The sequence below is a fragment of the Mycolicibacterium hodleri genome, assembly GCF_025822245.1.
GTDB classification, from domain to species: Bacteria; Actinomycetota; Actinomycetes; order Mycobacteriales; family Mycobacteriaceae; genus Mycobacterium; species Mycobacterium hodleri.
This window is the reverse complement of sequence record NZ_JACKTL010000027.1, coordinates 1-56,379: the sequence shown is the minus strand read 5'-3', so window position 1 is coordinate 56,379 and position 56,379 is coordinate 1. Positions and strand designations below refer to the sequence as shown.

General features: G+C 68.3%; 58 protein-coding genes and 1 pseudogene (1 of these 59 only partly in view). 32 read left to right on the top strand and 27 right to left on the bottom strand.

From position 1 onward, the window contains the following. The 3 genes in view from H7J06_RS11030 to H7J06_RS11020 are tightly spaced (at most 18 nt apart) and all read left to right on the top strand, a layout consistent with a single transcriptional unit that may run on beyond the window. Positions 1-1,770, top strand: the 3' portion of a protein-coding gene (locus tag H7J06_RS11030) for an acetoacetate--CoA ligase (protein ID WP_264038875.1). It extends 186 nt beyond the left edge of the window; only the last 1,770 of its 1,956 coding nucleotides appear in the window; its start codon lies off the left edge, out of view; the stop codon is at positions 1,768-1,770. Next, positions 1,767-3,623, top strand: coding sequence for a Na+/H+ antiporter NhaA (nhaA, locus tag H7J06_RS11025; RefSeq protein WP_264038874.1), 1,857 nt, complete (start codon positions 1,767-1,769; stop codon positions 3,621-3,623). The genes H7J06_RS11030 and nhaA overlap by 4 nt, the downstream gene beginning before the upstream one ends. An 18-nt stretch (positions 3,624-3,641) precedes the next feature. Continuing rightward, a complete protein-coding gene (locus H7J06_RS11020; protein ID WP_264038873.1) occupies positions 3,642-4,550 on the top strand; it encodes an LLM class F420-dependent oxidoreductase in 909 nt (302 codons plus the stop codon). On the opposite strand, the gene H7J06_RS11015 is transcribed toward H7J06_RS11020, so the two are convergent. Next, positions 4,547-5,215: a DedA family protein gene (locus H7J06_RS11015; protein WP_264038871.1), complete on the bottom strand. Its 669-nt coding sequence runs from the start codon at positions 5,213-5,215 to the stop codon at positions 4,547-4,549. The genes H7J06_RS11020 and H7J06_RS11015 overlap by 4 nt on opposite strands. A 77-nt stretch (positions 5,216-5,292) precedes the next feature. Here H7J06_RS11015 and H7J06_RS11010 point away from each other — a divergent pair, with 77 nt between their 5' ends. Next, positions 5,293-6,306, top strand: coding sequence for an alcohol dehydrogenase catalytic domain-containing protein (locus tag H7J06_RS11010; RefSeq protein WP_264038870.1), 1,014 nt, complete (start codon positions 5,293-5,295; stop codon positions 6,304-6,306). Here H7J06_RS11010 and H7J06_RS11005 read toward each other — a convergent pair. Beyond that, complete coding sequence (locus H7J06_RS11005) at positions 6,282-9,131, bottom strand: MMPL/RND family transporter (RefSeq protein WP_264038869.1); 2,850 nt, start codon at positions 9,129-9,131, stop codon at positions 6,282-6,284. The two genes, H7J06_RS11010 and H7J06_RS11005, sit on opposite strands and share 25 nt — an antisense overlap. Beyond that, on the bottom strand, positions 9,128-9,562 hold the full coding sequence (locus tag H7J06_RS11000; protein ID WP_264038868.1) for an MmpS family transport accessory protein: 435 nt from the start codon (positions 9,560-9,562) through the stop codon (positions 9,128-9,130). Before H7J06_RS11000 ends, H7J06_RS11005 begins: the two co-directional genes overlap by 4 nt. 193 nt (positions 9,563-9,755) lie before the next feature. Here H7J06_RS11000 and H7J06_RS10995 point away from each other — a divergent pair, with 193 nt between their 5' ends. Together H7J06_RS10995 and fbaA are read left to right on the top strand one after the other, a co-directional pair. Next, the gene (locus H7J06_RS10995; RefSeq protein WP_264038867.1) at positions 9,756-10,334 is read left to right on the top strand and encodes a TetR/AcrR family transcriptional regulator; all 579 of its coding nucleotides are present in this window, start codon (positions 9,756-9,758) and stop codon (positions 10,332-10,334) included. A gap of 76 nt (positions 10,335-10,410) precedes the next feature. Next, positions 10,411-11,448 (top strand): class II fructose-bisphosphate aldolase, encoded by a 1,038-nt coding sequence (gene fbaA, locus H7J06_RS10990; RefSeq protein WP_264038866.1) that lies wholly within the window; start codon positions 10,411-10,413, stop codon positions 11,446-11,448. 10 nt (positions 11,449-11,458) lie between these two features. Here the strand turns inward: fbaA and H7J06_RS10985 are convergent, their stop codons facing one another. Beyond that, positions 11,459-12,232 carry an Rv0361 family membrane protein gene (locus H7J06_RS10985; protein ID WP_264038864.1) on the bottom strand — a complete coding sequence of 258 codons (774 nt, stop codon included), beginning with the start codon at positions 12,230-12,232 and terminating at the stop codon, positions 11,459-11,461. Positions 12,233-12,334: 102 nt separating this feature from the next. Here H7J06_RS10985 and H7J06_RS10980 point away from each other — a divergent pair, with 102 nt between their 5' ends. Then, the gene (locus H7J06_RS10980; RefSeq protein ID WP_264038862.1) at positions 12,335-12,751 is read left to right on the top strand and encodes a DUF3151 domain-containing protein; all 417 of its coding nucleotides are present in this window, start codon (positions 12,335-12,337) and stop codon (positions 12,749-12,751) included. Here the strand turns inward: H7J06_RS10980 and H7J06_RS10975 are convergent. The 3 genes from H7J06_RS10975 to H7J06_RS10965 are packed head-to-tail and all read right to left on the bottom strand — an operon-like array spanning position 12,748 to position 15,859. Next, positions 12,748-14,490: an FUSC family protein gene (locus tag H7J06_RS10975; RefSeq protein ID WP_264038860.1), complete on the bottom strand. Its 1,743-nt coding sequence runs from the start codon at positions 14,488-14,490 to the stop codon at positions 12,748-12,750. The genes H7J06_RS10980 and H7J06_RS10975 overlap by 4 nt on opposite strands. A 13-nt stretch (positions 14,491-14,503) precedes the next feature. Next, entirely contained in the window at positions 14,504-15,286 is a 783-nt protein-coding gene (locus tag H7J06_RS10970) for a site-2 protease family protein (RefSeq protein ID WP_264038859.1), read from the bottom strand. 9 nt (positions 15,287-15,295) lie between these two features. Further along, positions 15,296-15,859 carry a peptidase M50 gene (locus H7J06_RS10965; RefSeq protein ID WP_264038858.1) on the bottom strand — a complete coding sequence of 188 codons (564 nt, stop codon included), beginning with the start codon at positions 15,857-15,859 and terminating at the stop codon, positions 15,296-15,298. Positions 15,860-15,970: 111 nt separating this feature from the next. On the opposite strand from H7J06_RS10965, the gene H7J06_RS10960 reads away from it, so the two are divergent. Genes H7J06_RS10960 through H7J06_RS10950 form a run of 3 tightly spaced genes read left to right on the top strand, consistent with a single transcriptional unit; the run spans position 15,971 to position 18,581 of the window. Next, positions 15,971-17,260, top strand: a complete 1,290-nt coding sequence (locus H7J06_RS10960; protein WP_264038857.1) for an adenylosuccinate synthase — start codon at positions 15,971-15,973, stop codon at positions 17,258-17,260. Continuing rightward, positions 17,257-17,880, top strand: coding sequence for a PaaI family thioesterase (locus H7J06_RS10955; protein ID WP_264038856.1), 624 nt, complete (start codon positions 17,257-17,259; stop codon positions 17,878-17,880). The genes H7J06_RS10960 and H7J06_RS10955 overlap by 4 nt, the downstream gene beginning before the upstream one ends. Before the next feature lie 50 nt (positions 17,881-17,930). Beyond that, a complete protein-coding gene (locus H7J06_RS10950) occupies positions 17,931-18,581 on the top strand; it encodes a hypothetical protein (protein ID WP_264038854.1) in 651 nt (216 codons plus the stop codon). Here H7J06_RS10950 and H7J06_RS10945 read toward each other — a convergent pair. Genes H7J06_RS10945 through H7J06_RS10935 form a run of 3 tightly spaced genes read right to left on the bottom strand, consistent with a single transcriptional unit; the run spans position 18,561 to position 21,589 of the window. After that, positions 18,561-18,749 (bottom strand): ferredoxin, encoded by a 189-nt coding sequence (locus tag H7J06_RS10945; protein ID WP_264038853.1) that lies wholly within the window; start codon positions 18,747-18,749, stop codon positions 18,561-18,563. The two genes, H7J06_RS10950 and H7J06_RS10945, sit on opposite strands and share 21 nt — an antisense overlap. A gap of 12 nt (positions 18,750-18,761) precedes the next feature. After that, a complete protein-coding gene (locus H7J06_RS10940) occupies positions 18,762-19,970 on the bottom strand; it encodes a cytochrome P450 (RefSeq protein WP_264038852.1) in 1,209 nt (402 codons plus the stop codon). A gap of 23 nt (positions 19,971-19,993) precedes the next feature. Continuing rightward, positions 19,994-21,589 (bottom strand): Na+/H+ antiporter, encoded by a 1,596-nt coding sequence (locus tag H7J06_RS10935; protein ID WP_264038850.1) that lies wholly within the window; start codon positions 21,587-21,589, stop codon positions 19,994-19,996. A gap of 54 nt (positions 21,590-21,643) precedes the next feature. Here H7J06_RS10935 and H7J06_RS10930 point away from each other — a divergent pair, with 54 nt between their 5' ends. The 7 genes from H7J06_RS10930 to H7J06_RS10900 are packed head-to-tail and all read left to right on the top strand — an operon-like array spanning position 21,644 to position 26,105. Next, the gene (locus H7J06_RS10930) at positions 21,644-21,958 is read left to right on the top strand and encodes a UBP-type zinc finger domain-containing protein (protein ID WP_264038849.1); all 315 of its coding nucleotides are present in this window, start codon (positions 21,644-21,646) and stop codon (positions 21,956-21,958) included. Between the two features lie 22 nt (positions 21,959-21,980). Next, positions 21,981-23,081, top strand: a complete 1,101-nt coding sequence (locus H7J06_RS10925; protein ID WP_264038848.1) for an ATP-grasp domain-containing protein — start codon at positions 21,981-21,983, stop codon at positions 23,079-23,081. Next, positions 23,078-23,512 carry an Rv0361 family membrane protein gene (locus H7J06_RS10920; RefSeq protein WP_264038846.1) on the top strand — a complete coding sequence of 145 codons (435 nt, stop codon included), beginning with the start codon at positions 23,078-23,080 and terminating at the stop codon, positions 23,510-23,512. Before H7J06_RS10925 ends, H7J06_RS10920 begins: the two co-directional genes overlap by 4 nt. A gap of 34 nt (positions 23,513-23,546) precedes the next feature. Continuing rightward, a complete protein-coding gene (locus tag H7J06_RS10915) occupies positions 23,547-23,960 on the top strand; it encodes a rhodanese-like domain-containing protein (RefSeq protein WP_264038845.1) in 414 nt (137 codons plus the stop codon). Then, on the top strand, positions 23,957-25,171 hold the full coding sequence (locus H7J06_RS10910) for an O-succinylhomoserine sulfhydrylase (protein ID WP_264038844.1): 1,215 nt from the start codon (positions 23,957-23,959) through the stop codon (positions 25,169-25,171). Before H7J06_RS10915 ends, H7J06_RS10910 begins: the two co-directional genes overlap by 4 nt. Beyond that, positions 25,172-25,543: a hypothetical protein gene (locus H7J06_RS10905; RefSeq protein ID WP_264038843.1), complete on the top strand. Its 372-nt coding sequence runs from the start codon at positions 25,172-25,174 to the stop codon at positions 25,541-25,543. Between the two features lie 43 nt (positions 25,544-25,586). Beyond that, positions 25,587-26,105: a hypothetical protein gene (locus tag H7J06_RS10900; RefSeq protein ID WP_264038842.1), complete on the top strand. Its 519-nt coding sequence runs from the start codon at positions 25,587-25,589 to the stop codon at positions 26,103-26,105. 10 nt (positions 26,106-26,115) lie between these two features. Here H7J06_RS10900 and H7J06_RS10895 read toward each other — a convergent pair whose 3' ends face one another. Further along, the gene (locus H7J06_RS10895) at positions 26,116-26,973 is read right to left on the bottom strand and encodes an SDR family oxidoreductase (RefSeq protein WP_264038841.1); all 858 of its coding nucleotides are present in this window, start codon (positions 26,971-26,973) and stop codon (positions 26,116-26,118) included. A gap of 117 nt (positions 26,974-27,090) precedes the next feature. On the opposite strand from H7J06_RS10895, the gene H7J06_RS10890 reads away from it, so the two are divergent. Genes H7J06_RS10890 through H7J06_RS10880 form a run of 3 tightly spaced genes read left to right on the top strand, consistent with a single transcriptional unit; the run spans position 27,091 to position 29,010 of the window. Further along, complete coding sequence (locus H7J06_RS10890) at positions 27,091-27,588, top strand: GNAT family N-acetyltransferase (protein WP_264038839.1); 498 nt, start codon at positions 27,091-27,093, stop codon at positions 27,586-27,588. Further along, positions 27,585-28,700 carry an LLM class flavin-dependent oxidoreductase gene (locus tag H7J06_RS10885; RefSeq protein ID WP_264038838.1) on the top strand — a complete coding sequence of 372 codons (1,116 nt, stop codon included), beginning with the start codon at positions 27,585-27,587 and terminating at the stop codon, positions 28,698-28,700. Before H7J06_RS10890 ends, H7J06_RS10885 begins: the two co-directional genes overlap by 4 nt. A gap of 19 nt (positions 28,701-28,719) precedes the next feature. After that, complete coding sequence (locus H7J06_RS10880) at positions 28,720-29,010, top strand: hypothetical protein (protein ID WP_264038837.1); 291 nt, start codon at positions 28,720-28,722, stop codon at positions 29,008-29,010. On the opposite strand, the gene H7J06_RS10875 is transcribed toward H7J06_RS10880, so the two are convergent. Further along, on the bottom strand, positions 29,003-29,746 hold the full coding sequence (locus H7J06_RS10875) for an MBL fold metallo-hydrolase (RefSeq protein WP_264038836.1): 744 nt from the start codon (positions 29,744-29,746) through the stop codon (positions 29,003-29,005). The genes H7J06_RS10880 and H7J06_RS10875 overlap by 8 nt on opposite strands. A 60-nt stretch (positions 29,747-29,806) precedes the next feature. Between H7J06_RS10875 and fgd the strand changes: the two genes are divergently transcribed. The 4 genes from fgd (at position 29,807) to H7J06_RS10855 (ending at position 34,846) form a co-directional block, all read left to right on the top strand. Further along, the gene (fgd, locus tag H7J06_RS10870; protein WP_264038835.1) at positions 29,807-30,817 is read left to right on the top strand and encodes a glucose-6-phosphate dehydrogenase (coenzyme-F420); all 1,011 of its coding nucleotides are present in this window, start codon (positions 29,807-29,809) and stop codon (positions 30,815-30,817) included. Positions 30,818-30,835: 18 nt separating this feature from the next. After that, the gene (pta, locus tag H7J06_RS10865) at positions 30,836-32,908 is read left to right on the top strand and encodes a phosphate acetyltransferase (RefSeq protein WP_264038834.1); all 2,073 of its coding nucleotides are present in this window, start codon (positions 30,836-30,838) and stop codon (positions 32,906-32,908) included. Next, complete coding sequence (locus tag H7J06_RS10860) at positions 32,905-34,053, top strand: acetate kinase (protein ID WP_264038833.1); 1,149 nt, start codon at positions 32,905-32,907, stop codon at positions 34,051-34,053. The genes pta and H7J06_RS10860 overlap by 4 nt, the downstream gene beginning before the upstream one ends. 517 nt (positions 34,054-34,570) lie before the next feature. Further along, positions 34,571-34,846 (top strand): hypothetical protein, encoded by a 276-nt coding sequence (locus H7J06_RS10855; RefSeq protein WP_264038831.1) that lies wholly within the window; start codon positions 34,571-34,573, stop codon positions 34,844-34,846. Between the two features lie 277 nt (positions 34,847-35,123). Here the strand turns inward: H7J06_RS10855 and H7J06_RS10850 are convergent, their stop codons facing one another. The 11 genes from H7J06_RS10850 to H7J06_RS10800 form a co-directional block, all read right to left on the bottom strand. Further along, positions 35,124-38,456, bottom strand: coding sequence for a VldE C-terminal domain-containing protein (locus H7J06_RS10850; RefSeq protein WP_264038830.1), 3,333 nt, complete (start codon positions 38,454-38,456; stop codon positions 35,124-35,126). A gap of 18 nt (positions 38,457-38,474) precedes the next feature. Further along, on the bottom strand, positions 38,475-38,720 hold the full coding sequence (locus tag H7J06_RS10845; RefSeq protein WP_264038829.1) for a hypothetical protein: 246 nt from the start codon (positions 38,718-38,720) through the stop codon (positions 38,475-38,477). 523 nt (positions 38,721-39,243) lie between these two features. Beyond that, entirely contained in the window at positions 39,244-40,377 is a 1,134-nt protein-coding gene (locus H7J06_RS10840; protein ID WP_264038828.1) for a phage major capsid protein, read from the bottom strand. Positions 40,378-40,576: 199 nt separating this feature from the next. After that, entirely contained in the window at positions 40,577-40,882 is a 306-nt protein-coding gene (locus H7J06_RS10835; protein WP_264038827.1) for a hypothetical protein, read from the bottom strand. 26 nt (positions 40,883-40,908) lie between these two features. Further along, positions 40,909-41,091: a hypothetical protein gene (locus H7J06_RS10830; protein WP_264038826.1), complete on the bottom strand. Its 183-nt coding sequence runs from the start codon at positions 41,089-41,091 to the stop codon at positions 40,909-40,911. Next, positions 41,092-41,322, bottom strand: coding sequence for a hypothetical protein (locus H7J06_RS10825; RefSeq protein WP_264038825.1), 231 nt, complete (start codon positions 41,320-41,322; stop codon positions 41,092-41,094). After that, the gene (locus tag H7J06_RS10820) at positions 41,319-41,516 is read right to left on the bottom strand and encodes a hypothetical protein (RefSeq protein ID WP_264038824.1); all 198 of its coding nucleotides are present in this window, start codon (positions 41,514-41,516) and stop codon (positions 41,319-41,321) included. Before H7J06_RS10820 ends, H7J06_RS10825 begins: the two co-directional genes overlap by 4 nt. 771 nt (positions 41,517-42,287) lie before the next feature. Then, complete coding sequence (locus H7J06_RS10815) at positions 42,288-42,827, bottom strand: hypothetical protein (RefSeq protein WP_264038823.1); 540 nt, start codon at positions 42,825-42,827, stop codon at positions 42,288-42,290. Positions 42,828-42,949: 122 nt separating this feature from the next. Then, on the bottom strand, positions 42,950-43,084 hold the full coding sequence (locus H7J06_RS10810; protein ID WP_264038822.1) for a hypothetical protein: 135 nt from the start codon (positions 43,082-43,084) through the stop codon (positions 42,950-42,952). Positions 43,085-43,235: 151 nt separating this feature from the next. Continuing rightward, positions 43,236-44,630, bottom strand: a complete 1,395-nt coding sequence (locus H7J06_RS10805) for a recombinase family protein (protein ID WP_264038821.1) — start codon at positions 44,628-44,630, stop codon at positions 43,236-43,238. Between the two features lie 24 nt (positions 44,631-44,654). After that, positions 44,655-46,109 (bottom strand): HNH endonuclease signature motif containing protein, encoded by a 1,455-nt coding sequence (locus tag H7J06_RS10800; RefSeq protein WP_264038820.1) that lies wholly within the window; start codon positions 46,107-46,109, stop codon positions 44,655-44,657. Between the two features lie 208 nt (positions 46,110-46,317). Here H7J06_RS10800 and H7J06_RS10795 point away from each other — a divergent pair, with 208 nt between their 5' ends. After that, on the top strand, positions 46,318-47,238 hold the full coding sequence (locus tag H7J06_RS10795; RefSeq protein WP_264038819.1) for a cytochrome c oxidase assembly protein: 921 nt from the start codon (positions 46,318-46,320) through the stop codon (positions 47,236-47,238). Here H7J06_RS10795 and H7J06_RS10790 read toward each other — a convergent pair. From H7J06_RS10790 to glnX, 3 genes are read right to left on the bottom strand one after another with little or no spacing between them, the layout of a single operon-like run. After that, positions 47,235-49,487, bottom strand: coding sequence for a serine/threonine-protein kinase PknG (locus tag H7J06_RS10790; protein ID WP_264038818.1), 2,253 nt, complete (start codon positions 49,485-49,487; stop codon positions 47,235-47,237). The genes H7J06_RS10795 and H7J06_RS10790 overlap by 4 nt on opposite strands. Further along, the gene (locus tag H7J06_RS10785) at positions 49,484-50,461 is read right to left on the bottom strand and encodes a glutamate ABC transporter substrate-binding protein (RefSeq protein ID WP_264038817.1); all 978 of its coding nucleotides are present in this window, start codon (positions 50,459-50,461) and stop codon (positions 49,484-49,486) included. Before H7J06_RS10785 ends, H7J06_RS10790 begins: the two co-directional genes overlap by 4 nt. Next, positions 50,458-51,777 (bottom strand): protein kinase G-activating protein GlnX, encoded by a 1,320-nt coding sequence (glnX, locus tag H7J06_RS10780; RefSeq protein ID WP_264038814.1) that lies wholly within the window; start codon positions 51,775-51,777, stop codon positions 50,458-50,460. Before glnX ends, H7J06_RS10785 begins: the two co-directional genes overlap by 4 nt. Before the next feature lie 132 nt (positions 51,778-51,909). On the opposite strand from glnX, the gene H7J06_RS10775 reads away from it, so the two are divergent. Continuing rightward, on the top strand, positions 51,910-52,401 hold the full coding sequence (locus tag H7J06_RS10775) for an NUDIX hydrolase (RefSeq protein ID WP_264038812.1): 492 nt from the start codon (positions 51,910-51,912) through the stop codon (positions 52,399-52,401). On the opposite strand, the gene thiE is transcribed toward H7J06_RS10775, so the two are convergent. After that, positions 52,391-53,056, bottom strand: a complete 666-nt coding sequence (gene thiE, locus H7J06_RS10770) for a thiamine phosphate synthase (RefSeq protein ID WP_264038811.1) — start codon at positions 53,054-53,056, stop codon at positions 52,391-52,393. The two genes, H7J06_RS10775 and thiE, sit on opposite strands and share 11 nt — an antisense overlap. Positions 53,057-53,191: 135 nt before the next feature. Between thiE and thiO the strand changes: the two genes are divergently transcribed. The 6 genes and pseudogenes from thiO to H7J06_RS10740 all read left to right on the top strand — a co-directional run. Further along, on the top strand, positions 53,192-54,199 hold the full coding sequence (gene thiO, locus H7J06_RS10765) for a glycine oxidase ThiO (RefSeq protein WP_264038810.1): 1,008 nt from the start codon (positions 53,192-53,194) through the stop codon (positions 54,197-54,199). Beyond that, positions 54,196-54,393, top strand: a complete 198-nt coding sequence (gene thiS / locus H7J06_RS10760) for a sulfur carrier protein ThiS (RefSeq protein ID WP_264038809.1) — start codon at positions 54,196-54,198, stop codon at positions 54,391-54,393. Before thiO ends, thiS begins: the two co-directional genes overlap by 4 nt. Beyond that, entirely contained in the window at positions 54,386-55,144 is a 759-nt protein-coding gene (locus tag H7J06_RS10755; protein WP_264038808.1) for a thiazole synthase, read from the top strand. The genes thiS and H7J06_RS10755 overlap by 8 nt, the downstream gene beginning before the upstream one ends. Positions 55,145-55,183: 39 nt before the next feature. Beyond that, positions 55,184-55,486, top strand: coding sequence for a hypothetical protein (locus H7J06_RS10750; protein ID WP_264038807.1), 303 nt, complete (start codon positions 55,184-55,186; stop codon positions 55,484-55,486). 8 nt (positions 55,487-55,494) lie between these two features. After that, the gene (locus H7J06_RS10745) at positions 55,495-55,782 is read left to right on the top strand and encodes a WXG100 family type VII secretion target (RefSeq protein WP_264038805.1); all 288 of its coding nucleotides are present in this window, start codon (positions 55,495-55,497) and stop codon (positions 55,780-55,782) included. Continuing rightward, positions 55,783-56,313, top strand: a pseudogene (locus H7J06_RS10740) (SGNH/GDSL hydrolase family protein); the annotation flags it as partial. It lies immediately after the preceding gene. Positions 56,314-56,379: the final 66 nt, after the last annotated feature.

The following is a 56,379-nucleotide window of genomic DNA, read 5'->3' as shown; positions in this document are numbered from 1 at the left end:
GTCGACGTCTCCGCGTCGACGCCCCCGACGGCCACCCTCGCGACCGCCGACATGCCTGGCGCTCAATGGTTTCCGGGTGCGACGCTGAACTACGTCACCCAGATCTTCCGGCACGCCACCGCCGACCGGCCCGCCATGGTGGTCGCCGGCGAGGACGGCTCGTCGGAGTGGTCGTGGGACCGGTTGCGCACCGAGACCGCGGCGTTCGCGGCCTACCTGCGCGAAGTCGGCGTGGTCGCGGGTGACCGCGTGGTCGGCTATCTGCCCAACGTCGGCGAGGCCGTCGTGGCCCTTCTCGGGGCCGCCAGCGTCGGAGCGACCTGGGCGGTGTGCAACCAGGATCTCGCCGTCGGCGGTGTCGTCGCCCGGCTCGGCCAGCTGGAGCCGAAGGTGCTGGTGGCCAGCGACGGTTCGGTGTACGCGGGCAAGCGCCGGGACCGGCACGCCGAACTGCACGAAATACGTTCGCAGATACCCAGTTTGGTCGCCACAGTGGTGGTGCCCCGGCTCGGGGACCCCGTGGCGGACGCCACCCCGTGGGCCGAGGTGCTCTCCCGCGGTGCCGGCGCCGAACTCGACGTCACGCCCGTCCCGTTCGACCATCCGCTGTGGGTGCTGTTCTCCTCGGGCACCACCGGAACGCCCAAGGGCATCGTGCACGGCCACGGCGGTGTCCTGCTCGAACACGTGAAGTACCTTCACCTGCAACTGGATCTGAAGCCTGAGGACCGCTTCCTCTGGCAGTCCAGTACCAGCTGGATGATGTGGAACCTGTTGGTGTCGGGTCTGCTCGTCGGGTCCACCATCGTGCTGTACGACGGCAGCCCCACCCTTGGTCGCACCGACTACCTCTGGCAGGTGGTCGCCGATCACCGGGTGACGGTGGTCGGCGCTGGCGCCGGATACTGGCTGGCGTGCGCCAAGGAGGAGCTGCACCCCGGCAAGGACTACCAGCTCGACGCGTTGCGGGCCGTGGGCTCCACCGGATCGCCGTTGCCCGCCAGTGGTTTTCGCTGGGTGCAGCAAGGCATCGGCCGGCCCGTTCCCGTGATCTCGATTAGCGGCGGCACCGACGTCGTGACGGCGTTCATCGGCGGAACCCCCCTGGTGGAGATCCGGGCGGGCGAACTCAACGCGATCTGCCTCGGCGTCGCGGCCGAGGCGTGGGGTGACGGCGGTCGGTCGGTGACGGGGCAGGCCGGCGAATTGGTGGTGACCAAGCCCATGCCGTCGATGCCGGTGTACTTCTGGAACGACGAGGACGGCGAGAAGTACCGGTCGGCGTACTTCGACAAGTACCCGGGCGTGTGGTGCCACGGTGACTGGATCACCATCACCGACCGCGATTCGGTGGTGGTGCACGGCCGTTCGGACGCCACGTTGAACCGGGGCGGCGTCAGGATGGGCAGCGCCGAGATCTACAACGCGGTCGAGGGCATGGTGGAGATCCAGGACTGCCTGGTGGTCGGCGTGGAACTCGACGACGGCGGGTACTGGATGCCGCTGTTCGTCGCCTGCGCCGACGGCGTGGAGTTCGGCCAGGACCTCCGATCGCGGATCGTCGACGCCGTCCGGACCGGCGCATCGCCACGGCACGTCCCGGACGACGTCATCGCGGTGCCCGGGATTCCGCGCACCATGACGGGTAAGCGGCTCGAGATACCGATCAAGCGAATCCTGCTGGGCGCCAAGGCGTCCGACGTTCTCACCCCTAGCGCCGTGGATCGCCCCGAGCTGCTCGCCGAGTTCGAGGGACACGCGCGGACGTGACCGAGACGACCGACGACTCGCGCCGAGGCAAGCCGGCACCGAGCCGCTTCGGTCGCGACCCCACCGCCGCCCGCAGCGGCGAGAACACCGCCGCCGCGCTGCTGCTGGCGTTCACCGTCCTCGCCATCGTCTGGGCCAATTCGCCGTGGGCGCAGAGCTATTCCGACTTCTGGAGCACCGAGGTCGGAGTGAGGTTTGGTGATCTGCACGCCGAGTTGAGCCTCAAGCACCTCGTCAACGACGGCCTGATGACGTTCTTCTTCTTCATCGTCGGCCTCGAGGTGAAGAGCCAGTTCACCATCGGCGAGCTGACCGACCGAGCCCGTGCCGCGGTGCCCGTCGTCGCCGCCGTCGCCGGACTGATCGTGCCCGCCGTCGTCTTCCTGCTGTTCAACCCCTCGGGCGACGACGCACGCGCCTGGGGCGTGGTGATCTCCACGGACACGGCGTTTCTGGTGGGGGCGTTGGCGATCATCGGGCCGCAGTGCCCGGCCCGACTGCGCACCTTCCTGCTGACCCTCGCCGTCGTCGACGACGTCGGCGCACTGCTCGCCATCGCGGTGTTCTACTCCGACCACGCCAGTCTGGTGCCCCTGCTGGTCGCCGCGGTGATCGTCGCGGGCATCGCAGCCGTGCGCCTGCTGCCGGCGGGACAGGGGCCCGCCTACGCGGTGCTGTCGGTCGCGCTGTGGCTGGCGCTGTCGACGGGCGGTGTGCACCCCACTCTGGCGGGAGTGGTCGTGGCCCTGCTGATTCCGGTGTTCACCCCCGAGCGCCAGCGTGTGGAGGAGGCGGTCGACGTCATCCGGGCGTTTCGGCAGTCGCCGAATTCCGAGTACGCCCGGGCGGCCACCCGCAGCCTGCGGGAATCCATCTCCGTCAACGAGCGGTTGCAGACCGGGTTCGGCTCGTACGTGTCGTTCTTCGTGCTGCCGTTGTTCGCACTGGCCAACGCCGGGGTGCACCTCGGCGGCGAGACGATGTCGGCGGCGGTGCGCTCGCCGTTGACCTGGGGCGTCGTCGCGGGTCTGGTGGTGGGAAAGTTCGTCGGGATCACCGGGGCGACCGCCCTGCTGCGGGCCACCGGAATCGGGGTGCTGGCACCGGGTTTGACGCTGCGGCGGGTCGCGGGCGGCGCGGCGCTGTCCGGAATCGGGTTCACCATTTCGCTGTTCATCATCGACCTGGCGATCGACGACCCGGCCAAGCAGGATCAGGCCCGCGTCGGCGTGCTCGCCGCGTCGGTGCTGGCGCTGGTGCTCGGCTGGGTCACCTTCCGGGTCACCGACTGGTTGAGCCCGCCGATCTCGGTGGGAATGACCCTGATTCGCGACGTGGACCCCGATCGAGACCACCTGCGGGGAAACCCGAATGCTCCGCTGACGCTGGTCGAGTACGGCGACTTCGAGTGTCCGTTCTGTAGCAGGGCGACCGGAGCCATCGACGAGGTACGCGAGTACTTCGGTCCCGACCGGCTGCGGTACGTGTGGCGGCATCTGCCGCTGGAACGCGTCCACCCCCACGCCATGGACGCCGCACGCGCCAGCGAGGCCGCCGCGCTGCAGGGCCGCTTCTTCGAGCTGGCGGCACGGATGTTCGAATTCCAGGACCACCTGGAGTGGGAGCACGTCTACCGGTACGCCGACGGGGTCGGGGTCGACATCGCGCGGTTCGACGACGACCTGCACTCGCCTCGGGTCCTGCACCGGGTCCAGGACGACGCGCAGGACGCCGAGGTGATGGACCTGGGCTCGACGCCGACGTTCTTCGTGAACGGTCGTCGGCACCAGGGACCATGGGACGCCGCCAGTCTCATTCGGGCACTGGAGGCGCCCAACCAACCCGGTGGTTGACCGCCTACCATCGAGCGCGTGACCGAATCCCCACGCGCCCGCATCGACTTTCCCGCCACCATCGGTGTGTGGTGGGCCAGCGACACCTGGGCCATCACCGATGCGCAGGACGTGGCCAAGGAGATCGAGGCCCTCGGCTACGGTTCGTTGTTCATCCCGGAGGTCACCGGCAAGGAGTGTCTGACCCAGTCGGCGGCGTTCCTGGCGGCCACCGAGCGGCTCGTGGTCGGCACCGGCATCGCCAACATCCACGCCCGCGCGGCCTCCGCCGCGGAGTCCGGCGCACGCACGCTGACGGCGCTGCACCCGGGCCGGTTCGTGCTCGGCCTTGGCGTGAGCCACGCCCCGCTCGTCGAGCACGGCTTCGGTGGGACGTACGCCAAGCCGCTCGCGACGATGCGCACCTATCTGGACAAGATGGCCGGCGTGCCCGAGCAGATCGAGCCGGGGGCGGGCCGACCCGCACGCCTGCTCGCGGCACTCGGTCCGAAGATGATCGAGCTGTCGGGGACGCACGCCGACGGAGCCCACCCCTATCTGGTGATGCCGGAGCAGTCCCGCAAGACCCGCGACATCCTCGGGCCGGACAAGTGGATCGTCTCCGAGCAGGCCGTCGTCGTGGGCGGCGACGACGCCGAGCAGTTGAGCGCCGCGCACGGGCATCTCAACGTCTACAGCGGGTTGCCCAACTACCGGAACTCGTGGCTGCGCCAGGGCTTCGACGAGTCCGACCTCGTCCGCGGCGGATCCGACCGGCTGGCCCGTGGGCTCGTCGGCATGGGTTCGGTCGACGACGCGGCTGCGACGCTGCGGGCCCACCTCGACGCCGGCGCCGACCACGTGGTGGTTCAGGTGCTCGGGGACAACCCGACCGCCGATCCGCGGCCGGCGCTGCGGACGCTGGCGTCCGCGCTGGGCCTCGGTTAGACCTCGCCGGCCCGCTTGGCTGCCTTACGCCGCTTGTACCACTCGTAGACGATGGGGGCGAGCGACGCGAGCACGATCACGATGAAGATCGGCTCCAGCAGCTTCTGGATGATCTCGAACTGCCCGAGCCAGTAGCCGAGCATGGTCAGCCCCACGCCCCACACGACGGCGCCGATGACGTTGAACAGGGTGAAGACGCCGTAGTTCATCCTCGCCGCGCCTGCCGTGATCGGCACCAGCGTGCGGACGATGGGGACGAACCGGCCGAGCACGATCGCGAAGGGCCCGCGTGCCTCGAAGAACGCGTGGGCCTCGTCGAGGTACTTCTGCTTGAGGACGCGATTGGTCGGCGTGAACATCGACGTGCCGAGGCTGCGGCCGATCCAGTAGCCCACCTGGCTGCCGGCCACCGCGGCGATGGGGATGAACAGCAGCAGCTGCCACAGATGGAAGTTGGTCTGCACGGTGTCGGCCTGGGCGGCCGTACCCGCGGCGAGCATGCCCGCGACGAACAGCAGCGAATCGCCGGGCAGGACGGGGAACAGGACGCCCGACTCGATGAAGACGACGACCAATAGGCCGACGAGTGCCCAGGTGCCGAAGTACCCGAGAAGCGTCAGCGGGTCCAGGAAGTCCGGCAGCAGCGCCAGGGTGGTGGTCGTCATGGCAGCCGAGGATACCGGCGGTAGCTGATGTCGACGACAGCCTGACGCCGACGCCGCCGCGTCACTAACCTCAAGTCATGCCCACACACAAAGCCGTCCACGTCGCCTCGCCCGGCGCAGAGCTCACCCTCGTCGATGTCGAGACCACGTCTCCACCGCGTGACCACGTGCGGATCAAGGTCGCCGCGGCGGGTGTCTGCGGCACCGACCACGCCTTCGTCAACGGTGGCTTCCCGGGACTGAACTGGCCCATCACGCCGGGCCACGAGATTGCGGGCACCATCGCCGAACTCGGGGACGGCGTCCAGGACTTCGCCGTCGGCGACCGTGTGGAGGTCGGCTGGTTCGGCGGCAACTGCAACCGGTGCAACCCGTGCCGCAAGGGCACGTTCATGCAGTGCGAACGGTTGCAGGTGCCCGGCCTGCAGTACCCGGGCGGCTACGCGGAATCGGTCGTCGTGCCGGCGACGGCCCTGGCCCGCATCCCCGAGGGTCTCTCGTTCGCCGAGGCGGCGCCGCTGGGCTGCGCGGGGGTGACGGTGTTCAACGGGTTGCGCACCACTAGGGCGAAGGCCGGTGACGTGGTCGCGGTCCTCGGCGTCGGTGGGCTCGGCCACCTCGGCGTCCAGTTCGCCAGGGCCATGGGCTTCGAGACGGTGGCCATCGCCCGCGGCCCCGGCAAGGAAGCCGACGCCAAGGAGTTGGGTGCGCACCACTACGTCGACTCGAAGGCCGAGGACGTCGCCGAGGCGCTGAAAAAGCTCGGCGGCGCGGCGGTCGTGCTCGCCACGGCGGCCAACTCCGAGGCGATGGCCGCGACGGTTGGCGGCCTGGGCCCCCAGGGGGAGCTGGTCGTCATCGGCGTCACCGCCGAAGATCTGCCCATCAGCCCGCTGGACCTGATCAACGCCGGCCTGTCGGTGACGGGGCACCCGTCGGGAACGGCCCGCGACGTCGAGGAGACCATGCACTTCGCGCTGCAATCCGGTGTGCGAGCCATGATCGAGGAGCGGCCGCTGGCGCAGGCCGCCGAGGCGTACGCCGCCATGGACGCCGGCAAGGCCCGCTACCGGATGGTGCTGACGGTCTGACGATGGCGGGCAGGTCGCTGGCGGACGTTGAGTGGCCACCAGAACCAGCGGCCCAGCAGCGCCGCGATCGACGGTGTCAGGAACGACCGGATCACCAGGGTGTCGACGAGCAGACCGAGTCCGATGGTGGTGCCCACCTGGGCCATCACCTTCAGGTCGCTGATCGCGAAGGACATCATCGTGAACGCGAACACCAGACCGGCCGAGGTCACGACGCTGCCGCTGCCGGCGATCGCCCGAATGATGCCGGTGTTGAGCCCGGCGTCGCGCTCCTCCTTGAATCTGGACACCAGCAGCAGGTTGTAGTCCGACCCGACCGCCAACAGGATGATCACCGACATCGCCAGCACCAGCCAGTGCAGCTCGATGCCGATGACGTGCTGCCACAACAGAACTGACAGACCGAATGACGCGGCCAGCGACAGCACCACCGTGCCGACGATCACCATTGCGGCGACCGCGGCCCGGGTGATGATGAGCATGATGATGAAGATCAGGCAGATGGCCGAGACCGCCGCGATGACGAGGTCGTAGTTGGAGCCGTCGCGCATGTCCTTGTAGGTGGCCGCGGTGCCACCCAGGTAGATCTTCGATGTCTCCAGCGGTGTCCCCTTGATGGCCTCGAATGCGGCGTTCTTGATCTCGTCGATGTGCGAGATGCCTTCTGGCGTCGCGGGGTCGCCCTGGTGAGAGATGATGAACCGCACCGCTTTTCCGTCGGGCGAGACGAACTGCTTGAGCCCCCTCTTGAAGTCGGGGTTGTCGAAGACCTCGGGCGGCAGATAGAACGAGTCGTCGATCTTGGAGTCGTCGAACGCCTTGCCGATGGCACTGGGATCGGACTGCTGGCGGTCCTGCAGACTCTGCTGATCCTGCTGCGTCGCATAGTTGGTCATGATCTGGTCGCGATTGCGCTCCTGGGTGGCGATCTGCGGCGGGATCAACGCAATCAGCTTGGGCTGCAACGCGTTGAGCTTGTCCAGGCTGGCGGTCGTCTGGCCGAGGAGGTCGGTCAGTTCGCCGATCCCGTCCAGCGCGTCGAAGATGGAGCGCAGCGTGTAGCAGACGGGAATGTCGTAGCAGTGCGGTTCCCAGTAGAAGTAGCTGCGCAGGGGCCGGAAGAAGTCGTCGAAGTTGGCGATCTTGTCCCGTAGCTCGTTGGTGACCGCCACCGTCTTCTTGAGGTCGTCGGTCTGTTCCTGTTGGGCTGCGGCACTTTGCTTCTGCAACGACAGCTGCTGGCGCAGCACGTCGATCTGGGCGTTGATGTCGGCGGCTTGGGTCAGCAGATCGGCCGTGCGCTGTTCGGCGTAGGACTGGCCGAGCTTCTGGTTGACGCCCTGCTGACCGACGATGAAGGGAATGGAGCTGCCTTCGATGGGGGTGCCCAGCGGCCGGGTGATCGTCTGCACTCGGGCGATGCCGGGCAGGTGGAAGACGCTCTTGGCCACCCGGTCCACGACGAGCATGTCGGTGGAGTTGCGTAGATCGTGGTCGGCCACCAGCATCAGCACCTCGGGGTTCAACCGTGCCTGCGGAAAGTGCTTCGCCGCAACGCCGTAGCCGATGTTGGCCTCGACGTCGGCCGGCAGGTACTTCTTGTCGTCGTAGCTGGTCTTGTACGACGGCAGCGCGAGCAGGCCGACCAGAGTGATCGCAGTCGACGCCACCAGGATGGGTCCTGGCCAACGGACGACGGCCGTGCCGATCCGGCGCCACCCTCGGGTCTTGGTCGCGCGCTTGGGGTCGAGCAGGCCGAACCGCGACGCGATGGTCAACAACGCCGGCGCCAGCGTCAACGCTGACATGGTCACGACGAACATGCCGATGGCAAGCGGGATTCCGAGGGTCTGGAAGTAGGGCAGTCGGGTGAAGTGCAGGCACAGGGTGGCGCCGGCGATCGTCAACCCGGAGCCCAGGATGACGTGGGCGGTGCCGTGGTACATCACGTAGAACGCGTTCTCCCGGTCGTCGCCGGCGCTGCGCGCCTCGTGGTAGCGGCCGACGAGGAAGATTGCGTAGTCGGTGGCCGCGGCAATTGCCAAGAGGGTCAACAGGTTCACCGCGAACGTGGACAGTTCGATGACGTGGTGGTAGCCAAGGAACGCCACCACGCCTCGGGCCACGGCCAGTTCGAGGACCACCGTCAGCAGCACGATGAGCACGGTGACGATGGAGCGGTAGACCAGCAGGAGCATCGTCACGATCACGACGAAGGTCAGTGCCGTGACCAACTGCAGGCTCTTGTCGCCGGCGTGCTGCTGATCGGAGTTCAGCGGCCCGGCGCCGGTGACGTAGACCTTCAGCCCCGGTGGTGGTGGATGGGCGGCGACGATGTCGCGCACCGCTTCCACCGACTCGTTGGCCAGCGTCTCGCCTTGGTTGCCCGCGATGTACAGCTGCACGTAGGCCGACAGGTTGTCCGCGCTCTGGGATCCCGACGACGTCAGCGGATCGCCCCACAGGTCCTGGATGTGCTGGATGTGGGTCTTGTCCTTCTCCAGGTCCTTGATCAGGCCGTCGTAGTACTGATGATCCTGCGCGCCAAGGGGTTTGTCGCTCTCCAGGACGATCATCGCCGAGCTGTTGGAGTCGTATTCGCCGAACAGCTTGCCCACCAACTGGGTGGCTTGCAGAGACGGCGCGTCGTTCGGGGTCAGCGAGGTGGAGTTGGCCGCACCCACGGCCTCGAGCTGCGGCACGACGACGTTGACGAGCGCCGTCAGCGCCAGCCAACCCAACAGGACCGGCACGCAGAACAGGCGCAGGAAGCGGGGAATCCGGGCGCGGTGGACCGTCTGCTGGACCGTCTGCTGATCGCTCATGCGGACTTCACCAGGCACGACACCTGCGCGTTGACGCCGGTGGACGACTGCTCGTCTCTGACTTGGTCGTCGACGCTGACGCGGCAGCCGATCTGGTTGCCGTCACTCTGGGCGATGATGGTGGCGCTGGCCGACGGCTTGGTGGTCCTCAGGGTGATCGACCAGGGCAGGCGTGCGTCGTCGACGCGCTGCGGGGTCGCGTCCAGGTCGAGGTAGTTGATGGTCGCCACGGCGCCTTCCGTTCCGGTGATCTGGTAGGTCACGACCTTGGGGTTGAACGGTTCGGCGTCCTGCGCCAGGCCGGCGCCCGGGCGGGTGGTCTCGTTGTCCGACCCGAAGAAGCCGTGCATCCGGTACACCACGATGCCGCCGAGTGCGATCACCACCACGATGAGCAGCGGTATCCAGGCCCGCTTGACGATCCCGACCACAGAACCCCTCCGTCGCTCTGACCACACCAAGTGGTTAGCGCGTCAAACAATAGGGTGCACGACGTAGTTGGGCAAGCCGAACGGCTAACTCCACTTGAATCAGTGCGTTGTGGCGACTTACCGTTCGCCACGGACGTAAACTTCGCCACGTCGGCGACATCCGGCCCGACGGCACGATCACGAAGGCAAGGCATTGGCGAAACCCGTAGCACCGCGAGGCCTGGCTCGCGAGAGGGTGCTCGACGCCGCGGTGGCCCTCTTCGCCGAGCATGGGGTGCACGGCACGTCTCTGCAGATGATCGCCGACCGGGTGGGGGTCAGCAAGGCTGCGGTCTACTACCAGTTCCAGTCCAAGGAAGGCATTGCCCTGGAAGTGATCCGGCCGTGCATCGAGGACATCGCGCGGGTCATCAAGATCGCCGACGCGCTTCCCGACCCGCAGCAGCGCCGCGCCGTGGCCGTCAGCGGTCTCGTCGAAATGGTGGTGCGGCATCGACGGCTGGCCGTGGTGTTCTACGGCGACCCCGCCATCGACGCACTGATGACCGGCGATCCCGACTTCAACGCGGTCAACGATCGTCTCCGCGAGATGATGGAGGGCCCCGACCGCAGCGACGTCGAACGGATTGCCTTCTCGGTGTTCTGCTCCGGGGTGGGCCGGGCCGCCGCCGATCCCGAGCTGGCCGACATCGACGACGCCGATCTGCATCGCGCGCTGCTCGAACTGTCCGGCCGAATCCTGGCGCCCGCCGTCGCATCGTCACAACCCTGAGGTGTCGCCGACGGCCGGCGGTTGAGATACTTCCAAGACCGACGAACCACGCGTGCAACGCCAGGAGGAAACCCACATGCCCATCGCGACTCCCGAGGTCTACGCCGAGATGCTGGATCGTGCCAAGGAGCACTCCTTCGCATTCCCGGCCATCAACTGCGTCGGCTCGGAGTCGGTGAACGCCGCGATCAAGGGCTTCGCGGACGCCGGCAGTGACGGAATCATCCAATTCTCCACCGGCGGTGCGGAATTCGCGTCGGGCCTGGGCGTCAAGGAGATGGTGACCGGCGCCGTCGCGCTCGCCGAGTTCGCCCACGTGGTCGCCGCCAAGTACGACGTCACCGTCGCGCTGCACACCGACCACTGCCCCAAGGACAAGCTGGACACCTACGTCCGGCCGCTGCTGGCGATCTCCGCCGAGCGCGTCGCCAAGGGGCAGAACCCGCTGTTCCAGAGCCACATGTGGGACGGCTCCGCGGTGCCGATCGACGAGAACCTGGAGATCGGCAAGGAACTGCTGAAGCTCGCGGCCGAGGCGAAGATCATCCTCGAGGTGGAGATCGGCGTCGTCGGCGGCGAGGAGGACGGCGTCGAGGCCGAGATCAACGACAAGCTCTACACCTCGGCGGAGGACTTCCAGAAGACCATCGACGCCCTGGGTGCCGGCGAGCACGGCCGCTACCTGCTGGCCGCCACCTTCGGCAACGTGCACGGCGTGTACAAGCCGGGCAACGTGAAGCTGCGCCCCGAGGTGCTCGCCGAGGGGCAGCGCGTCGCCGCGGCGAAGCTGGGGCTCGCCGAGGGATCGAAGCCGTTCGACTTCGTCTTCCACGGCGGATCGGGCTCGCTGAAGTCGGAGATCGAGGATTCGCTGAAGTACGGCGTGGTGAAGATGAACGTCGACACCGACACCCAGTACGCCTTCACCCGCCCGTTGGCCGGGCACATGTTCGCCAACTACGACGGCGTGTTGAAGATCGACGGCGAGGTCGGCAACAAGAAGGTCTACGACCCGCGCAGCTACCTGAAGAAGGCCGAGGCGTCCATGTCCGAGCGCGTCGTCGAGGCGTGCAACGACCTGCACAGCAGCGGCCGGAGCGTGTCCGCCAGCTAGCCCCGGGGGCTTACTGAGGCGCTTGGCAGATCTTCCACTGCTCGTCGCGGAGCTCAAGATCGAAGCTCCGCGTCGAGCGGGTGGACGGGTCGAAGGCCATGAACGACGTCACGTTGGCCTCGGCGTGCGACTCGTGCACGACGACCTGGTCGATGCTCGCGACGATCGGGTACTGCCTGGCCGCGGCGACCCGGGAGTGGATGTCCTTCCACTGGTCGTCGTCGTATCTGACGAGGCTGTCGGCGGTCTCGCCGCACGTGATGTTGCGCAGCGTCGACAGGTCGCCGCTCTGGATGGCGGTGTCGAAGTTCTGGATCGTCGAGCGCACCATGTCCTCCTGCGACACCGCGGCGGACTCGTCGCGGGACATCAGCACGGTGCCGAGGATGGCGACGGCGGCCAGCGCGGCGATGACGAGCACCAGCGCGATCACCCAGCCCCAGCTGCGTCGACTGCGCGGCGGCTTGGGCTGATCACCCCGACCGGGAATCACCTGTGGCGCAGCGCCTCCCGCGTGGGGGATCGGTGCGGTGAAGGCCCCGGCCTCCGCGGCGTCGGACTGTCCCTGCGGCATGGCGAAGATCTCGGTGGCCGGCTCGGGTGCGGTGTGGATGATCTGGGTCTTGCCCGCGTCCATCCCCGACGGTGCGGTGAATCGACGCTCGGGCGCGTCCGCCTCGGCGGCCCCGGCCAACGCGGTCGGATCGATCACCTCGGTCTCGGGCGAAGAGCCGTCGTCCGCGCCAGGTTCGTTGTTCTCGTCCGTCCCCGATGGGTTCGACATGCGCGCTTCAGTCCTCCCTCGTGACTACGTCGATCTTATCCACCCCGCGCCTCGACGACGCCTGACGGCGTCGGCGTGTGATCCGCACGGCACAATAAGCGCATGACTCACATGGGCGATCTGCTGGGGCCTGATCCGGTCCGGCTTCCTGGCGACACCGAAGCCGAGGCCGAACTGGCCGCCGGCGAGAATCCGGCGATCGTCGCCGCCGCTCACCCGTCGGCCTCGGTGGCCTGGGCGACACTGGCCGAGGACGCCCTCGCCGACGACAAGGCCGTCACCGCCTACGCCTATGCGCGCACCGGGTATCACCGCGGTCTGGATCAACTCCGCCGCAACGGGTGGAAGGGCTTCGGCCCGGTGCCGTACTCGCACGAACCCAACCGTGGCTTCCTACGCTGCGTGGCCGCGCTGGCCCACGCCGCGGACGCGATCGGCGAGACCGACGAGTTCCAGCGGTGCCTCGACCTGCTCGACGACTGCGACCGCACGGCCCGCGGCGAACTCGGCCTCGGCTAGTTCCGCAGGGCCGCGGTCAGGGCGGTGACGTCCGCGGACGCGAAGTCGGGGGCATCGGTCACCGAGGGTGGGGTGCTGCGGGTGCGCAGCGCGGCCGCCAGCCCACGCAACTGCCGGGCGAAGGCGTCTGCGTCGTCGGGACCCAGCAGTGGCCCGGACGCCCGGACGTCCATCTCCCAGCAGGCGGCGATGGCGCGATAGGCGAGGCGCTCGGTCGCCGCCGCGGCGGGCCGCAACCGCTCACCCGTGGCGCGCAGCCGCGCCGAACCGGCCGCCGCGGCGTCGACCGCGTCCCGCAGGTCGATGGTCGCCAGCTGCAGATCGCGTCGCGAGCGCCGAGCCGCCAGGGTCGCGGTGTCGGCGGCGAGGTGGGGCACGGTCGTCGCGACGGCGTCCACCACGTCGGCGACGGAGTCGACCAGCCTGCCGGTCTCCTGAAATCGGCTCAGCACCAGGAACACCGCCACCCCGACCGCGCAGCCGATCAGGGTGTCGCTGCCGCGGGCCAAGAGCAGCTCGCCGACGTCCACCCGGTGGCTGCCGGTCGCGATGGTCAGGGCCGCGGCGGTGATGAACACCGACGCCAGCCCGTAGTGCCGGACGACGAGCATCTCGATCGTCAACTGCAGTGCCGCGAGGATCACCGCCAGCCACCACCCCTGGGGATGCAGCCACAGGATGCCCGCGGCGAGGATCAGCCCCAGCCAGGTGCCGACGAGCCGGTCGGCGCCGCGACGCAGCGTGCGGCTGTGGTCGGCGCCCTGGTGCAGGACCAGGACCGCGGCCGCGATCGCCCAGTACGCGTGACCGACGTCCAGCAGCATCGCGGCGGCGCCGGCCAGCGGTGCGGCGACCGCCACCCGGACCATCACGTGCCGGACGTGTGACCCGGGTCGAAGGGCGCGACGCAGGAGTGCCGCGGCCCGCGGTCGGGCGAGGGGAACCCGGTCCTCGGCGCGGGTCGACACCGTCGCGGGGTCGGCGCTCAGGTCGCCGATGCGGCGGGCGGTGTCCGCGGTCTCGGGTGCCGGGCCCTCGGCGACGGCGCTGGCCGTCATCGCGTCGGCGAACAGCACGTGCAGGGCGTGGTTGGCGGCGCGCAACTGCCGCAGCCGGTCGTCCGCGCCGGTGGCCGGCTGGAAGCTGACGAGTGCGTTCCACGCCGCGTGCAGAGCGGCCGCGGCGCGATGCCGGGCGGCCGTCTCGCCGGCCGACCCGACGGCCTCGACGTATGCGGCCACGGCCGCACCTGCCGTGGCGACCGCCACCCGCTCTGGACGGCGCCGCTCGCGCAGGGCACCGGCCATCTGCACCAGCCACGCGACGGCGCCGCCGCCGAGCACCAGCGCGCCCAACTGCCACGGAGCCAGCTTCGCGGCCGAGACGCCGATGCCCGCCGCGCAGGCCAGCGCGAACACGTAGGCACCGGGTGGCCCGACCGCGAGCGCGTTGCACAGCCACACCGCCGCGACCGACACCACCGAGACGACCGCGACGCCGAGCCACGCCACCTGCGCCGACCACGACCCCACGGTGACCGACGCCGCGAGGGCCACCGAGACCACGGCCAGTTGCACGCCACGGTTGAGGTACGGCCGGTCGCCACCGAAGCGGGCGGTGAACGCTCCCAGGGTGGCGATCAGGCCCGCGCCGACGTTGCCCACCCCAGTTCCGACGAGGACGGGGATGGCGGTGCTCGTCGCCGCGCGCACCGCCAGCGGCCACCGAGACGTGCTCATCGGCGGACCGGTCTCAGAACCAGGCGGACCAGAACCGGGTCAGCTGGGAGCCGAGGCCGACCAGCCCGCCCGGGATGTCGTACAGGTCGACGAGCCACAGCACGATCGAGAAGAACCACTGGTTCAGCATCGGTGCCATCAGCAGGACGAACAGGATGATGAAGCCCCACTGCTTGACCGGCTGAAGCTGGCGCTGGGTCTCCGGCTTCAGGTGGGGTTCCAGCGCGCCATAGCCGTCGAGGCCGGGGATGGGCAGCAGGTTCAGCAGCACGGCCGTCACCTGCAGGAAGGCCAGGAAGGCCACCCCGGCCCAGAACACCGCGTGCTCGGGATCGAAGAAGAGCCGCGTCACGGTCAGGAGCACGATCGCCAGGACGACGTTGGCCAGCGGACCGGCCAGGCTGACCGTGGTCCGCTGCCGCTTCGTCATCGACCACGTGCGCACGTACACCGCGCCGCCCGGCAGTCCGATCCCGCCGAGGGCGATGAACAGCACCGGAATGCCCAGTGAGAGAAGCGGATTGGAGTACTTCAACGGGTTGAGCGTCAGGTAGCCGCGGACCTCGACGTCGTGGTCGCCGTAGCGCCAGGCGGTGTAGGCGTGACCGAACTCGTGCAGGCACAGCGACACCAGCCAGCCGAACACGACGAAGACGAACACCCCGGCGTAGGCCAGCGGCGTCGGGTCGAACTCGGCGAGCCACGCGAGCACTCCGCCGACGGCGGTGATCGCCACGATGGCCAGGAACACCGGGCTGGGCCGCACGGATTGGCGCAGTGGACGGACGTTGCTCACCCCACGAAACTACTGGACGCGAAGCCATCCCTTGGTGTGGCGGTAGAACGTCGACCGGCGCGCCGGACGCGTGGCGCGCACCCCGTCGCGCACGACCGTCACGCCGGTGGTGCCCAGCTGGGCGGCCCGCCCGGTCACCCAGCGTCGAGGCCGCAGGGAACCGGTCAGCACCCTGGCACGCAATCCCGGCACGTCGGCCATCGGCTCGATCCGCACGCCCGCGACCTCGCCGTCGAAGAGCACCGTGTCGTCGACGACCGCCTCGCCGGCGACGGTGCGGCTGGAGTCGTCGGGCGGCAGCCAGAGGCCGGCACGGGTCAACACGGCGCCCGTTTCGTCTCGGATCAGAGGCACCCGTCGGGCGGTCCCGGTGCGCGCCCGGCGAGCCGTCCACGGTCGCCGGACCAGCGCGACCTCGACGTCCAACCGGTCGGCGCGCAGCAGCCTGGCCAGCACGATCGCCAGATCGGCGGCCGTGCCGAGCACGATCAGGCGGCCCGCGTCGGAGGCGGCGTCGACGTCGGTGGGCGCGGCGACGTCGACGACGGGCAGTCCCGCCAGGGGCCGGGGCACTCGGCGGCCGGCGAACCGCAAAACCACCGCTGCAAACGGCTGGGCATCAGGTCGGATAGGGTATGTCACCGGCTGTCACAGTATTCGAGGCAGATGAGCGGGAGAAACGCGATGCCGGCAATCGTCCTCATCGGCGCCCAGTGGGGCGACGAGGGCAAGGGAAAGGCCACCGATCTACTCGGTGGCCGTGTCCAGTGGGTCGTTCGTTACCAAGGGGGGAACAACGCCGGGCACACCGTCGTCCTGCCCAACGGTGAGAACTTCGCCCTTCACCTCATACCGTCGGGCATCCTGACCCCCGGTGTCACCAACGTCATCGGCAACGGTGTGGTGGTCGACCCCGGTGTGCTGCTCACCGAACTCAAGGGGCTCGAGGACCGCGGCGTCGACACGTCGCGGCTGCTGATCTCCGCCGACGCGCACCTGCTGATGCCGTATCACGTGGCCATCGACAAGGTGACCGAGCGGTACATGGGCAGCAAGAAGATCGGCACGACCGGTCGCGGCATCGGGCCCTGCTACCAGGACAAGATCGCGCGCATCGGCATTCGCGTGGCCGACGTGCTCGACCCGGACTCGCTGACCCAAAAGATCGACGCCGCACTGGAATTCAAGAACCAGGTGCTCGTCAAGATCTACAATCGCAAGGCGTTGGACCCGCACGAGGTGCGCGACGCGCTGCTCGAGCAGGCCGACGGCTTCAAGCATCGCATCGCCGACGCCCGGCTGTTGCTGAACGAGGCGCTCGAGGGCGGCGAGACGGTGCTGCTGGAGGGCTCGCAGGGCACGCTGCTCGACGTCGACCACGGCACGTATCCCTTTGTGACGTCGTCGAATCCGACGGCGGGCGGCGCGTCCGTCGGCTCGGGCATCGGGCCGACCAAGATCACGACGGTGCTGGGAATCCTCAAGGCGTACACCACGCGGGTCGGATCGGGTCCGTTCCCGACCGAGCTGTTCGACGAGTTCGGCGCATACCTGTCCAAGACGGGCGGCGAGGTCGGCGTCACGACCGGCCGGGCCCGTCGCTGCGGCTGGTTCGACGCCGTCATCGCCCGCTACGCCACCCGCGTCAACGGCATCACCGACTACTTCCTCACCAAGCTCGACGTGCTGTCGAGCCTGGAGACGGTGCCGGTGTGCGTCGGTTACACGGTCAACGGCAAGCGGACCGACGAGATGCCGATGACCCAGAGCGACATCGCCGTTGCCCAGCCCGTGTACGAGGAGCTGCCGGGGTGGTGGGAGGACATCAGCTCCTGTCGCACCTTCGACGAGCTGCCCGCGAAGGCGCGCGACTACGTTCTGAGACTGGAAGAGCTTGCCGGAGCCCATGTTTCGTGCATCGGCGTCGGCCCCGGTCGCGAGCAGACGATCGTGCGCCGGGACATCCTGGCGTGACCGAAACCGACCCGCACTACGACCGCCACGGCGGGTTCCCCCTGTTGGAACCCGTCGACCCCGGACCGGGTTTCGGGCACTTCCTCGCGTCCACGAGACGACTGCAGGACCTCGCGGTCTCGGCCGACCCGGACGGCGACACCTGGACCGAGGCGGCCGCGCGGGTGGACGCGCTGGTCGAGTTGCTCGCCCCGTTCGAGGCGCCCGAGGGCGTCGGCCCGGCCAACCGGGTGCCCACCATCCCGGGGTCGGGCAGCCTGCTGATGGCGCCTTACACGATCACCAGGATGGAGCCCGACGGCGTCGATCTGACGGTGCGGTTCAGTCGATTTCACGTCGGCGGCAACTCCGCCGTGCACGGCGGAGTGCTGCCGCTGCTGTTCGACTCGATCTTCGGCATGGTCATCCACGCGGCGGGCCGCCCGATCAGTCGCACCGCCTTCCTGCACGTCGACTACCGCAACGTCACGCCGATCGACACGACGCTGACCGCGCGGGGCTGGATCAGGGAAACCGAGGGGCGCAAGGCCTTCGTCAACGCCGAACTGCGCAGGCCCGACGGCACGCTGTGCGCGGAGGCCAACGGCTTGATGATCCGGCTTCTCCCCGGCCAACCCTGACACCGGGCCAACCCCGACCCAAAGCCGGATCCGCGTGTCACCATGACGCGGTGACCGAACACCTGCGCAAGCTGTCGACCCCCCGCGCGGCGGCGGTGGCGGGCGTGTTGTTCGCGCTGCTGTTCGGCGCAGCGCTGATCCTGATCCGCTTGTCGCTCCCCGAGCACCCCGAGATCGGTACCTCCTGGATCGAATCCGGCCGGGGCAAGATCCGCGTCGCGGCCCTTCTGCTGCCCTTCGCCGGTGTCACGTTCCTGTGGTTCATCGGGGTGGTGCGCGACGGCTTCGGCCGCTATGAGGACAAGTTCTTCTCGTCGGTGTTCATCGGCAGCGGTCTGCTGTTTCTGGCCATGGTCTTCGTGGCCAGCGCGGTCGGCGTGGCGCTGTCGGCGAGCCATTCCTTCACCGCCGACGTCGCCGCCCACGCCGAGGTCATCGCGTTCGGCCAGGTGCTGATGATGACGTTGACCAAGACCTACGCGCTGCGAATGGCGGCGGTGTTCATGATGTCGTTGGCCACCATCTGGTTGAAGACGGGCCTCATGCCGCGCTGGTTGGTGATGACGACCTACGCCGTGGTGGTGTTGGTGTTGCTCGCCGCGGACGTCAGCATGTGGATCGCGCTGGCCTTCCCGGCGTGGGTGATGGTGGTCAGCCTGTTCGTCCTCAACCGGCGGGACTCACACCAGCCGGAGCACTGACGCCGGGCAGATGTCGACCGCTTCACGGGCATGGTCCTCCTCGGCTTCCGGCACGTCCTCGGCGAGGAGCACCACCACGCCGTCGTCGTCCTGGTCGAACAGAGCTTCGGAGGTCATCACGCAGTTGCCCGACGAAATGCAGGCGTCACGGTTGGCTTCGAGCTTCACGTCGTCGACCTCCTAGAAACTGACGGCCAGCGAGCGCAGGCCGTAGATGAAGTGGAACGAACGGAACGCGACGTCGTCGAACTCCTCGGCGAGCGCCAGGTGGGGAAAGCGCCGGAACAGTGCGGGCCACGCGATCCGCATCTCCATCCGCGCGAGCGGCGCGCCGAGGCAGTGGTGCACTCCGTGGCCGAACGCGAGGTGACCCGCGGCGCCGCGACGGATGTCCAAGGTGTCTGGGGCGTCGGTGAATTCGGGATCCCGGTTGGCCGACGGCAACGACGCGAAGACCAACTGGCCCGCGGGGATCGTCACGCCGGCGACCTCGACCGCGGTCGTGGTGACCCGGGGGATCGAGGTGTGCACGATCGACAGCCACCGCAGCATCTCCTCGACGGCCGGGCCGACGGCGTCGGGATCGTCGCGCACGGCGGCCAATTGGTCGGGGTGTCGCAGCAGGGCGAGGGTGCCCAACCCCAGCATGTTCGAGGTGGTCTCGTGCCCGGCGAGCAGCAACAGGCCGGCAATGCCGATGAGCTCGTCGTCGGTCAGTTCGTCGCCGTGCTCGCGGACCAGCATGCCGAGGATGTCATCGCCGGGATGGCTGCGGGCGCGCGTCACCAGGGACTGCATGTAGGCGCGGCCCTGCCGCTGCATCTCGAGCCGTTCGGGCATCGGCAGCGACAGGTCGAGCTGGCGCACCGAGCGCGCCTGGAAGTCGGCGCGGTCCTCATACGGCACGCCGAGCAGCTCACAGATGACCAGTGACGGGATCGGAAGGGCGAAGTTCTCGACGAGGTCGACCGGTGACCCGGCAGCCTCCATCGCGTCGAGGTGTTCTGTGACGATGTCGGTGACCCTGGGCTCCAGCCGCTTGATTCGGCGGATGGTGAACTCCGGGGTCAGCATGCGCCGCAGCCGCTGGTGTTCCGGCGGATCGAGGCCCAGCAGGTTTCCCGCCCGGGTGCTCGCGACCTCCTCGTCGGACAGCACCGGAGCCCCGGGGAGCACGAACCCCGGCGGCCGCGAGTTGGAGAAGTACTCGTGGTCGGACAGCACCCGCTTGACGTCGTCGTGCCTGGTGACGAGGTACACCGGCACCCCCAACGCGTTGACCACCCGCTCGACGCCGGTGCCCCGGCGGATCTCGCCCAGTTCGGGCGTGGGGTCGAACGCGTTGCGGCGCATGTGTACCGGTGGCAACGAGGGAGCCGATGTGGTCATGGCATCGACGGTACCGACGGTTTTCACTCGCGGTCGAGCGTCGCCTCTTCGAGGTCGAGCCCCCGCAACACCGACCTGAGCACTTCGTCGTCGATCCGGCCGGCGTCGCGCTCGGCGATGAACGTCTCCCGCTCGGCTCTGAGCATTTCGAGGCGCAACCGCCGGAACGCCGCCGCGGGACCCTCGCCGATCTCGTCGTCGCTGCGCCCCAACTGTTCCCACGCGGCGTTGCTGCGGCGGTCGTTCCAATGGCGAAGGATCGTGGCGGCGCGTTCGGGAACGTCGGTGTCCGGGCGCTGCTTGGCCATGATCTCGTCGAGCCGGTCGGCGGCGGCCTGCGCCGCCTTGGTCTGCGCGGCTGCCTCGGCGAGGGCGTCTTGGTGGGCGTCGTCACCGGGCACGTCGAGGACCTTGATGATCCACGGCAGGGTCAGCCCGTGCAGCAGCAGCGTGCCGACGACCACGACGAAGGTGAGGAACACGAGCTGCGGCCGGCCGGGGAATTCGTCACCCGACAGGGTGGTGACCGGCACGGCGAACGCGGCGGCCAGCGACACCACGCCGCGCATCCCCGCCCAGGCGACGATGAAGACCTGGGACTTGGTGGGCGCCTCCTCGTTCTCCCGGATGCGGCGCGACAGCTTGCGCGGCACGTACGCCATCAGGAACACCCAGACGATCCGGACGCCGATCACCGTCGCCAGCACCGCCGCCGAGGCGATCGCCAGCACCTCGGCGGAGATGCCCTTCAGCTCGGCGACCACAGTCGGCAGCTGCAACCCGATCAGCAGGAAGGCAAACGACTCGAGGACGAACTGCAGCGTCTTCCACACCGCGGTGTCCTGCAACCGGGTGGCGTAGCTGGCCTTCGTGGAGCGCTGGCCCAGGATCAGTGCCGCGACGACGACGGCGATCACGCCGGAGCCGTGCACCTCCTCGGCGAGCAGGTAGATGAAGAACGGCGCGACCAGGCCGAGCGCGCTCTCCACCAGCGAGTCGCCGAGCCAGCCCCGGACGTAGACGATGACCGAGCCCGTCGCCCAGCCGATCACGGTGCCGCCGACGGCGGCGAGGGCGAAGGTGAACACCGGCGTGCCCCAGCTGCTGGCGGTGCCGATCGCCGCCGCCAGGGCGACCTTGTAGGCGGTCAGCGCCGTCGCGTCGTTGAGCAGGCTCTCGCCGCCGAGCAGCGTCATGATCTGGCGCGGCAGACCGAGCCTGCGGCCGATCGCCGTGGCGGACACCGCGTCGGGCGGCGCGACGATGGCGCCGAGAGTCAGGGCCGCGGCCAGGGTCAGCTCGGGCACGGTGTGATAGGCGACGATGCCGACCGCGAACGTCGTCACCAGGGGGAGGCCGACCGCCAGCAGGCCGATCCGGCGCGTGTTCTTGCGCATCGCGACGTAGCTGCTCTCCAGGCCCGCCGACCACAGCAGGGGCGGCAGAATGACGAAGAGCACCAGGTCCGGTTCCAGTTCGATGCCGTCCACGCCGGGAATCAGGCCGGCCAGCAGGCCCGCCACGACCAGCGCCAACGGTCCCGAGACGTCGTACCGGCGCGCTATCCCGGCGAGCACCACCGACGCCACGAGCACCGCGAGCAATGAGGCTCCACCCACGCTGCCAAACCCTTCTGTCCATGAACCGACCGGGGCCGCCCTATTGTTGACGGCATGCGGAGGAGAACGCGACAGCGCGACGTGAATTCCCCGCCGGCCCCCTCGACGTGCGAGCACTTGGCCGTGACCGTCGACGCGGCCGAGCCGGAACCTCAGACGCCCGGCATGTGCCAGGAATGCGACGAACTCGGTGAGAGTACCTGGGCGCACCTCCGGATGTGCCTGACGTGTGGGCACGTCGGCTGCTGCGACTCCAGCCCCCACAAGCACGCCAACCGGCACTTCCACGAGACGGACCACCCCGTCATGCGGTCGGTGGAGCCGGGCGAGAACTGGCGGTGGTGCTACGTCGACATCCGGCTCGGCTGAGCGTCTGGCAGGGTGGGGCGCGATGAGTGAAAGCACCGATCGACCCGCCACGACGGTTCTGCTACTCGGCGGCGGTGACACGGGTCCCGAGCTGGCCCTGGCCTTCGAACGTCTCGGTGTCGCGGTCGTGCGCGTCGACGACTGCGCCGACGCCGATGCGATGAACGCGCTGCTGGACGAACACCAGCCGGACTACGTCGTCGCCGTGTCCCCGGAGGTCTCGCCCGCGGTGCTCATCGCCGCGGCCGAACGCGAGTCGGTCGAGGTGTTCCCGACACCGCGCGCGACGCGTCTCGGCGCCGACCGCGAGGGGCTGCGCAAGCTGGCCGGTGACGAACTCGGTCTGCCCACGGTGCCGTTCTGGTTCGCCTCCTCGGCCGAGGAACTGGCCGCCGTGGCCGACCACGCCGGGTTTCCCCTGGTGGTCACCCCGTTGTTCGGCGTGGTGACCGACGGGCAGTCGGTGCTGACGCGGGCCGACGACGTCGAGGCCGCGTGGCGCCGAGCGGGCGCGGCGCTGCCGACGCCGCAGAACCGGGTGATGGCCGAGACCGTCGTCGAGGTGGACGAAGAGGTCACGCTGCTGACCGTGCGCACCACCGAGCCGTCGGGGCCTGCGGTGCAGTTCTGTGAACCGATCGGGCACCGGCGCGCGGACGGGCGACCGTTGGAGACGTGGCAGCCGGAGCGGTTGTCGCTCGCCGCGCTCGACGCGGCGCGTTCCATCGCGGCGCGCATCGTCCACTCCCTCGGCGGCCGGGGCGTGTTCGCCGTCGAGCTGCTGGTGCGCGGCGACGAGGTGTACTTCGCCACCGTCGACGCGCAACTCTGCGACGTGGGGCTGGTAACCCTTCGATCGCAACGTCTTTCGCAGTACGAGTTGCATGCCAGGGCAATCCTCGGGCTGTCGCTCGACACCATCATGATCTCGCCGTCGGCCGCGGAGGTGGCCGCCCGCCGCGACGTCCCCGCGGGCGAGCTGAAGGAGGCCCTCGACGTGCCGGAGAGCGACGTCCGACTGCTCGCGACGACGTCCGCGGCCATCGCGACGGCCCCCGACGTCGTCCGGGCCCGCGACCGGGCCCATCGGGTGTCGACCGTCGTGCACGGACTCGGGTCGTGAGCGAGCCGGAACCCGAGGCCGACCGTCCGACGATCGCCCCGTTCCTCGGTGGGTTGGCGGTGTTCGCCCTCGTCATCCTCGGAATCGTCCTGTTCAACGTGTTCGGGTCGGAGACCACCACGCCGGGGGACCAGGTGGCGAAGGCTGCCGTCGGCCAGAACGACGCGCTGCAACGCCAGGACTACGGCAAGTTCCGCACCTTCACCTGCCGCGCCGCGCAGGGCTCGGAGGCCGACTTCGTGGCTCGCCAACGGGATTCGGTGGCCAAGAACGGCGAGCGCTACCTCGACGACGTCACGAACATCTCCGTCGACGGCGGCCGCGCGTCGGCGACGGTCACCTACCACTTCGACAAGACCGCCGAGACGAAGACGCCGGCGGAGGTGACCTTCGTCCAGGAGGACGGGGCCTGGAAGGTCTGCCCAAGCTAGCTCCGTTCCAGCTGGCTGTGGGACACTCGCGGTCGTGAGTTATGCGGGAGACATCACCCCTGAAGAGGCCTGGAAACTGTTGGCGGACGACCCCGAGGCCGTGCTCGTCGACTGTCGCACCGAGGCCGAGTGGCGCTTCGTCGGCGTGCCCGACACCTCGTCGCTGCGACGCGACGTCGTCTACGTCGAGTGGAATCGCTCCGACGGCTCGCACAACGACGGCTTCGTCGACGACCTGGTCTCCGCCGGGGTGACTCCGGGTGAGCGTCCGGTGGTCTTCCTGTGCCGTTCCGGCAACCGCTCCATCGGCGCGGCGGAGGCCGCCACCGGAGCGGGCATGACGCCCTCCTACAACGTGCTCGACGGTTTCGAGGGCAACCTCGACGAGGCGGGCCACCGGGGCGCCACCGGCTGGAAGGCCGTCGGCCTGCCGTGGAGGCAGTCATGAGCGAACCGGTGCCGAGCGTCCGCATTCCGAAGCCGTTGCCCGACGGCGTCAGTCAGGCGACCATCGGGGTGCGCGGCGGCCTGTTGCGCTCGGAGTTCGAGGAGACCTCCGAGGCCCTCTATCTGACGTCGGGCTACGTCTACGCCTCGGCCGGCGACGCGGAGAAGGCGTTCACCGGCGAGATCGACCGCTACGTCTACTCGCGTTACGGCAACCCGACCATCTCGATGTTCGAGGAGCGGCTGCGGCTGATCGAGGACGCACCCGCGGCGTTCGCCACGGCGACGGGCATGGCCGCGGTGTTCACCGCGCTCGGTGCCCTGCTCGGCGCGGGTGACCGGCTGGTCGCCGCCCGCAGCCTGTTCGGCTCGTGCTTCGTGGTGTGCAGCGAAATCCTGCCGCGCTGGGGCGTCGAGGTCGTCTTCGTCGACGGCGAGGACCTCTCGCAGTGGGAGGAGGCACTGTCGGTCCCGACCCAGGCGGTGTTCTTCGAGACGCCGTCCAACCCCATGCAGTCGCTGGTCGACATCGCCGCGGTGTGCGATCTCGCCCACGCCGCCGGCGCAAAGGTGGTGCTGGACAACGTCTTCGCCACTCCGCTGCTGCAGCAGGGTATGCCGCTGGGTGCCGACGTCGTGGTCTACTCGGGCACCAAGCACATCGACGGGCAGGGCCGCGTGCTGGGCGGGGCCATCCTCGGGGACGAGGAGTACATCGACGGGCCGGTGCAGAAGCTGATGCGGCACACCGGCCCGGCGATCAGTGCGTTCAACGCCTGGACCATGCTCAAGGGCCTCGAGACGATGGCGGTCCGGGTGAACTATTCGAACGCCTCGGCGCAGCGGGTCGCGGAGTTCCTGCAGGACCACCCGTCGGTGTCGTGGGTGAAGTACCCGTTCCTGGAGAGCCATCCGCAGTACGACCTGGCCAAGCGCCAGATGCGCGGCGGCGGCACCGTGGTCACGTTCGAGTTGGCCGGGGGCACCAAGCAATGCGCGTTCGACGTGCTCGACAAGCTGCGGGTGATCGACATCTCGAACAACCTGGGCGACGCCAAGTCGCTGATCACCCACCCGGCGACGACGACGCACCGCGCAATGGGTCCGGAGGGCCGGGCGGCCATCGGGCTCGGCGACGCGGTGGTGCGGGTGTCCATCGGGCTCGAGGGCACCGAGGATCTGATTGCGGACCTGGATCAGGCGCTGAGCTAGGTGTCGCGTTCGAGTGCGGCCAAGAAGGCGCGGCGCAAGAAGCGCGTCGGCGCCCGCAACGAGAGCTGGCTGCCCGACGAGCTGCACGCCGAGATCAAGGGCGTCGCCCGCATCGCGGACGAAATCATCCCGCGCGGTTGGGAATTCGACACCGACTTCTCCACCGACGAGTTCGTCACCTGGTACTACCCGCCCTCGGCGGTCGAGGGCTTGGACGAATCCCTGGAGCCCGTGACCAGGATCTGGCTGACCGACGCCGACGAGCCTCACGTGATCCTGGTCGGATCGGGGGAGGGCGACGGCGACGTGACGCTCACCGTGGAGGAGCTGTTCGCCCGGCTCGACGAGTTCGAGGGCCACCAAGCGGGCTGATCGCTCGCCCCGACGTGTCGGTGCCCAGACGTACTCTCGTTCCATGTCGGGCCCCGATCGCCTCCTGTACTACCTGCGCGGTGCCCCGGATCGCGTCGACGGTGCGCCCGACGCCATCGAGATCCCGCGCGTGTACGAGTCCGAGGCCGAGGCGCGGGCCGAGTTGAGCGTGGTGATGACGCTGAGTCGGATGGTGCACGGCGACGTCGTCGCCGACTCGGCCAGCTGGTACCTGCAGACCGCCGACGTCACCAGCCCGCCGGCCGTCCACGAGGAGCAGGTGTTTCACGGCTATCTGCTCGCCGACACCGTCTATCCGCTCGCGGGTGGCTGGGACGAGTTGCTCGACGCCTTCGACTGGGAGCCGTTCGTCTGCGAGATCGAACGGCGTCGAGCTCACCGCGCGCGACTTCCGTGGCAGCGAAAGATGTTGGGGCAGTTCAGTATCGAGACGTGTCGACCGACGTGCTCGATCGACTACTCGTTCTTCCGCTTCGCGCCGGTGTCGTCGGAACTGCTGGTGCGCCCACTCAACGTGTACGCGACCGAGCCCTTGTTCTAGGACGCGCGGGCTAGTCCGACTTCTCCAGCACGCCGATGGCGGCCTGGGCGCGATCCTCGTAGGACTTGCGTGCCGTGGTGTCGAACTGCAGGAAGACGTGGTCGTTGCCCATCTGCTTGGACAGCCAGCGCCTGCCGCGCGGTCCCAGCATCGAGGTGACGGCGCCGACGAAGCGCAGCGGGCCGGGCACCGACACGTGGGTCTTCGGCTTGTCGAGTGACTTCACGATGGCCGCCGCGATGTCCTCGGGCTCGACCGGCTTCTGCGCGCCGGTGTTCTTGGTGCCCGAGATGAGCTCGGTGTTGGTGAAGGTCGGCAGGATGCAGGTGACCTCGACGCCCTGGGGCGCGAACTCGTCGGCCATGGCGGTGGTCAGGCCGACCACGGCGAACTTGGTGCCGGCGTAGACCACCTGGCCGGGGACCGCGACCATGCCCGCCATCGAAGCGATGTTCACGATGTGTCCGCGGCGGCGGCGCACCATCTCGGGCAGCACCAGTTGGCAGCCGGTGAGCACGCCGTAGAAGTTGACCTCGATGGACGAGCGGATGGACTGCTCGGACTGGTCGAGGAAGGGGCCGACGGGCATGACGCCGGCGTTGTTGATCAGGACGTCGATGTGGCCGTCGCCGTCCGTGCGCGCCTTGTCGAGGAACATCTCGAACGATTCCCGGTCGGTCACGTCGAGCGGGTAGCCGGTCACCTGGCCGTACCTGGCCAAACCGGTGACGGCCGACTCGAGGACCGCGACGTCGCGGTCACCGATGACGACCCGCGCGCCGCGGTTGAGGAGGGCTCGCGCGGTGGCGTGGCCAATGCCGCGGGCGGCTCCGGTGATGGCGACTGTTCTGCCCTTGATGTTGTCCATGCGAAAAAACTTTACACGTGTCAAGTTTGGATCCCAAGAGCGGATGTTTTCGATCAGCACGAGGCGAAAGGCGCTGAGCGGAATGCGGGCGGCCAGTTCGCGGTAGACATGGAGGTGATGACTCTGCCCACCGTCGACGGACTGCGATTCGTCACCGTCGGCCAACATGACGACCTTGCCGAGCCGCTGATGGCCGAGCTGGCCGTCGAGTACGCCACGCGGTACGGCGGCACGACCGAGAACGTCTCGGCCTGGCTGCGGGGCTATCCGGCCGCCGAGTTCGAGGCGCCCGCGGGCGGCATGCTGATCGGCGTGCTCGACGGCACGCCCGTGACCGGCGGCGCGTTCCGTCGCTTCGACGACCGCACGGCCGAGCTCAAGCGGATCTGGACCGACAGCGGGCACCGCAGGCGCGGGCTGGCGCGGACACTCCTGCTGGAACTGGAGGCCGAGATCGCCGAGCGCGGATACCGACGCGTCTACCTGACCACCGGCGACCGTCAGCCGGAGGCCGAGGCCCTCTATCTGGCCGCCGGCTACACCAGACTCACCGACCCCCTGCCTGCCGACGGCGAGGTCTACCCGATCGCCTTCTCGAAGGAGTTGCAGCCGTGAACGTGCCGCTGTCCATCCTCGACTTGTCGCCGCTCAGCGAGGGCGGTGACGCCGCAACGGCCTTGCGCAACACCGTCGACCTGGCTCGGCATGCGGAGCAGTGGGGCTACCGCCGCTACTGGCTCGCCGAGCACCACTTCGTGTCGGTGGCGAGTTCGTCGCCCGCGGTACTGATCGGCCGGCTGGCCGCCTCGACCACCCGCATCCAGGTGGGTGCGGCTGCCGTCCAACTCGGTTACACCACCGCCGTGGCCGTCGTGGAGAGCTTCGGCATCCTCGACGCGCTGCATCCCGGCCGCATCGACCTCGGAGTGGGGCGCTCCGGGCAACGCCGCCGCGAGGAGATCTCGGCCAGGCCGGCGGACCGGCCGGCCGCCGCTCCCCGAACGTGGCACGAGGTCGACGGCGTCGTGATCCCGACGCCCTTCGATCTGAGTGCGATGATGCGCAACCCGCGCCTCAGGGCCAGGGCGTCGGTGCTGCAGCAACCCGAGGCCAACGCCCCCGACTTCGCCGACCAGGTGGCCGACATCCTCGCGATGCTCGACGGCAGCTACCGCGTCGGCGACGTGGAGGTGCACGCCGTGCCTGGCGAGGGAGCTCCCTTGCGGCCCTGGGTGTTCGGCAGCAGCAAGGGCCAAAGCGCGCGCGTGGCGGCGAAGTTCGGCCTGCCGTTCGTCGCCAGCTACCACATCACGCCGGCGACGGCGCTCGAGGCGGTCGACGTCTACCGCGAGAACTTCCAGCCCTCGGCCGCACTGCCCGAGCCCTACGTGGTCGTCTCCGCCGACGTCGTGGTGGCCGACGACACCGCCACCGCCCGACATCTCGCGTCGAGCTTTGGACAGTGGGTCTACGCCATCCGCGCGGGCGACGGCGCCGTGCCGTACCCCGACCCGGCGTCCGCCCAGCCTCTGACCGCCGAGCAGCTGAAGGTGGTCGAGGATCGCACCGCAACGCAATTCGTCGGAGACCCCGACGAGGTGGCGCACCGGCTGGACGCGTTGCAACGGCTCAGCGGGGCAGACGAACTGGTGATCACCTCCGTCACGCATGATCACGCCGACCGGTTGCGCTCCCACGAGCTGATCGCCACGCGGTGGGGGTTGTAGGGGCGGCTACGCTCGAACGGTGCTGTCCGAGCTGACGGTGGGCTGGCTGATCATGGCCGCCGGTCTGCTGACCTTCGTCGCCGGTGTGGGGCTGCGGTCCCACGTCGGCCGACGGCCCAATGAGCGAGTCGGCCGGGCGCTGAGCAGGTTTCGCGAATCGTCGGTCGGCAGCGCCCTCTACGGGCCCGTCGCCTCGGATGCCCGTGACCCCGAGGAACTCGACCAGACGGTCCTGATGCCGACGATCGTGCTGGGTTGCGGCTTCCTGCTGACCGGGATCTTCCTGCTCGGCTACGGACTGCTCACGTAGCTTTGCTGGCCGCCGCGGCCTGCGTCGCCGCGTCGCGAATGGAACCACGCCACACCGGCCCGTGACCGGGCAGCAGCACATCGGTGTCCAACGCACCCAACGTCGTCAGGCTGCGGACGCAGGCGGCCTGATCGTGGTTGAACAGACCGGGCAACAGTTGCGGCCCGCGGTGCGTCGACACCGGGTGAGCGGTGATCAGGGCGTCCCCGCCGACGAGCACGCCGTCGACCAGATACGAGCAGTGGCCGCCGGTGTGGCCGGGCGTCGGAATGGCCGTCGGCGTGCCAGGCAGCGCCGCGGCGACCTCGTCGGTCAGGGCCCGCGCGGTGGGGATGGCGTCGCGGGTCAGCGCGCCGACACGGGCGATGTCGAGCGACCACTTCAGGTATCTCGGCTGCCAGGCCTTCGCGGCCAGCGCGACCGGTGACACCTGCTCGAGGTAGTCACGGTGGGCGTGTCCGACCTCGGTGGCATGGCAGAAGACCGGTGTGCCATGGGTTTTCGCGAACCAGATGGCCGAGCCCAGATGGTCGACGTGGGCGTGGGTGAGCAGGATCGCGTGAATGTCGTCGACGTCGAAGCCCAGCTGGCGCACCGAGCCGACGACGTCGTCGCGTTGACCCGGAAAGCCGGCGTCGATGAGTACCACACCACTGCCATCGGTGACGAGCGTCCAGTTGACCAGGTCGGTCTGGGCGAAGTGCACGGAGTCGGTGATGGCCGAGAGAGTCGCCACGAGGACGAGTGTAACGAGACGGGTGGAATATCCCGTCGGCCCCAGGAGTAGAAAAGAAGCGTGGCTGAACTCAAGTTGGGATACAAGGCGTCGGCGGAACAGTTCGCCCCGCGGGAACTCGTCGAGCTGGCCGTCGAGGCCGAGGCACACGGCATGGACAGCGCGACTGTCAGTGATCACTTCCAGCCGTGGCGCCACGAGGGCGGGCACGCGCCGTTCTCGCTGGCGTGGATGACGGCCGTCGGCGAGCGCACCAAGCGACTGGTGCTCGGCACCTCGGTGCTGACCCCGACCTTCCGATACAACCCGGCGGTGATCGCGCAGGCGTTCGCCACGATGGGGTGTCTGTACCCCGACCGGATCTTCCTCGGTGTCGGCACGGGCGAGTCGCTCAACGAGATCGCCACCGGGTTCGAGGGGGAGTGGCCGGAGTTCAAGGAGCGCTACGCGCGCCTGCGCGAATCCGTGCGGCTGATGCGCGAGCTGTGGCTGGGCGACCGCGTCGACTTCGACGGCGAGTTCTACAAGACCAAGGGCGCGTCGATCTACGACGTCCCCGAGGGCGGCATCCCGATCTACATCGCCGCCGGCGGGCCCCAGGTGGCCAAGTACGCCGGCCGCGCGGGTGACGGGTTCATCTGCACCTCCGGCAAGGGCGAGGAGCTGTACAAGGACAAGCTCATCCCCGCGGTCAAGGAGGGCGAGGAGGCCGCGGGCAAGGCCCCCGACGCGATCGACCGGATGATCGAGATCAAGATCTCCTACGACACCGATCCCGAGCTGGCGCTGGAGAACACCCGGTTCTGGGCGCCGCTGTCGCTGACCGCCGAGCAGAAGACCAACATCCACGACCCGCTGGAGATGGAGAAGGCCGCCGACGAACTGCCCATCGAGCAGGTCGCCAAGCGCTGGATCGTCGCGTCGGACCCGGACGAGGCCGTCGCCAAGGTCAAGGACTACGTCGACTACGGACTCAACCACCTCGTCTTCCACGCGCCGGGCCACGACCAGCGCCGGTTCCTGGAGCTCTTCCAGCGCGACCTGGAGCCGCGGCTGCGCAAGCTGGGCTGATTTGGCAGGCTGGCACCCGTGACCTCAACGAGTGCGTCGGCCATATACATCGCGTCGCCGGAAGGGGACACCGGAAAGTCGACGATTGCGCTGGGCATTCTGCACCGCCTCGCCGCGACCGTCGCCAAGGTCGGGGTGTTCCGGCCCATCACGAGAATGGGCGAGGAGAGGGACTACATCCTCGAGTTGCTCATCGCGCACACCACGGCCGGACTGAGCTACGACGAATGCGTCGGAGTCGGCTACCAGCAGTTGCACGACGATCCCGACTCGGCGCTGTCGGAGATCGTGGACCGCTACCACCAGGTGGCCGAGCGTTGTGACGCCGTGCTGGTCGTCGGCAGCGACTACACCGACGTCGCGTCTCCCAGCGAGCTGTCGGCCAATGCGCGCATCGCCGTCAACCTCGGTGCCCCGATCGTTCTCGCCGTGCGCGCCGCGGACCGCACCCCCGAGGACGTGGCCCACGTCGTCGAGCTGTGTCTGGCCGAGATCGCCGGCCAGCACGCCCATACCGCCGCGGTGGTGGCCAACCGGTGTGACCCGGCGGAGCTGACCGCCGTCGCGGAGGCGCTCAAGCGGGTCGCCCCCAAGAGCTACGTGCTGCCCGAGGAACCTCTGCTGATCGCGCCGTCGGTCACCGAGCTGACCGAGGCCGTCCACGGGGCGGTGATGAGCGGTGACGAGGATCTGCTGCACCGCGAAGCGCTTGGCGTCCTCGTCGCGGGGATGACGGCCGAGCACGTGTTGGAACGCCTGCGCGAGGGCATGGCGGTGATCACCCCGGGCGACCGCTCCGACGTGGTGCTGGCCGTCGCGAGTGCCCATGCCGCTGAGGGCTTTCCGTCGCTGTCGTGCATGATTCTCAACGGTGGCCTGGCGCTGCACCCGTCGATCGCGGCGCTGGTGTCCGGGCTCGGACTGCGGCTGCCCGTCGTCACCACCGAACTCGGCACCTACGACACGGCGCGCGCCGTGGCGTCGGCCAGGGGTCGGGTGACGGCCGGTTCGCATCGCAAGATCGACACGGCGCTGTCGTTGATGGACACCTACGTCGACACCGCTGATCTGCTTGCGCAGCTGTCGATCTCGGTGCCGACGGTGGTGACGCCGCAGATGTTCACCTACCAGCTGCAGGACCGGGCACGCTCGGACCGCAAGCGAATCGTGCTGCCGGAAGGTGACGACGACCGCATCCTCAAGGCGGCGGGCCGGCTGCTGCAGCGGTCGGTGGCCGACCTGACCATCCTCGGCGACGAGTCCGCGATCCGCGCCCGCGCGGCCGAACTCGGCGTCGACCTGTCGGCGGCCACGGTCATCGATCCGCAGACCAGCGAGTTGTGCGACCAGTTCGCCGAGCAGTACGCCGAACTGCGCAAGCGCAAGGGCGTCACGGTGGAGCAGGCGCGCGAGACCATCCACGACGTGTCGTACTTCGGCACCATGCTGGTGCACAACGACATGGTCGACGGCATGGTCTCCGGGGCGAAACACACCACCGCGCACACGGTTCGGCCCGCGTTCGAGATCATCAAGACGCTCCCCGACGTGTCGACGGTGTCCAGCATCTTCCTGATGTGCCTCGCCGACGAGGTGCTCGCCTACGGCGACTGTGCGATCGTGCCCGACCCGACGGCCGAACAGCTCGCCGACATCGCGATCTCGTCGGCCCGCACGGCCGCGCAGTTCGACATCGAGCCTCGGGTGGCGATGCTGTCCTACTCGACGGGTACGTCGGGCACGGGTGCCGACGTCGACAAGGTAAGGACGGCAACGGAATTGGTGCGCTCACGGGAACCCGATCTGCTGGTCGAGGGGCCCATTCAATACGACGCCGCGGTGGAGCCGTCGGTAGCGGCCACCAAGATGCCCGACTCGTTGGTCGCGGGCCGGGCGACGGTGCTGATCTTCCCCGATCTGAACACCGGCAACAACACCTACAAGGCGGTGCAGCGCAGCGCGGGTGCGATCGCCATCGGGCCGGTGCTGCAGGGGCTCAACAAGCCGGTCAACGATCTGTCGCGGGGTGCACTGGTCGAGGACATCGTGAACACGGTGGCTATCACCGCCATTCAGGCGCAGGGCAAGTGAGCGCCGCGCGCACCGTGCTGGTGCTGAACTGTGGGTCGTCGTCGTTGAAGTACGCAGTCGTCGAGCCGGATTCGGGGCGTCAGGTCGCAGACGGCATCGTCGAGCGCATTGGCGCCGGACCGATCGCCGACCACGAGGCCGCGTTGCGGGCGGCGTTCGACCAGCTGTCCGAGGCGGGACTGGACCTCGATGCGCTGGGACTGGTGGCGGTGGGTCACCGCGTCGTACACGGTGGGCCGGACCTGTACCGGCCGACGGTGGTCGACGACGAGCTGATCGCCACGCTCGAGACTCTCGCGCCGCTGGCGCCGCTGCACAATCCGCCGGCGATATTGGGCATCGAGGTGGCTCGGAAGGTGCTGCCGGATCTGCCGCACGTCGCGGTGTTCGACACGGCGTACTTCCACGATCTGCCCGCCGCTGCCGCGCAATACGCCATTCCGCGAGACGTGGCCGCGCAGTGGAGTATTCGGCGGTACGGGTTCCATGGAACGTCGCACCAGTACGTGAGCGAGCAGGCCGCGGAGTTCCTGCAGGTGCCGGTGGAGTCGCTCAACCAGATCGTGCTGCACCTGGGCAACGGGGCGTCGGCGTCGGCGATCGTCGGTGGCCGGCCGCAGGACACGTCGATGGGGTTGACCCCGATGGAGGGTCTGGTGATGGGTACCCGGTCGGGCGACCTGGATCCCGGCGTCATCATGTACCTGAACCGGACTGCCGGCATGAGCATGGCCGACATCGAGACGATGCTCAACCGGCGCTCGGGCGTTCTGGGTCTCGGCGGGGAGATCGACTTCCGGCAGCTGCATCGTCGCATCGAGGCCGGCGACGCGGATGCCCAATTGGCCTACGACATCTACATTCACCGGCTGCGCAAGTACATCGGCTCCTACATGGTGCTGCTGGGCAACACCGACGTCATCACGTTCACCGCCGGCGTCGGCGAGAACGACGCCGCGGTCCGCAGGGATGCGCTCAGCGGTCTCGCGCCGCTCGGCATCGAACTCGACGAGCACCTCAACGACAGCCCCGCGCGCTCACCCCGGCGGATCTCCTTCGAGACCTCGCGCACCACGGTGCTCGTCATCCCGACCGACGAGGAACTGGCCATCGCGAGGGCCTGTGCTGGCGTGATCGACGCCTAGGGCGTTGAGTTCCCGCTCGGCGGCGACGCGGCGGGCGCGGTCTTGGGCGCGGGTGGTCGTGCGTCGGGGCATGGTCAGACCCGACGCGTGCCGTGCTGGAACGCCGCTCGCCTGAACCGTTCTTGTCGGCTGGGATAGTTCGGGGAACAGTAGGCGGCTGCCCGGTGTGGTGACGTGGGTGCGGCCGTCGGGTGCGGTCCACACAATCGTGCCGTCGTCGAGTTGTTGATCCCGCCAACCGTTCTCGCCGCCCCAGAAGGTCTTCAGCAGGTGGTGTCTCCGACTCACCAAAGACACTTCTTTACAGGGAGGGGTGCGCGAGAATGATAGCCATGCAGGAGAGGACGTGGCGCGACTACGCCAACCGGCTCACTGAGGAGGAGGTGGAAATACTCGAGCGGGTCGACCTCAACCCGAGCCATCCCGACGGGGCGGAAGGCCATCGGCTGGGACAGATCGCATCGGCCCAGATTTACGTTGCACGGCGATCATGGTGGCGTCGATTGGGGGCGCAGCGATGAGCGCGCCCGGGTGGTTCAATCGCGGTGACGGTATGCACTACTGGGACGGCTACCGCTGGGACGATCAGCCTCCCTACGTCCCGCCCGCCGTCGAGAAGACAACGCGGATCCCGAATCCGTTCTTTCTCGCGCTGGCCGTGCTGTCGGGTCTCGTCACGATGTTGCCGGTACTGAGCTTCATCGGCCAACCGAACGTGCTCGCCATGCTCGGCGTCGTGTGGTGTGGAACGTGGACGGCTATTTGGGCATACCTAGCTCACCGCTACAGGTAGACCCACAACGCAGAAAAGCCCGTCCCCCCGGAAGGTCTAGTAACGGGGGGACGGGCTTTTTGCTGTCGCATGTCGCTGCGACGGGCGCGCGCTGCCCTAGGGGACCAACATGGGGCGCGACGATGGGGGGAAAACAGGCCAAGCGTGACGTACTTGGCGCGCCTATGGCCGATTATGGGCCTGACCTGCCATTTTCCTGGGGATTGCTAGGGAGGGGGAAATGCCCGACCTAGGTCGGGAGGACTTCCGGGGCCTGAACTTTAGACCCCCCCCCCCTTTAGCGACTGCCCTTGGCCGCCGATGCGAACGCCATATCGTTCAGGACTTTCTGGCCATTGCGATTCGGAGCCATGACGAAGTCGCCCTGGACGATGACACCCGAATTGTGCGGCCCGGGGGCTTGTCCGCCACCGGTGCCGTGCTCCTTGGTGTTCGGGTCGACCTGCTTGGTGGTGTCGCCCTTGGCCTGACCGGCAGAGGACGGCATCGAGGGCGAGGCCTGTGCCAGTCCACCCGCTACACGTCCTAGCCATGACTGCTGAAGGTTGCCGCCGCCGTTGGGATCAGACAGGCCGAACGTTTCCATAAGCCCGCTTATGCCGATGCCACTTAGCTGGCCTAGATATTTGACCGAGCGGTCGACTAGCTGGCCCGCCTTCGCTGCGGCCTCGCCCGCCCCTGGAAAGGCCATAGCCGCGGCAGCTCCAGCGGCAGCTCCAATGCCGCTGGAGCTGGTCGCCGCGGGCTGCCACCCGCCCTGTGCCGGACCACCCACGGGCGCACCGATGGGCGCGCCTGCGGCCTGTCCCGCCATGCCTGGTGTCTGGCCTACGCCGAAACCTTGACCACCCGCGCCGAGCGGCGAGGCGATACCGCCAGGCCCCCAGCCGATGGGCGGGGCAACGGGAGAGGCGCCCAGCGCGGGACCGCTCGGGAAGGGGCTGCCGATCGGAGGACCGAACGACGGTGCGCCGCCACCCGGGATGATGTTGTTTGTTCCTCCGGGCTTGAAGTAGGCATGGACGTGATCCATGTGGTTCGCCGTGGGGCTGCCGCGGTCCTCCATCGGAGTGCCTGCGGTGCCCTTGCCGTAGCCGTAGGACGTCTTGTTGAAGATCGCGCCGTAGGTGTTCGGGTCCGATAGGACTTGCTGCAGAACCTTCGCGCCTTCCTCGAAGCTGCTGACCATGATGTCGATAGCACCGTTCTGGTGCTCGCCGAATTGGTCGGCGGCGTGGTCGCCTACCGTGAGGCCTTGCTGTTGGAAGTAGGGCATTTCGACCCGGTGAGCGAAGTCGCGTGCGCTCTCGCCTGCCATGGCTTGCCCTGGTGCGCCGTATCCGTAACCTGGGCTGCCGTATTGACTGCCGTACATACTCGTGGGGCCGAACGGCGAGTAACCACCCGACGTGCCGCTCGATCCGTTCGCAGCGGCCAAGCGCGCCTGCCAATCCGGGTCGGCGGCCTCGATGGCCTTGAGCTGCCCGCGGAAGCCCGCCGTGGCGAGGTTTCCGAGGAATCGGGTCAGATTGTCAGCAAGGCCCGGAAGTCCCTTGGAGATGCCAAAGTCCTTGTCGAGCGCGTTGCCGATGTCACCGAACGCGGTTGCGGCGCTGTTCATTTGTTTCAGCGCCGAGTCGGTGGCCGATTGCTTTTCCTCCTGTAGCCGCATCTCAGCTTGGGTCTGCTGCTGCTGCTTGGTGAGAAGTTCGTTCTTGGCCTTGGTGATCTCGTCTTGCGTCGCCACGTTCGACTTTTCAAGCTTGTCGACCAACGCGCGCTGCTGCTCTACGTCGTGCCGCGACTGCAGGACGCTCGTAGCTGCGCCATACAGACTCGCAGTGACTGGGACGCCGCCCAGCAGTGACATGGGGTCTCCGGTGAGCGGGCTCTGTGGTGCTTGCACTCCGGTGCCGCTACCGCTCGTGGTGGCGGCGTACGGGCCGCTGAGCGGCTGCGGAATGCCGCCCGTCTGCAGGCTTGGCGGCGTGGCGTAGCCGATGGTGCCGTCGCGCTTGCGGAAGGTGCCGGGAGGCAGGCCGTTGGCGTTGAGTGGGTGCGCAGCCTGGTCGGCCTGAAGCCACTTGTCCGCGGCGGCCGATCCCGTGGGCTGCGCGCCGATCGCCTTGGGGATCACGGTGCCCGCGCGGGCCGGTCCGTTGGGGTCGAGCGGCTTGTATTCGGGGATTTGCATCCCGACCAACTTGGCCGCTTGGCGAACGGGCTCAAGCGCGTCGCTGACGGCGGTGCCGATGCGGTTGACCAACGGGATGATCTGCCGAACGACGTTGGCGACAATGTCGGTCAGCGCGTCGAACCCCTTACCAAGGCCGTCCACGATGGTCGTCACGCCAGCGATGGACGGACCGAGAACAGTCATGAATTCGGGTGCGTACGAAAGGATGCCGTTCAGCGCGGGCGCCAGTGTGGCGAATGCGCTTGCCAACTGACCAATTGCCTGGACGGCGCTCTTGCCGCCAGCATCCATCGAAAGGAATGCCTTGCCGACGTCCAGAATGATCGGACCGAACGCCTTGGCGGTGTCGATGCCCTCTTGAATCCACTGCTGTAACTGCCCGGACTGCTGGGCTTCTGTGATGAACTTGGAGAAGGCGTTGGCCGCGTCGGTGATTCCGGTCGCGAGTCCCGGTAGGAACGACGAACCTGCCTCTGCGAGTTTGGCGATTGCCTGCGTGAAGGGTTGAGCGGCTGGCGCCAGGTTGGTGAAGGCCGCGCCGATGTTGTCCATCGTCGTCTCGATGCTCTTGAGGATCGCCGGGTTACCGGTGATGCCGCTGAACATCTGATTGAACGACGTGGCGACCGTGGTCGTGAGCCTCTGTAGGGACGGCTCGATAGCGGTCGTCAGTTGTTGGAGCTGTGGGCCGACTCCGGCAAAGAGCGCATCCTGTGTCGAGCGCTTGAGGTCTGCGAGCGGGCCGTCGACCAGGCTGCGAATGTCGGTGGCGGCGCGGGCGGCGTTGGGGGACAGGCCGGCGATCGCCTGGGCGAACTTCTGCGGGTCGTCCATCGCGCCGAGAGCGTCGGTGAAGCCTTGCGTACCAATCTTCAGTGTCGCGAATCCGGCCGCTGCGGCTAGGGCGGCACCGGGTAGGAGGCCCAGCAGACCGGAGAGTGACGAGGCGACGGACACGGCGGCTTGCAGGCCGATGGCGAGTGCCCCCGCGCCTGCGGGGCCTGCGGCCTTGGACATGGCCGAACCCGCCTCTGCGGCGCTGCTGGCGAGTGTGCCGGCCGACGAGCTGGCGAGGCTCTGCACTTCAGTCAGGCTGCGCAGTGACGATTCGTGATCGCGGTGAGCGCGTTCGAGTCGTTCAGACTGCGTGACGATGTTGTCCCAGTTGCCGCCGCGCATGGCTTCGTTGAGGCGCATTTGCTCTTCGCGGAGCTTGCGCGTCGCCTCCGTTACGCGGACCGTGGCGGCCTGAACGCGCGGTGCTGCGCCTTCGATGCCTTGGGCGAAGTTGGTTGTGAAACCGTTGCCGGCCTCGCGGCCTGCACGCTGCATGTCGCGCTGGATCTGGCCTGCCGCGCGGTCCAGGGGGGCGCGGTTGATTCGTGTGACGACGTCAAGATCAATTTCGGGCATCGGGCGTATGAAGTCCTGTCAATCTAGAAAGCGCGCGTATGTCTTTCGCATCGGCGCGAAGGCTGGAGTGGGCCCCGGGTCGCCGGTGCCGTACTCGATGAAGGGGGCCGCGGGGTCGTCGGAGTAGACGTGGCCGATCGAGACTCCGCGTCGCAGTGCTGCGGCAGTAAAGCGCGCGCCGCGACGTTCGGTCTTGATGCTGTGGACGTACCTGCCGGTCTCGACGGGGGCGAACGAACGCCACACGGCCGCAATGCGTTCCAAGTAGGCGTCGCATTCGACGCGCAATGTCTGGCTCGCCGCGGCTGCTTCGACGATCGCGTCGGCAATGTCGGAAGTGTTGATGAGTGTTCCTCTTTGGTTCTGCCGTATGCCGCCGCCGGTTGCTGCCCGTCCCCCTAAAGGGGGTGCACTCGGACAAGCTGTGGTTACCAGCCACCCGGCGACGGCGGCACCACGTCTTGCAGAAAGGAGTTCCCGGCCGCTGGAAGTGAGACGGCCGAGCCCCGCACGCGGTAGGAGACGTGGAAACATCCCGCGTGCGGAGGTTTATGGGGGGTGGCGGGGCGGGGGTTGCTAGGAGGTCAAACCCCCTGCCCGCGCCACCCGGTCTATCGGGTCTGGATGCCCGAGATGAGGGCGGGCTGAACCCACACCTCACCCATGATGTCGACGGCCCGTAGTGCGCGTTTGCGTACCAGCGCCATGACTTGCTCTTGAGTCATCTCCATGCGAGCTGCGGCTTGGGGAAGCTCGCAGTAGCCTTCGAGATTGTCGAAACTCATTGTCAGGCAGTCAGGTCGACGACGGCGATACTCGCCGGGTGCAGGTGGGCCAGGCCCACGCGGGTCTCCGCGCGGAAGATCGCGGCGTTCTGCTTGAACAGGTCGCCACCCGCGTCGATGTCCAGCGTCATGTCCTGGCGTACCAGGAGCTTGAGCGCCTGCGCCCAATTGGCGAGAACCGCCGTGCCCGCAGGAATCGAGTTGCTGATGACGCGCGGCGCGGTGCCAAGGACGTTGGCGCTGCGGGCGTTCGGGTTCTCGAAACCGTCGAGCAAGTAGCCGATACCGCCCGTGCCCTCCTTGAGGAGGTCGAGAGCTTCCGCGTCGGCGGGGTTCAGCACGAGCGCATCGGGGGTAACGCCGATGGTCTGCAGTGCGGTCTGCGCCTTGCGCAGCGTCGTCGGGACGTCGGTGGCGAAGGCGACCTGAGTCGTGCCGGCCACGGTGAGGATGCCGGTCAGGTTCTCACCCGTGCCGCTGCCGCTGATGATCTGAGTTTCGAGGGCGTCGTAAACGCCGGCCACCATCTCGTTTTCGAGCCACTGAATGACCGCGGCGTCGTCCTGCCAGAGGCGAATCGGCACGGGGTCGCTCAGGTGGGCGATCACGACTGCCTTACCGCTCTGGGCGGTGACGGTGTAGGTCGAGGTGGGCTTGGTGGCGAGGTCTGCCACGGGAGCCGCCGCTGTGGTGCGGGCGGTCTGGCGCCAGTACTCGAAATGCGGCGAGTCGGCGAGGGTGTCGCGAGTGACCAGGAGGTCGAGTAGCCGCGAGGGGCGCGACTTCGGAGTGACCTCCGGCGAAATGGCGGACTCCACGTTGACGCTGCCGGAGGTGACGGCGCGAGACTCGCTGCCGCCGTTCGCCTTGCGGATGGCGCTCGCTGCGCGGGTTGCCCACTGCTGCGAATCGCGGCCAGCGGTGGCGCGGTTGACGGCTTCGGCTTCGGGGTCACCGTGGCCGGAGCGGGCCAGCTCGCTCTTGAGGTGGTCGAGGTCGGCCTTGATCTCGGAGACGCGCTTCGATTCCTCGGGGGTGAACTCGTTGCGCTTCTCCTGGCGCGCGTTGGCCGCCATGCCTCGAATCTCATTCTTGAGGCGGGCAATGGATTCTTGGGTTGCTGCTACTGAAAACATGAGTGTTGGGTGATACCTATCGGTTCGAAAGTGTTGGGATGCCCCCGTGCCGGAGGTGGCTCACCCGTGCCGGGTTGTTGCCGTGGTTTGCGCTCGCGCCCGTGCCGGGCTGCGTCTACGCGGTTTACTGCTGTGCCATCTCGTCAGAGATGGCCGTTCGCGCCCTAGCCGGTGCCGGGCGTAGGGCGAGGCCTGAGAATCAGGCTGTGATGCGCTGAAGATTCAGCGTCACGTGACTAAGTCGCCGGAAGTCGCGGTGTACGCGGGGCGGACCAATCAACGAGTAGGTGATGCCGTCCACGACGACTTCGTCGGCCGCGGTGGCGTCGAGGACCGCAGGAACAGGTGGGCAGGTGGCCTTCTGGGCGTCGGTCACGACGTCGCCAAGTGCAACCGTCTCCGTTGCCGAGAGTGGGCGCACTCGGCAACCGGTGACGACGTTCGGGGTGCGGACCACTTCGGGGTTGTTGTAGCGGTCGCGGGTGGCGCCTTCCGAGACTGTCACGATGGTGATGGTTTGGTTGCCGAACTTCACTGGCGTTCCAGGATGTCGACGACGGCGTCGCAGAGGCGGTAAGCCTCATCGGGTGTGAGGTGAATCAGGGTGTTGCCGCGCTTGATACCGAGGCCGCCAGTCTGGGGAACCACGAACAGGGGCTTGCGACCGGGCGCGATTGCCAGGTTCATGTAGCCGTTGCGGGAGACCACTGCCATCTAGGCCCACCTCGCGTGAGACGGCGTGGCGGCGCGGGGCCGGCGCGGACCAATGGCGCTGTCCAGGGCTCGTGCAAGTTCCGCCGCCAGTTCGTCAGTCAAAATGAGAATCGTCGAGCTCTGGTCGACGAGAATTCCCACGTCTGTGGTCGACTGGTCGACGATGACGTCGATCAGTCGGACTTTGTAGCCGACGTAGTCGTCGCCTACTTCGAGGTTCTCGTGGTTCATTGGTGCCTTTGTGTCGTGAAACGTTGAATGTGGGGTTCTCCCAGACGCTCGCGGATGACGTCGGCCAGCTCGGCCAGTTCGTCGCGGGAGAGCAGGACGTGACTCCCGCCCTGTCCCAGCACGAGTCCACCGCCGTCGCGGGGAACCGCGTAGACAGGGTTGCGGGTGCCGATGATGCGCAGTGCGTCAGTCATGGTGAAAGTCCTTCGTATATGGGTGAGAGTGGAGATTTAATATTTCGTTGCTGACCAACCGTCGGCTTCGGTCGCCAACCCGACCACATGCCGTTGCAAACTGGGCCACCCTGCCAACGCGACAACTGCCCATTTCAAAATCCCCCCACGCGCCAGCGGGTGGGAACGATGTAGGAATCGGGAGGTTCAGGTTGCGCCGTGGGTTGCGTCGCAACACCGTTCGCAGGTGCCCCATTTGGACCACCTGCCAGCGTTCGGAGAGCCACTGGCCGAACACCTACTGGTACGCGATGAAGAAGAGTCATAGAACGAAGTACCGTCTGTGCTGGTCAGAGGCTCGACGATTTACATCTGCTGTAAAGTGCTTTTACACCAGATGTCAAAGACAAGCCGATAGTTTTGCATTTGCTGTAAATGTTCAGAACCCCTCATCTCGTGGTTTCTTGATGCGACCGTGAACCGAGCACGGGTCAAAGGGGTGTCCCAGGCCACCCGTCACGCCCGGGGGTAGGACTAGGCAACGCGACGTCGACTCCGCGCCCAACATGCCCTTGGCCTTGGCTGTCTTGATGGCCGTCGACAGTTGACTCGGGGACTTGTGGAACCACTTCGCCACCCAACCCGCAGCAAACTGGGAGTGACCGTTGGCGCGATGACTGCCGAAGGCGAGAGCCACCACGCGTAGCCACAACTCGAGCGAGGGGTCATCGGCGCGGGCGAGCCAGAAGCTATGTAGGTGAATGCCCCCGGGGTTCTGCACATCCATCGCCTTCACGGGCGTTGCCTCATGAGGTCGTCGAGCGCGCGTAGTCGCTCGGGTACCACCGAGACGCGGGGGAAGGCGTGCAAATTGGGGTCACTGACGCCCGCCGTGGTAATCGACATGCCGAAAAACTCGTCGAAACCGATGTCGATGTCGTCGTCGTCGTGACGCTTGCCGCGGTTATGGTCCGGCGGCGGCGTAGTTCGTGGCGTCGGCGTCCAGCCCGGGTTGCACACGAGGCACACACGGTTCCCGGTGCCCCAGTAGGCCACTGCGGGCTTGCCGGTCCAGCCGGCCACGACTTCGTGCTCGACGGGTAGGAGGTGGTGGCCGGCGCGGCATGTCGCCTGCGGTTTCGGCCAGTGCCTGCCGGGCCAGTGCTGGGCGTGTAGGTCGTCGATCGAGTGGCGCTCGCGGAGCGAGCCGTGGACCAACGTCACGCGGCCGGCGTCGGGCTTGAGCTGGCGCCCGGAGAGGATGCGTACGGACCCACCCTTGCCGGGGCTCTCGCGGGGGATGGACCACACGGTCCTGTCGGTCCCGATCACGTAGTGCGGGAACCGTTTTATCGGTCGAAAGTCGATTGTCGTCGTCACAAATGGTCTCTGTTGTTGTTGTCGTCGTCGGAACTGTTCGGGATGGGGCGCGAGGGGTGGCGCACGGCCGACTGTCATGCCGCTGCCCGCAGCTTCTCGGCGCGGTGCTCGCGGACCGGAGCAAGCAGCACCCACAGCTTCGCCCGCTGTTCGGGCGTTAGCGGCGGCGCTGCGGCCACCGCCTCCGCGAGGTACTCCTGAAGGTCCACACGGCGGAGATTAAGCGAACGATGTCGCGTTTCGCTACACCTGTCCCGAAATTGACACTACTAGTCAAACTAGCAGTTCAGGGCGTCGCCGCCCTCTTTTCGTCGACCAAGGGTGTCTACACCCAGCAAACAACTAGGGTGTCTACACCCTCTAGTCGACAAGCCATTCGATGGCGATACGGCGCGGATCGAACACGTGGCTGCCCTTGCCAACGGGCAGGGCGGTGAAGCGGACCAAGAGGTCACAGACGGTGCGGAAGCGGTCGGCCGAGAGCGCGCGCACATCGTCGGCGACGTCCTCGTGCCCTAGTCGCAACCCGTCGAGCACTCTCGCCCGGTCGGCGTCGTGCTGGGCACGATCAATCTCGTCGAGCTTGCCCTGTATCCGCTCCGTGGCACGGCGCGCCTGCTGCGGGGTCAGGTCGCCATCGGCCACCGCATCGGCAATCTCGTCGAGTCTGCCCATGAGAGTGAGTCTTTCGGCGCGGAGGGCTTCGTTATCGTCCTGGTTCGCCCGCAGTAGGTCCACGGCATCGGGGCGCGCCAGTCGACCGGATATCGCACCGTAGACGACGGGCTCGGCGTACTTGGACCGAACCGAACAGCCCCGGCACTGTTTGCAGACATAGGCGATCTGTCCGGACTGGTGTTGCCCACTCAACCGTGACCCGTCGTTGCACTTGCCACACAGCAGGATCCCCGTCAACGGGTGGCGTTGGATCGACTTACGCCTCCCGACCCGCCCCGGGGCGTTGAGAACGGCTTGCGCAGCGCGCCATACGTCCTCGGATACCAGCGGCTCCCACGTGCCCGCGCCCACGATGACGTCGTTGTGGGCGCGGAGCCCCGCGTTGCGCGGTGACCGTAGGTACAGGCTCAGCGTGCCCGGTGACCACGGCTTGCCGTTCAACCCGTACTGGCCCAACGCGTTCCACTCTCGCGCAATGTCAGAGATTGAGCCACCCGCGAGGATGTCCTGATAGGCCTTTCCGACCAACTCAGCTTGCGTAGGATCGACGATCGGGCCGCTTGGGGTGTCGACGTACCCGAACGCCTTTCTCCACTGCGGTTTGCCCGCTTCGGCCTTCGCCTTCGCGGCTCTGCGCTGCCGTACGCGCATCATGGCTATCTCGTGTTCACTGACGGCGGTTTTGATCTGTGCAGCGAGGACACCAGTGGGCGAGTACAGGTCGATGTCACCCTGACCCGTGGTGGCGAACAAAATGGTTCTGTCCAGCGAGGTAAAGAATCGGCGCAGCGATTCGAGTTCATTCATCATGCGCCAACCACGGTCCTGATCCCATGCGGCGATGGCGTCTATGCGGCCGGCTTTGATGTCTGAGAGCAGGCGGTCCCACTCGGGGCGGGCGTTCCCCTTGGACGCGGACACGTCGTTGTCGCAGTAGTACTCGGTGGGCTGCCAGCCCTTCAATTCGCACAGTGACAGGGTGTCCGCGCGCTGGCGTTCCACACCCTCGCGGCGGTCGTTCGGGTCTGACGAGATTCGGAGGTAGCAACCCGCGCGCACGTGAGGTAACGTCTCCATCGTCAGAGTGTACAACGTGAGTCGCTAATGTCGACGGCAGAGGCATTTCAGGTTGGACGCGGCCGTGGGCCCGTAGGGCCACGGGATGCCGTGGTCGACGTCGCAATGGGTGGCGGGTACTTTGCAGCCGGGGAAGCGGCAGGTCAGGTCGCGGCAACGAATGAAGTCGGCCAGCTTCTTCGACGGTCGGTAGCGGGGTTCGGGTGGGGCTTGGCCGGGGTGCACGATCGCGGTGATCGTCGCCCCGACGGTGGCGCGGCAGGCGATCGCCCCGGGCAGGAACCGTCCACCCATCATCACCGCGGGCCGCAGGCTCGCCAGCCGACCGGGGGTGGGGGTGAGGGCTTCGGTGAGGGTCAGCTCGCGCAGCGGCTTGGTGAACGTGGCCGGGGGTTCGCCGTCGAGGGCGGTTCGCTCGGCGACGGGGGCCGGGCTGGGGGCCGAGTCCTGCGGTGCGGCGGCCTCGTTGGCGTTCGCGAGGTCATCGGGACCAGCGTCCTCTGCGTCCGCGATGCGCTCGTCAACCGTCGGCGGGGGCGAGGGTGACTCTGGCGGTGCGGCTGCTTCGTCGAGGCTCTCGGAGTCCTCGCCCGCATCCGCGGAGTTCTCCGTGTTCGCCTCACCGTCGGGGCCATCGTCAGTGCCGTCAGGCGTCGGCGTCGGTCGCTGGTCGAGCGTGTCTTGGCTGGCGATGACGTAGACCACCACCCCGGTCGAGGGCGGGTTGTCCGCGGCGGGGCAGTCGTCGGTCTCGCAGAGGCAGGCGAGGCGGTCCGCCCCGTGGGACAGCGCACCCATCGCATCGGAGCGACGCTGATCCAGGGTGCGGGGATCGGCCGGGCAGACGGTGCGGGCCAGCGCGTCGACCCGGGCGTCGAAGGCCTTGGCGTCGTGGGCGAACAGGGTCGCGAAGACCGTCGCCATGCCGCTGCCGTCCTCGTCACCCACCTCGACCGACCGGCCCCGGGCGCGGGTCTCGGTGCGGATGACTGCCTGCGGGTCGACCTGGGCCACGAACCCGTCGATCATCTTCTCCAGCGTCGCCACCGACATCGGTTCCCGGGAGCTCAACGCCTCGGCCAACAACGCATCCAGCGCGCGGAGGGCGTCGGGGTCGACGACCAGCGCACCGCGCTGAACCACCGCCTTCACCAGCTGATAGGTAATCAGCCCGTCGGCGAACACCGCGGCCACCTTGGGGAACCGTTCGTGCAGGGCCACCGCGATCAACAACTGGTTGGACGCGGCCCCGGTGGTGATCCGCAGGACCGCCCCGACGTGGGCGGCGATGGCATCGAAGTTGTCGACACACCACAGGTCCCGAGACGCCGACCCGGACGCGGCGTAGGCGGCCTCGAGCATCCCGGCCATCGCCGCGACCTTGCGCGCACAGGCGGCCGACTCCGCCCGCGACCACGCCTCCACCGCACCGGCACCCGACGAGGTGTCGGACGCTGCGGTCACCAACGAATCGAACATACTTGCGAATTTACCGATGTGAACCGACGGAGAAGCCGAAACACAGGCCGCCGGCCCGGATCTGTGGATGAATCGCCAACTGTGCACAACCGAGGTGCGTAGCCCCAATATGTCAGTGCCACATGCCATCCGGAGATCTGCGGCGGCCTCGCCGGAAACGACTCGGCCTCCACGGCTGAATCCCAGGTTGAGCACATAACGTTGCCTGGTGTCGTCGCCAGCTCACACTCCGCTGAACCTCAGGGTGGCGGTCGAGTCGTGGCAGCTGGACCCCGCCGCGCTCCTGTTGATCGTGGCCCTCGGCGCCGGCTACGCCTGGTGTCGAAGGGCCGCCCACGACGCCGCACCCGCCGACCGCGCCCCGGTGTACTGCTTCACCGCGGGCCTCCTCACCTGGTTCCTCGCGACGTGCAGCGTGATCGCGGTGTACGCCCCCGTGCTCTTCTGGATGCGCGCGCTCCAGGTCCTGGTGCTGCTGTTCGTCGCCCCCTTCCTGCTCGCCCTCGGCAGGCCGGTGACCACGCTGCGGGCGGCACTGTCGGAGACGGGCCGAAGTCGGGTCGACCGGCTGCTCGCCTCACGGGCGTGCCGGGTCGCCGCGTCGCCGCTGTGCACGTCGGTGGCGATGCTCGGCCTGCCGTGGCTGCTGTATCTGACGCCCTGGTACGTCGCGTCGATGAGTGGCGCCGTCGGCTCGGTGACTCGAATCCTGTTGGTGCTGGTCGGCTTCGGCTACTACTACGCGAGGGTGCAGAGCGACCCCGTCCCTCGGCGCTACCCGCCGCTGCTCTCCGTCGGCATCAGCGTCGTGGAGTCCCTCGGCGACGGGCTGCTGGGCCTGGTGCTGTGGCTGGGCCCGGTGATCGCCTATCAGTATTACGCTGGCCTGCACCGCGATTGGGGTCCCAGCACGAGGACCGACCAGTCCATCGGCGCGGGTGTCCTCTGGATCGTCGGCGACGTCCTCGGCATCCCGTTCCTGGCCGTTCTCTTCAGGCGGTTGTCCACCCACGAGAAGTCGCGAGCCATCGAGGTCGACGCCGAGATCGAGGAGGTGGCCGACACCGCCCAGCCGACGCTCTGGTGGGAGGCCGACCCACAGCTCAACCAGCGCTTCCGAAGAGGCTAGAACGTGCTCATCGGTCGCACGCTGTTGGCCAGATCGACCAGCGCGTAGCGGTGTTCCTGCGTCGGCGCGACGCGGGACAAGCCACGTAGCGACGCCTCGACGCCAAGGCGCAGGCCGTGTTCGGTGAAGGGAAAGCCGAGGATGTGGTTGGTGCTCGCGGTGTTGTCGGCCAACCAGTCCATCGCCGTGCCGAGCACCAGCGCGCGAATCTGGAGCACCCGGGGTTCGGTGTCGGGCAGCACCTCGACCCGTCGCGCGGCGTCGCGAATCTGTTGTTCGGTGATCTCACTGCCGGAACGACCGGACAGCAGCGTCACGGCACTGGTGAGCCGCGCCGTGGTGAAGTGCCGCGACGTGGGCGGCACCTGGTCGAGGGTGGTGACGGCCTCGTCGCGCAGACCGTCGGCTGATTGCGTTCGGGCCAGCCCGAACCCCGCCGAGATGATGCCGTTGTCGGTGTTCCACACGGTCTTGTAGAACCGTCGCTCGTCGGCCGCCCCGCACAATTCGGCGGTCGCAGCCAGCGCCAACTTCGGGGCGAGTTCGCCGGGCAGCGTGTCGAGCACCTCGGTGAAGTGCTTCGTGGCGGATTCGTAGTCCGCCGAGAGCAATTCGGCCACGGCGCGGAACCACACCAGGCGCCAGCGCCAACCCACCCGCTCGCCCAGGTCGTCGAGTTTGCGATTGGCCTTGGCCACGTCGCCGAGGTCAAGTAAGGCCCGAACCTCCATCAGGGGAAGCTCGACGGACTCCGAGAGGTCGACGCCCTGATCGGAGTCGAGCGATCCGTAGCGGGCTGCCCGCAGCGAGTCCAGTGTCTGCACGGGTTGGCTCAGCACGGTCGCCGACAGCACGGCGGCGCCCACGTCGGCGGGGTCGACGAGCGGAACCTGAAGGGCCCGAACGATTTCCTGTGCGGTCAGCTTCTCCGAGTGCACCTGGCCGTCGAGGTAGACGTCGGTGTGGGCGACGAGCAGGTCGACCCCGAACGTCGACCGCGACGGGCTGAACACGGTCGAGAGTCCCGGCCGGGGCATCCCGGAGTCCTGGGCCACCACCTCGCGCAGCACGCCGATCAGCTGACCGGACATCTCCTCGGCGCTGGCGAACCGTCGGCGTGGGTCGGGGTCGATCGCCCGCTGGAGTAGCCGACCGAACGAATCGTATTTGAGCAGAACGGGATCGCCATCGGGCAGACCGTCGTCGTAGCGACCGTTGCGGGTGCGCAGATCCAGTGTCAGGGCGGCCAGGGTGCGTCCGACGGTGTAGATGTCGGTGGCGATCGTCGGCCCAGTCTTGACGATCTCGGGAGCCTGGTATCCCGGTGTGCCGTAGAGGAAGCCATAGGAGTTCAACCGCGACACGGCACCGAGGTCGATCAGCTTGAGCTGCTCCTCGGTGACCATGATGTTCTCGGGCTTCAGATCGTTGTACACCAGGCCGACCGAATGCAGATAGCCCAACGCCGGCAGGATCTCCAGCATGTATGCAATCGCCTGGGCGACCGGAAGCTTGTGTCCCTTGGCCTGTTTGAGCGACGTGCCGCCGACGTACTCCATCACGATGTAGCCGACGGGGTCGCCGTTCTTGTCGTCGTGCTCGACGAAGTTGAAGATCTTCACGATCCCCGGGTGGGTGACCTCGGCGAGGAACTGCCGTTCCGCCATCGCGATCGACTGGGCCTCGGCGTCGCCGGAGTGCACGAGGCCCTTGAGCACCACCGGCCGGTCGTTGACGTTCTTGTCGAACGCCAGGTAGATCCAGCCGAGGCCGCCGTGGGCAATGCACCCCTTGATCTCGTACTGGTCGACCACCATGTCGCCCGGACTCAGCTGCGGCAGAAAGGAATACGGGCTGCCGCAGTGCGGGCACCAGCCCTCCGAGAGCGCCTCGCCGTCCGACGTCGAGCGACCGACCGGCTTGCCGCAGTTCCAGCAGAACCGCTTGACCTCGGCGACGACCGGATCGGTCATGAGTGCTTCCAGCGGATCGCGTTCCGGCACGCGCGGCACCTCGACCAGACCGCCGCCGAGCCGTCGGATCGGCGACCACTGACGCGTCATCATCGTCATCTGTTCGTGCGGATCCGTCGCGACGGTGCCGATCGAGATGCCCTCGGAGTCGTCGAAGTTCGGCCGGAAGACGGCCTGGGTGGCCATCGGCCGCATGGTCGCCAACGAGTCGTAGCTCATGGCGTCGGCGGGCTGGGTGCCGGGGTAGGCCTCGTCGTCCTCTTCGGGCGCGGTCATTGGGCTTCGTACCTTGGTACGGGCGGCGCGGGCGCCGGGCCGAGCACCGTCAACCACTTGCGGTACAACGTGTTCCACGTGCCGTCACGGCGAATGCGCTCGAGGGTTCCGTTGACGAACCGCACCAGGCCGGTGTTCTCCTTGTTGATCCCGATGCCGTAGGGCTCCCTGGCCATCGACGGTCCGACGATGTGCAGATACGGGTCCTGGCTCACCAACCCCGCGAGGATGGAGTCGTCGGTGCTGACGGCGTCGACCTGACGCTGCTGCAGCGCAACCAGGCAGTCGGCCCACGTCACGACCTCGACGATGACCGGCGGCGGGGTGATCTGCCGGACGCGCTGCAGCGACGTCGTCCCCGACACCGCGCACACCCGCTTGCCGGCAAGGTCGGACGCCTGCGCGATCGCCGAGTCGCGGGGGGCCAGGATGCGTTGGGTGGCCGCCAGGTACTCGGTGGAGAAGTTCACCAGTTCCTTGCGCGCACAGGTGATGCTCATCGTCTTGACGACGATGTCGACCTGGTTGTTCTGCAGTGCCGTGACGCGGTCGGCGGACGACAGGATGCGGTACTCGACCTGAGACGGCGTGCCGAAGATGTCCCTGGCCACCTCCCCGGCGATGTCCACGTCGAAGCCGGTGATCTCACCGGTGATCGGATCGCGGAAGCTGAACAGGTTGCTCCCGATGTCGAGACCGACGATGAGGCGGCCCCGGTTGCGGATGTTGGTGACGGCGTCGTCGGCGTCGGCCTTGGAGGTGAACGGCCGAAGGCTCGCCGTGCAGCCGCCGTAGGACCGGTCGTCTTCCTCCGGGTCGGACGGCAGCGGGGGCTGGGGTGCGGCCTCCTGCATGCCCGCGGGCGTGGGAGGTGCCAGCGTCACGCTCGGCACGTTGACGGCGGGCGCGGTCTGGCTGCAGCCGGCGACCGTCACCGCCGCCGCCAGCACCGCCAGCAATTTCTTCGCGCTCATCGGTACTCACTCAACCTCGGCCACAGCCCCAGCGCCACTGCGATCGCCGCGATGATGCTCAGCACCGCCGCGCCGACCGTGGCGCCGGACAGCACCCGCCGCGCGTTGACGATGTCGTTGCGCAGCTGCTGACGGCTCTCGCCGATGCCCTTCGTCAGCGCGGCGTCGAGCTTGTCGAAGGCCGGCGTCGAATCGTCCTCGCCGGTGCCGAGCGCGACCTGGGTGGCGGCCTGGTAGTTGCCGACGGCGATGTAGGCGTTGATCCGGTCGTCGGCCGCGCGCCAGCGTCGAAGCAGTTGTTCGGCGTCGGCCAGATCGGCCTTGTCGATCGCGTCGTCGCGGCCCAGATAACCGGCGAGCTGTTGCTGCATCGTGTCGATGCGCTGGTAGTACGACTGCTTGCGGACGCCCTCGTCGCCGCGGCGGATCAGGGACAGCGTCTCGTCGGCTCGGGCCTGCTGGGCGGTGATGGCCATGGTGGTGACGGTCTTGAGGGACTCTGCTGCGGTGCTCTTGGCGCTGCGGCTGTCGGCGGTGGAGATCGCCAACGCGGTACCCACCCACACGATCATGATGAGCACGGCCAAGCCGCCGGCGACGAACCCGACGTTGACGCGCCGACGGGTGCGCCGGGCGAGCCACCTGTTGGCGAACGCACCGAACATCAGGGTCGCCAGCACCACCAGGATGACGGGGGCGGGGATCCGCGTCGAGGCGGTCGTCTCGGTGTCGACCTGCTTGCTGGTCTCCTCGTACAGGCGCTGGGCGTCGGGCAGGATCTGCGTCTGCATCAGCGACGAGGCCTCGGACAGATACGACGAACCGACCGGGTTGCCCGCGCGATTGTTGGTGCGGGCGGTTTCGACGAGACCCGTGTAGACGGCGAGTTCGGCGTTGACCCGGCCGAGGAGCTGGACCATGTCGTCGTCGGTGAGCCCGCTCGACGCGCGCGTCACCGCCACGGATGCGTCGGTGATCGCCTGCTCGTACCGCTGCCGGACGGCTCGCGGTTCGGCGCCGGAGATGAAGGCCGTCGCGGCGGCGGCGTCGGCGACGGACAGGGTCGTGTACAGCTGGCCAGCCGCGAACGCCAGCGGCTCGGTGTGGTCGAGCACGTTGGACAGCGCCTGCTGGCGGTCGTTGATGGTGGTCGACGTCGCGAAGGCACATGCGATGACCATTGCGGCGAGGACGATGCCGATCGTGAGGATGCGGCCGGGGGTGGTCCAGAGGAACCACCAGCGCGGGTGCGCTGGTCTGGTTTGCGAGCGCGACGCAAGGGGCTCGGTGGATGGATGCGCCAACTCCACGGTCACCTGTGCGTGGACCTCTGCTTCCGGTGTACTTTCCCGACCCCTCAACTGTAAAGGAATTCTAAGAGCAGGGGGCGGGACGCGCGGGACAAACGCCGACACCCATGTTCGCCGGACCTTCCCTATCCTGGGATCGTGCGTGGTGACGGTGACGGTTGGGTCAGTTCGACGGATGGCGCGCACTTCTGGGGTCTGCACGGCGCGGCCGGGTTGCTTCTGAGGGCGCCCCGCCCGGACGGAAGCGCCGCCGTGCTCCTTCAGCATCGTGCGCCGTGGAGTCATCAGGGGGGCACGTGGGGCTTGCCCGGCGGTGCCAGGGACAGCCACGAGACCGTCGAGCAGGCCGCCGTCCGCGAGGCGCAGGAGGAGGCCGGGCTGACGGCCGATCAGCTCGTGGTGCGGCGCGAGGTCGTGACCTTCGAGCCGCAAGGCGTGTCCTGGACCTATACGACGGTCATCGCCGACGCCCCCGAGCCGCTGCGGACCGTGCCCAACCGGGAGAGCTCCGAGCTGCGCTGGGTTCCCGAGGACGAGGTGGCGGACATGCCCCTGCATCCCGGGTTCGCCGCCAGCTGGGAGCGGCTGCGCAGCGAGTCGGCGTCGTTGCCGTTCGAGATCACGCCATAGCGTTCAGCAAGCCCCTGGCCGCTGCCTCCGGGTCCTCGGCCGCGGTGATGGCCCGCACGACCACGATGCGGCGGGCGCCCGCCTCGAGCACCTCGGGCAGCCGGGCCAGGTCAACGCCGCCGATGGCGAACCACGGCGTCTCGGTGTCGAGCGCGGCAGCCGTCCTGACCAGGTCGAGCCCCGGTGCCGCGCGTCCCGGTTTGGTCGGGGTGGGCCAGCAGGGTCCGACGCAGAAGTAGTCGACGGGCTCGCGAGTCGCGGCCAGGACCTGGTCGGCGTCGTGGGTGGACCGCCCGATCAGCGGGTCGGGCCCGACGACGTCCCTGGCGATCGGCAGGGGAAGGTCGTCCTGGCCGAGGTGCAGGACGTCGGCACCGGCCGCCCGGGCGACGTCGGCCCGGTCGTTGACGGCGAACAGAGCGCCGTGGCGTCGTGCCGCGTCGGCGAGCACCTCGAGTGCGGCGAGTTCGGCGCGCGCCTCCAACGGACCGAACTGCTTCTCGCCCGCCGAGCCCTTGTCGCGGAGCTGGATGACGTCGACCCCACCCGCGAGCGCGGCGTCGGCGAACTCCGCGAGGTCGCCGCGTTCCCGTCGGGCATCGGTGCACAGATAGAGCCGGGCGGTCGCGAGACGATGACGGCGGTCGAGAGGCATGCTGCGACGGTAGCGACTCGTGAGTACCCTTGGACACGCGACGCGGGAGTCCCGATACCGGGGGCTGAGAGTGGGTGCGATCACCCTGACCGTCACACCTGATCCGGGTCATGCCGGCGTAGGAAGGATGGAACCGTGCGTAGGCACTCATTGGCCGTGATCGGCGGCGGCGTCATCGGGCTGTCGGTGGCCCGGCGCGCGGCCCTCGACGGCTGGACCGTGCGGGTGCACCGGGCCGACGTCGCAGGCGCCTCCTGGTTGGCCGGCGGCATGGTGGCCCCGTTCGGCGAGGGCTGGCCCGGCGAGGAGCGGCTGCTGGAGATCGGCCTCGCGTCACTCCGGATGTGGCACGACGACTTCCTGGACGGGTTGCCGCCGGAGGTCGTCACCGCCAGGGAGTCGCTGGTGGTCGCCGTCGACCGCGCCGACGCGGCCGACTTGGCCACCATCGGGGAATGGCTTGCCGCCCAAGGGCATCCGGTGGAGCTGACCAGATCGGCACGCGATCTGGAGCCGTTGCTCGCGCAGGGCATCCGGCACGGATTCGTCGCCGACACCGAACTGGCGGTCGACAACCGGGCGCTGGTGGCCGCGTTGGCGGACCGGTGCGAGGCCCTCGGGGTCACCTGGGCGGCGCCGGTGCGGTCGTTGGACGAGGTGCGTGACGCCGACGTCGCGGTGATCGCCAACGGCGTCGACGCCCCGTCGTTGTGGCCGGGACTGCCGATCCGGCCGGTGAAGGGCGAGGTTCTTCGGCTTCGGTGGCGACGTGGATGCATGCCGTTGCCGCAGAGGGTGATTCGGGCCAGGGTGCACGGTAGACAGGTGTACCTGGTGCCGCGGCCAGACGGCGTCGTGGTGGGCGCGACGCAGTACGAGCACGGCAGGGACACCGCACCCACGGTGGCCGGCGTCCGCGAACTGCTCGACGACGCCTGCGAGGTGATGCCGGCGCTGGCGGAGTACGAGCTCGCCGAGTGTGCGGCGGGACTGCGGCCCATGACCCCCGACAACCTGCCCCTCGTCGGCCGACTCGACGACCGGACGCTCGTCGCCGCCGGCCACGGCCGGTCGGGTTTCCTGCTGGCGCCGTGGACCGCCGCGACGATCGCGGCCGAGCTGAAAGTTGGTGTTCCCGCGTGAAGATCGTGGTCAACGACGAATCCGTGGTCGTCGACGACGGCACCTCGGTCGCCGACCTGCTGACCACGCTCGGCATCCCCGACAAGGGGATCGCCGTCGCCGTCGACTGGGCGGTGATCCCCCGGTCGGACTGGCACCAGGGCCTGACCGACGGTGCCACGGTGAAAGTGGTGACGGCGGTGCAGGGTGGCTGACGCCAAGTTGACCATCGCGGGCCGCAGCTTCGGTTCGCGGCTCATCCTCGGCACGGGCGGGGCGGCCAACCTCGCGGTGTTGGAGGAGGCCCTCGTCGCGTCCGGGACCGAGCTGACGACGGTCGCGATGCGCCGGGTCGACTCCGACGGGGGCACCGGGGTACTCGACCTGCTGAACCGGCTCGGCATCACCCCGCTGCCCAACACCGCGGGTTGCCGCGGCGCCGCGGAGGCGGTCTTGACGGCCCAGCTGGCCCGCGAGGCGCTGGGGACCGAGTGGGTCAAGCTCGAGGTCATCGCCGACGAGCGCACCCTGCTGCCCGACGGCGTCGAATTGGTCAGGGCGGCAGAGCAACTCGTCGACGACGGCTTCGTCGTGCTGGCCTACACCAACGACGACCCGGTGCTGGCTCGGCGGCTCGAAGACATCGGATGCGCGGCGGTGATGCCGCTGGGCTCGCCGATCGGGACGGGTCTCGGCATCGCCAATCCCCACAACATCGCGATGATCGTCGAACGGGCCAACGTGCCCGTCGTCCTGGACGCCGGCATCGGTACCGCCAGCGACGCCGCGCAGGCGATGGAATTGGGGTGCGACGCCGTGCTTTTGGCGACCGCCGTCACGCGAGCCGCCGACCCGCCGATGATGGCCGCGGCGATGGCGGCCGCGGTCACGGGAGGCAGGTTGGCCCGCCAGGCCGGTCGGATCCCGAAGCGGTTCTGGGCGCAGGCGTCGAGCCCGGCCAATTAGCGCAGCTGGGCTCGCGTCGACCGTGGAATGATCGACTGCATGGCACAGCTCGAGGTGGACGGCGAACGCCTTCGCCGGGAAGTCCGCACGTTCGAGGCCCTCGAGGAGGACCGCGCGGGCCACGAGGCCCGGGTGGGTCAGATCGCGGGCAACCTGGTCGGCGAGTGGAAGGGCGAGTCCGGTAGCGCCGTCCAGAAGGCCCTGTCGGACTATCTCGCCGCGTCGGCGGCGCTGCGCGCGGAGGAGCAGGAGATGAACGTCAAGATGGAGATCGCCGTGGACCGGTACCTCGCCACCGACGAGGCCACCGCGGGCGGTCTCGAAAGCCAGATGGGGTTCTGAGGTTCCTCGTGACCGACCAGAGATGGAACTTCGGCGCGATCGAACAAGCGTCGGCCGAACTGGATGCCGAAGCCGCCGCGACGAAGGCGACGCTGGATAAGCAGAGGGCGCAGCTGCCGCTTGTCGGCGACTGCTGGGGCGGCACCGGAAGCGACGCGTGGCTGGCGCAGCAGACGCGCTGGCAGCAGAAGGCGGACGACGTCAGCGCCTCATTGGACAGGTTGTGCGCCGCCGTCGACGTCGCCGCGTCCCACATGCAGGGCGTGGAGTCCACCGTCGGCGAGATGTTCTCGTAGATGGGCAACCGCTACGTGGCGCTCGGGTCGTCGATGGCGGCCGGCCCGGGGATCACGCCGAAGGCGCCGGGCGCGCCCCTGGGCGCGGGCCGATCGGCGGTCAACTACGCCCACCTCGTCGCGGCGCGACTGTCCTTGGATCTCGTCGACGTGACGTTCTCGGGTGCCACCACCGCCAACGTCCTCTCCGAGCCTCAGCGCGGCGCGCCGCCCCAGGTCGACGCGCTGGACGGCACGGAGAGCCTGGTCACGGTGACCATCGGTGGCAACGACGTTGGTTACGTCCCGCTGCTCTTCGCCGCCGGCCTACCCCGTTGGACCCGATCGGTGCCGGTGCTGGGCCGAGTCCTGCGTGAGCAGCTCGACGGCGCGGCGCGCGACGCGGCGCTGGCCAGGGTCGGTGGCGCCCTGAGGGCGGTCGGCGAGGAGGTGCGACGCCGCGCTCCGTCGGCGCGCGTGCTGTTCGTGGACTATCTGACGCTGTTGCCGCCGCCGGGCACACCCGCCCGGCCGCTGTCGGCCGGGCGCGCGTGCTGTTCGTGGACTATCTGACGCTGTTGCCGCCGCCGGGCACACCCGCCCGGCCGCTGTCGGCCG

Excerpts from the sequence above, each read along its gene's own strand:
- H7J06_RS11015 (WP_264038871.1), bottom strand. The coding sequence starts at position 5,215 with ATGACGACCACCACCCTGGCGCTGCTGCCGGACTTCCTGGACCCGCTG.
- H7J06_RS11010 (WP_264038870.1), top strand. The coding sequence starts at position 5,293 with ATGCCCACACACAAAGCCGTCCACGTCGCCTCGCCCGGCGCAGAGCTC.
- H7J06_RS11005 (WP_264038869.1), bottom strand. The coding sequence starts at position 9,131 with ATGAGCGATCAGCAGACGGTCCAGCAGACGGTCCACCGCGCCCGGATT.
- fbaA (WP_264038866.1), top strand. The coding sequence starts at position 10,411 with ATGCCCATCGCGACTCCCGAGGTCTACGCCGAGATGCTGGATCGTGCC.
- H7J06_RS10985 (WP_264038864.1), bottom strand. The coding sequence starts at position 12,232 with ATGTCGAACCCATCGGGGACGGACGAGAACAACGAACCTGGCGCGGAC.
- H7J06_RS10980 (WP_264038862.1), top strand. The coding sequence starts at position 12,335 with ATGACTCACATGGGCGATCTGCTGGGGCCTGATCCGGTCCGGCTTCCT.
- H7J06_RS10975 (WP_264038860.1), bottom strand. The coding sequence starts at position 14,490 with ATGAGCACGTCTCGGTGGCCGCTGGCGGTGCGCGCGGCGACGAGCACC.
- H7J06_RS10960 (WP_264038857.1), top strand. The coding sequence starts at position 15,971 with ATGCCGGCAATCGTCCTCATCGGCGCCCAGTGGGGCGACGAGGGCAAG.
- H7J06_RS10940 (WP_264038852.1), bottom strand. The coding sequence starts at position 19,970 with ATGACCACATCGGCTCCCTCGTTGCCACCGGTACACATGCGCCGCAAC.
- H7J06_RS10930 (WP_264038849.1), top strand. The coding sequence starts at position 21,644 with ATGCGGAGGAGAACGCGACAGCGCGACGTGAATTCCCCGCCGGCCCCC.
- H7J06_RS10925 (WP_264038848.1), top strand. The coding sequence starts at position 21,981 with ATGAGTGAAAGCACCGATCGACCCGCCACGACGGTTCTGCTACTCGGC.
- H7J06_RS10910 (WP_264038844.1), top strand. The coding sequence starts at position 23,957 with ATGAGCGAACCGGTGCCGAGCGTCCGCATTCCGAAGCCGTTGCCCGAC.
- H7J06_RS10900 (WP_264038842.1), top strand. The coding sequence starts at position 25,587 with ATGTCGGGCCCCGATCGCCTCCTGTACTACCTGCGCGGTGCCCCGGAT.
- H7J06_RS10895 (WP_264038841.1), bottom strand. The coding sequence starts at position 26,973 with ATGGACAACATCAAGGGCAGAACAGTCGCCATCACCGGAGCCGCCCGC.
- H7J06_RS10890 (WP_264038839.1), top strand. The coding sequence starts at position 27,091 with ATGACTCTGCCCACCGTCGACGGACTGCGATTCGTCACCGTCGGCCAA.
- H7J06_RS10855 (WP_264038831.1), top strand. The coding sequence starts at position 34,571 with ATGAGCGCGCCCGGGTGGTTCAATCGCGGTGACGGTATGCACTACTGG.
- H7J06_RS10850 (WP_264038830.1), bottom strand. The coding sequence starts at position 38,456 with ATGCCCGAAATTGATCTTGACGTCGTCACACGAATCAACCGCGCCCCC.
- H7J06_RS10840 (WP_264038828.1), bottom strand. The coding sequence starts at position 40,377 with ATGTTTTCAGTAGCAGCAACCCAAGAATCCATTGCCCGCCTCAAGAAT.
- H7J06_RS10830 (WP_264038826.1), bottom strand. The coding sequence starts at position 41,091 with ATGGCAGTGGTCTCCCGCAACGGCTACATGAACCTGGCAATCGCGCCC.
- H7J06_RS10825 (WP_264038825.1), bottom strand. The coding sequence starts at position 41,322 with ATGAACCACGAGAACCTCGAAGTAGGCGACGACTACGTCGGCTACAAA.
- H7J06_RS10820 (WP_264038824.1), bottom strand. The coding sequence starts at position 41,516 with ATGACTGACGCACTGCGCATCATCGGCACCCGCAACCCTGTCTACGCG.
- H7J06_RS10805 (WP_264038821.1), bottom strand. The coding sequence starts at position 44,630 with ATGGAGACGTTACCTCACGTGCGCGCGGGTTGCTACCTCCGAATCTCG.
- H7J06_RS10800 (WP_264038820.1), bottom strand. The coding sequence starts at position 46,109 with ATGTTCGATTCGTTGGTGACCGCAGCGTCCGACACCTCGTCGGGTGCC.
- H7J06_RS10790 (WP_264038818.1), bottom strand. The coding sequence starts at position 49,487 with ATGACCGCGCCCGAAGAGGACGACGAGGCCTACCCCGGCACCCAGCCC.
- H7J06_RS10785 (WP_264038817.1), bottom strand. The coding sequence starts at position 50,461 with ATGAGCGCGAAGAAATTGCTGGCGGTGCTGGCGGCGGCGGTGACGGTC.
- thiE (WP_264038811.1), bottom strand. The coding sequence starts at position 53,056 with ATGCCTCTCGACCGCCGTCATCGTCTCGCGACCGCCCGGCTCTATCTG.
- H7J06_RS10750 (WP_264038807.1), top strand. The coding sequence starts at position 55,184 with ATGGCACAGCTCGAGGTGGACGGCGAACGCCTTCGCCGGGAAGTCCGC.